Annotated in this window: 55 protein-coding genes (2 of these 55 only partly in view); 17 read left to right on the plus strand and 38 right to left on the minus strand. The window is 65.9% G+C overall.

From position 1 onward, the window contains the following. The 11 genes from F3K02_RS24190 to F3K02_RS24240 form a co-directional block, all read right to left on the minus strand. On the minus strand, positions 1-206 hold the 5' end (the start) of the coding sequence (locus tag F3K02_RS24190) for a PQQ-dependent sugar dehydrogenase (RefSeq protein ID WP_177138858.1). It extends 919 nt beyond the left edge of the window; only the first 206 of its 1,125 coding nucleotides appear in the window; it begins with the start codon at positions 204-206; the stop codon falls past the left edge of the window. A gap of 74 nt (positions 207-280) precedes the next feature. Next, positions 281-877 carry an NnrU family protein gene (locus F3K02_RS24195; RefSeq protein WP_177138859.1) on the minus strand — a complete coding sequence of 199 codons (597 nt, stop codon included), beginning with the start codon at positions 875-877 and terminating at the stop codon, positions 281-283. A gap of 248 nt (positions 878-1,125) precedes the next feature. Next, on the minus strand, positions 1,126-1,665 hold the full coding sequence (locus F3K02_RS24200; protein ID WP_177138860.1) for a ferritin-like domain-containing protein: 540 nt from the start codon (positions 1,663-1,665) through the stop codon (positions 1,126-1,128). Then, a complete protein-coding gene (locus F3K02_RS27345; protein WP_218179569.1) occupies positions 1,662-2,240 on the minus strand; it encodes a BON domain-containing protein in 579 nt (192 codons plus the stop codon). Before F3K02_RS27345 ends, F3K02_RS24200 begins: the two co-directional genes overlap by 4 nt. Positions 2,241-2,282: 42 nt before the next feature. Further along, positions 2,283-3,032, minus strand: a complete 750-nt coding sequence (locus F3K02_RS24210; protein WP_177138861.1) for an SDR family NAD(P)-dependent oxidoreductase — start codon at positions 3,030-3,032, stop codon at positions 2,283-2,285. A 137-nt stretch (positions 3,033-3,169) separates the two neighbouring features. After that, the gene (locus F3K02_RS24215) at positions 3,170-4,168 is read right to left on the minus strand and encodes a DMT family transporter (protein ID WP_177138863.1); all 999 of its coding nucleotides are present in this window, start codon (positions 4,166-4,168) and stop codon (positions 3,170-3,172) included. Then, positions 4,165-4,986 carry an NAD-dependent epimerase/dehydratase family protein gene (locus F3K02_RS24220; RefSeq protein WP_177138865.1) on the minus strand — a complete coding sequence of 274 codons (822 nt, stop codon included), beginning with the start codon at positions 4,984-4,986 and terminating at the stop codon, positions 4,165-4,167. Before F3K02_RS24220 ends, F3K02_RS24215 begins: the two co-directional genes overlap by 4 nt. Positions 4,987-5,005: 19 nt before the next feature. Beyond that, the gene (locus tag F3K02_RS24225; RefSeq protein ID WP_177138867.1) at positions 5,006-5,770 is read right to left on the minus strand and encodes an HpcH/HpaI aldolase family protein; all 765 of its coding nucleotides are present in this window, start codon (positions 5,768-5,770) and stop codon (positions 5,006-5,008) included. Between the two features lie 32 nt (positions 5,771-5,802). After that, positions 5,803-6,687: a 2-hydroxy-3-oxopropionate reductase gene (locus F3K02_RS24230; protein ID WP_177138869.1), complete on the minus strand. Its 885-nt coding sequence runs from the start codon at positions 6,685-6,687 to the stop codon at positions 5,803-5,805. A gap of 32 nt (positions 6,688-6,719) precedes the next feature. Next, on the minus strand, positions 6,720-8,048 hold the full coding sequence (gene gudD, locus F3K02_RS24235) for a glucarate dehydratase (protein ID WP_177138871.1): 1,329 nt from the start codon (positions 8,046-8,048) through the stop codon (positions 6,720-6,722). A gap of 119 nt (positions 8,049-8,167) precedes the next feature. Further along, on the minus strand, positions 8,168-8,899 hold the full coding sequence (locus F3K02_RS24240; protein ID WP_177138873.1) for a FadR/GntR family transcriptional regulator: 732 nt from the start codon (positions 8,897-8,899) through the stop codon (positions 8,168-8,170). A gap of 183 nt (positions 8,900-9,082) precedes the next feature. Between F3K02_RS24240 and F3K02_RS24245 the strand changes: the two genes are divergently transcribed. From F3K02_RS24245 to F3K02_RS24280, 8 genes are all read left to right on the plus strand, one after another. Continuing rightward, positions 9,083-10,063: a TRAP transporter substrate-binding protein gene (locus tag F3K02_RS24245; RefSeq protein ID WP_177138875.1), complete on the plus strand. Its 981-nt coding sequence runs from the start codon at positions 9,083-9,085 to the stop codon at positions 10,061-10,063. A 74-nt stretch (positions 10,064-10,137) separates the two neighbouring features. After that, the gene (locus F3K02_RS24250; protein WP_177138877.1) at positions 10,138-10,689 is read left to right on the plus strand and encodes a TRAP transporter small permease; all 552 of its coding nucleotides are present in this window, start codon (positions 10,138-10,140) and stop codon (positions 10,687-10,689) included. Continuing rightward, positions 10,689-11,972, plus strand: a complete 1,284-nt coding sequence (locus F3K02_RS24255) for a TRAP transporter large permease (RefSeq protein WP_177138879.1) — start codon at positions 10,689-10,691, stop codon at positions 11,970-11,972. Before F3K02_RS24250 ends, F3K02_RS24255 begins: the two co-directional genes overlap by 1 nt. An 11-nt stretch (positions 11,973-11,983) precedes the next feature. Then, positions 11,984-12,997 carry a lactonase family protein gene (locus F3K02_RS24260; protein WP_177138882.1) on the plus strand — a complete coding sequence of 338 codons (1,014 nt, stop codon included), beginning with the start codon at positions 11,984-11,986 and terminating at the stop codon, positions 12,995-12,997. A 28-nt stretch (positions 12,998-13,025) separates the two neighbouring features. Next, positions 13,026-14,000, plus strand: coding sequence for a Bug family tripartite tricarboxylate transporter substrate binding protein (locus F3K02_RS24265; RefSeq protein ID WP_177138883.1), 975 nt, complete (start codon positions 13,026-13,028; stop codon positions 13,998-14,000). A gap of 55 nt (positions 14,001-14,055) precedes the next feature. Next, positions 14,056-15,012, plus strand: a complete 957-nt coding sequence (locus F3K02_RS24270; RefSeq protein WP_177138885.1) for a Bug family tripartite tricarboxylate transporter substrate binding protein — start codon at positions 14,056-14,058, stop codon at positions 15,010-15,012. A 118-nt stretch (positions 15,013-15,130) separates the two neighbouring features. Continuing rightward, a complete protein-coding gene (gene garD, locus F3K02_RS24275; RefSeq protein ID WP_177138887.1) occupies positions 15,131-16,687 on the plus strand; it encodes a galactarate dehydratase in 1,557 nt (518 codons plus the stop codon). Between the two features lie 26 nt (positions 16,688-16,713). Beyond that, positions 16,714-17,775: an aldose epimerase family protein gene (locus F3K02_RS24280; protein ID WP_177138889.1), complete on the plus strand. Its 1,062-nt coding sequence runs from the start codon at positions 16,714-16,716 to the stop codon at positions 17,773-17,775. Between the two features lie 3 nt (positions 17,776-17,778). Here F3K02_RS24280 and F3K02_RS24285 read toward each other — a convergent pair whose 3' ends face one another. Further along, a complete protein-coding gene (locus F3K02_RS24285) occupies positions 17,779-18,750 on the minus strand; it encodes an NUDIX hydrolase (RefSeq protein WP_343067151.1) in 972 nt (323 codons plus the stop codon). 152 nt (positions 18,751-18,902) lie between these two features. Here F3K02_RS24285 and F3K02_RS24290 point away from each other — a divergent pair, with 152 nt between their 5' ends. After that, the gene (locus F3K02_RS24290; protein WP_177138891.1) at positions 18,903-22,586 is read left to right on the plus strand and encodes a response regulator; all 3,684 of its coding nucleotides are present in this window, start codon (positions 18,903-18,905) and stop codon (positions 22,584-22,586) included. Positions 22,587-22,598: 12 nt separating this feature from the next. Here the strand turns inward: F3K02_RS24290 and hemW are convergent, their stop codons facing one another. From hemW to F3K02_RS24315, 5 genes are all read right to left on the minus strand, one after another. Then, a complete protein-coding gene (gene hemW, locus F3K02_RS24295) occupies positions 22,599-23,780 on the minus strand; it encodes a radical SAM family heme chaperone HemW (RefSeq protein ID WP_246309778.1) in 1,182 nt (393 codons plus the stop codon). Between the two features lie 89 nt (positions 23,781-23,869). After that, complete coding sequence (gene rdgB, locus F3K02_RS24300; protein WP_177138895.1) at positions 23,870-24,487, minus strand: RdgB/HAM1 family non-canonical purine NTP pyrophosphatase; 618 nt, start codon at positions 24,485-24,487, stop codon at positions 23,870-23,872. 9 nt (positions 24,488-24,496) lie between these two features. Then, positions 24,497-25,228: a ribonuclease PH gene (gene rph / locus F3K02_RS24305; protein ID WP_177138897.1), complete on the minus strand. Its 732-nt coding sequence runs from the start codon at positions 25,226-25,228 to the stop codon at positions 24,497-24,499. Positions 25,229-25,379: 151 nt separating this feature from the next. Further along, the gene (locus F3K02_RS24310) at positions 25,380-26,279 is read right to left on the minus strand and encodes a PP2C family protein-serine/threonine phosphatase (protein ID WP_177138899.1); all 900 of its coding nucleotides are present in this window, start codon (positions 26,277-26,279) and stop codon (positions 25,380-25,382) included. Beyond that, positions 26,276-27,280 (minus strand): serine/threonine protein kinase, encoded by a 1,005-nt coding sequence (locus tag F3K02_RS24315; protein WP_177138902.1) that lies wholly within the window; start codon positions 27,278-27,280, stop codon positions 26,276-26,278. The genes F3K02_RS24310 and F3K02_RS24315 overlap by 4 nt, the downstream gene beginning before the upstream one ends. Positions 27,281-27,341: 61 nt before the next feature. On the opposite strand from F3K02_RS24315, the gene F3K02_RS24320 reads away from it, so the two are divergent. The 3 genes from F3K02_RS24320 to rpoZ are packed head-to-tail and all read left to right on the plus strand — an operon-like array spanning position 27,342 to position 29,133. Then, a complete protein-coding gene (locus F3K02_RS24320) occupies positions 27,342-28,277 on the plus strand; it encodes a YicC/YloC family endoribonuclease (RefSeq protein ID WP_177138904.1) in 936 nt (311 codons plus the stop codon). Between the two features lie 4 nt (positions 28,278-28,281). Further along, complete coding sequence (gmk, locus tag F3K02_RS24325) at positions 28,282-28,902, plus strand: guanylate kinase (protein ID WP_177138905.1); 621 nt, start codon at positions 28,282-28,284, stop codon at positions 28,900-28,902. 27 nt (positions 28,903-28,929) lie between these two features. Continuing rightward, positions 28,930-29,133, plus strand: a complete 204-nt coding sequence (gene rpoZ, locus F3K02_RS24330; protein WP_177138906.1) for a DNA-directed RNA polymerase subunit omega — start codon at positions 28,930-28,932, stop codon at positions 29,131-29,133. A 198-nt stretch (positions 29,134-29,331) separates the two neighbouring features. Here the strand turns inward: rpoZ and nadA are convergent, their stop codons facing one another. Together nadA and nadC are read right to left on the minus strand one after the other, a co-directional pair. Further along, positions 29,332-30,435: a quinolinate synthase NadA gene (gene nadA, locus F3K02_RS24335; protein WP_177138907.1), complete on the minus strand. Its 1,104-nt coding sequence runs from the start codon at positions 30,433-30,435 to the stop codon at positions 29,332-29,334. After that, complete coding sequence (gene nadC / locus F3K02_RS24340; protein WP_177138908.1) at positions 30,432-31,298, minus strand: carboxylating nicotinate-nucleotide diphosphorylase; 867 nt, start codon at positions 31,296-31,298, stop codon at positions 30,432-30,434. Before nadC ends, nadA begins: the two co-directional genes overlap by 4 nt. Before the next feature lie 66 nt (positions 31,299-31,364). Here nadC and panB point away from each other — a divergent pair, with 66 nt between their 5' ends. Further along, a complete protein-coding gene (gene panB, locus F3K02_RS24345) occupies positions 31,365-32,255 on the plus strand; it encodes a 3-methyl-2-oxobutanoate hydroxymethyltransferase (protein WP_177138909.1) in 891 nt (296 codons plus the stop codon). Positions 32,256-32,311: 56 nt separating this feature from the next. After that, the gene (panC, locus tag F3K02_RS24350) at positions 32,312-33,178 is read left to right on the plus strand and encodes a pantoate--beta-alanine ligase (protein ID WP_177138910.1); all 867 of its coding nucleotides are present in this window, start codon (positions 32,312-32,314) and stop codon (positions 33,176-33,178) included. Between the two features lie 185 nt (positions 33,179-33,363). Here the strand turns inward: panC and F3K02_RS24355 are convergent, their stop codons facing one another. The 4 genes from F3K02_RS24355 to F3K02_RS24370 form a co-directional block, all read right to left on the minus strand. After that, entirely contained in the window at positions 33,364-34,392 is a 1,029-nt protein-coding gene (locus tag F3K02_RS24355; protein WP_177138911.1) for an NAD(P)H-dependent glycerol-3-phosphate dehydrogenase, read from the minus strand. A 26-nt stretch (positions 34,393-34,418) separates the two neighbouring features. Further along, positions 34,419-34,874 (minus strand): protein-export chaperone SecB, encoded by a 456-nt coding sequence (gene secB, locus F3K02_RS24360; RefSeq protein WP_177138912.1) that lies wholly within the window; start codon positions 34,872-34,874, stop codon positions 34,419-34,421. 120 nt (positions 34,875-34,994) lie between these two features. Beyond that, positions 34,995-35,252, minus strand: a complete 258-nt coding sequence (grxC, locus tag F3K02_RS24365) for a glutaredoxin 3 (RefSeq protein WP_177138913.1) — start codon at positions 35,250-35,252, stop codon at positions 34,995-34,997. Positions 35,253-35,398: 146 nt separating this feature from the next. Further along, positions 35,399-35,806, minus strand: coding sequence for a rhodanese-like domain-containing protein (locus tag F3K02_RS24370; RefSeq protein WP_177138914.1), 408 nt, complete (start codon positions 35,804-35,806; stop codon positions 35,399-35,401). Positions 35,807-35,923: 117 nt separating this feature from the next. Here F3K02_RS24370 and gpmA point away from each other — a divergent pair, with 117 nt between their 5' ends. The 3 genes from gpmA to F3K02_RS24385 all read left to right on the plus strand — a co-directional run bounded on the left by gpmA (position 35,924) and on the right by F3K02_RS24385 (position 39,118). Next, positions 35,924-36,667 carry a 2,3-diphosphoglycerate-dependent phosphoglycerate mutase gene (gene gpmA, locus F3K02_RS24375; RefSeq protein ID WP_177138915.1) on the plus strand — a complete coding sequence of 248 codons (744 nt, stop codon included), beginning with the start codon at positions 35,924-35,926 and terminating at the stop codon, positions 36,665-36,667. Between the two features lie 164 nt (positions 36,668-36,831). Continuing rightward, complete coding sequence (locus tag F3K02_RS24380) at positions 36,832-38,313, plus strand: S41 family peptidase (protein ID WP_177138917.1); 1,482 nt, start codon at positions 36,832-36,834, stop codon at positions 38,311-38,313. Between the two features lie 46 nt (positions 38,314-38,359). Further along, positions 38,360-39,118, plus strand: a complete 759-nt coding sequence (locus tag F3K02_RS24385) for a HesA/MoeB/ThiF family protein (RefSeq protein ID WP_177138982.1) — start codon at positions 38,360-38,362, stop codon at positions 39,116-39,118. Here the strand turns inward: F3K02_RS24385 and F3K02_RS24390 are convergent, their stop codons facing one another. The 15 genes from F3K02_RS24390 to F3K02_RS24460 form a co-directional block, all read right to left on the minus strand. After that, the gene (locus tag F3K02_RS24390) at positions 39,119-39,529 is read right to left on the minus strand and encodes a thermonuclease family protein (protein WP_343067152.1); all 411 of its coding nucleotides are present in this window, start codon (positions 39,527-39,529) and stop codon (positions 39,119-39,121) included. Between the two features lie 125 nt (positions 39,530-39,654). Then, positions 39,655-40,902: an NAD(P)-binding domain-containing protein gene (locus F3K02_RS27820; RefSeq protein WP_177138983.1), complete on the minus strand. Its 1,248-nt coding sequence runs from the start codon at positions 40,900-40,902 to the stop codon at positions 39,655-39,657. A gap of 90 nt (positions 40,903-40,992) precedes the next feature. After that, positions 40,993-42,240, minus strand: a complete 1,248-nt coding sequence (locus F3K02_RS24400; protein WP_177138921.1) for a c-type cytochrome biogenesis protein CcmI/CycH — start codon at positions 42,238-42,240, stop codon at positions 40,993-40,995. After that, on the minus strand, positions 42,237-42,686 hold the full coding sequence (locus F3K02_RS24405; protein WP_177138924.1) for a cytochrome c-type biogenesis protein: 450 nt from the start codon (positions 42,684-42,686) through the stop codon (positions 42,237-42,239). Before F3K02_RS24405 ends, F3K02_RS24400 begins: the two co-directional genes overlap by 4 nt. Next, complete coding sequence (locus F3K02_RS24410) at positions 42,679-43,209, minus strand: DsbE family thiol:disulfide interchange protein (protein ID WP_177138926.1); 531 nt, start codon at positions 43,207-43,209, stop codon at positions 42,679-42,681. Before F3K02_RS24410 ends, F3K02_RS24405 begins: the two co-directional genes overlap by 8 nt. Continuing rightward, complete coding sequence (locus F3K02_RS24415) at positions 43,206-45,194, minus strand: heme lyase CcmF/NrfE family subunit (protein WP_177138928.1); 1,989 nt, start codon at positions 45,192-45,194, stop codon at positions 43,206-43,208. Before F3K02_RS24415 ends, F3K02_RS24410 begins: the two co-directional genes overlap by 4 nt. Continuing rightward, positions 45,191-45,652 carry a cytochrome c maturation protein CcmE gene (ccmE, locus tag F3K02_RS24420; RefSeq protein WP_177138930.1) on the minus strand — a complete coding sequence of 154 codons (462 nt, stop codon included), beginning with the start codon at positions 45,650-45,652 and terminating at the stop codon, positions 45,191-45,193. Before ccmE ends, F3K02_RS24415 begins: the two co-directional genes overlap by 4 nt. A 3-nt stretch (positions 45,653-45,655) precedes the next feature. Beyond that, positions 45,656-45,823, minus strand: a complete 168-nt coding sequence (gene ccmD / locus F3K02_RS24425) for a heme exporter protein CcmD (protein ID WP_177138932.1) — start codon at positions 45,821-45,823, stop codon at positions 45,656-45,658. After that, positions 45,820-46,554, minus strand: a complete 735-nt coding sequence (gene ccmC / locus F3K02_RS24430) for a heme ABC transporter permease CcmC (protein WP_177138936.1) — start codon at positions 46,552-46,554, stop codon at positions 45,820-45,822. The genes ccmD and ccmC overlap by 4 nt, the downstream gene beginning before the upstream one ends. 33 nt (positions 46,555-46,587) lie before the next feature. Further along, entirely contained in the window at positions 46,588-47,262 is a 675-nt protein-coding gene (gene ccmB, locus F3K02_RS24435; RefSeq protein WP_177138937.1) for a heme exporter protein CcmB, read from the minus strand. Then, positions 47,259-47,903 (minus strand): cytochrome c biogenesis heme-transporting ATPase CcmA, encoded by a 645-nt coding sequence (gene ccmA / locus F3K02_RS24440; RefSeq protein WP_177138938.1) that lies wholly within the window; start codon positions 47,901-47,903, stop codon positions 47,259-47,261. The genes ccmB and ccmA overlap by 4 nt, the downstream gene beginning before the upstream one ends. Position 47,904: 1 nt before the next feature. Then, positions 47,905-50,301, minus strand: coding sequence for a tetratricopeptide repeat protein (locus F3K02_RS24445; protein WP_177138939.1), 2,397 nt, complete (start codon positions 50,299-50,301; stop codon positions 47,905-47,907). A gap of 67 nt (positions 50,302-50,368) precedes the next feature. Next, positions 50,369-53,830 (minus strand): cytochrome c3 family protein, encoded by a 3,462-nt coding sequence (locus F3K02_RS24450; RefSeq protein ID WP_177138941.1) that lies wholly within the window; start codon positions 53,828-53,830, stop codon positions 50,369-50,371. Continuing rightward, on the minus strand, positions 53,827-55,704 hold the full coding sequence (locus F3K02_RS24455) for a cytochrome C (RefSeq protein ID WP_177138943.1): 1,878 nt from the start codon (positions 55,702-55,704) through the stop codon (positions 53,827-53,829). Before F3K02_RS24455 ends, F3K02_RS24450 begins: the two co-directional genes overlap by 4 nt. 79 nt (positions 55,705-55,783) lie before the next feature. Continuing rightward, positions 55,784-56,356, minus strand: partial view of a hypothetical protein gene (locus F3K02_RS24460; protein ID WP_177138946.1) — the 3' portion only. It continues 372 nt past the right edge of the window; only the last 573 of its 945 coding nucleotides appear in the window; the start codon falls outside the window, past its right edge — the gene reads right to left on this strand; its stop codon occupies positions 55,784-55,786.

Raw genomic sequence — 56,356 nt, forward strand, 5'->3', positions numbered from 1 at the left:
TCGGCCGCCACCACACGCATCCGGCCCGGCCGTTCGGTCACGAGAAAGCGGCCGCCGTCGATGAAGGCCACGCCCCATGGGTTCTGCAGACCGCTGGCCACCACCTCCACGCGCAACGCCGCCGTCTGGCTGTGGGCCGTGGTGGCCAGCACGGCGAACACCAGCAGCGCGAGGCGCTGGATCGGAATCAATATTGGCAAGCGCATGGGGTGGCCCTCCAGGTGAAACCGGTTGGTGCCTGAACCGGGCTCACTGGTTCCCGGTTCAGCGGCTCGGCCGCTCAGCCGAACGGGCGCACGCCAAACAGCCAGGCGTGGGCCCAGAACACGAACAGCGCGTACAGCGCCAGCCCACCCACCAGCGCGATGGCGTCGTTGGCGCCGCCGGCCGGCAACGCGGGCACGGGGCGCAAGGCGCCGGCCAAAGCGCGGCGCTTGAGCGAGATGCGGTCGGCCACGGCCCAGGCCAGGAAGCCGCCGAACAGCAGCACATCGGCCAGCGTGCCACCGGTGACCGACTGGGCCAGCAGGTGCGCCAGCGCCCAGAGCTTGACGGCCAGCAGCATGGGGTGTTTCGCCGCGGTCTTGATGCGCCCCGGCAGGTAGGCCGCGAGCAGCAGCACGAACACCGGCAGCAGCATCAGCGCGGCCAGGTGGCGAAAGCCGCCCGGCAAGGCGTAGAGCAGCACGGGCGTCTCGCGCGACAGGCCGTAGCCCCAGACGATCAGCCCCAGGCCGGCGAACGAGACCAGCGCATAGAGGCCCTTGAAGGTGTTCTCGCCCATGCCCGCGGCGAGCCGGTCGCGCCCCGTGGGCGAGACGATGGCGATGCTGTGCACGCCCAGAAACAGCACCAGACCCAGAACCAGCCACACCATGTTGAACTCCTGTGCCCAGACCGGGCCACAAGGCACCGCGCCCCGCTTGGGGCGAACTGTAGCGGCTTGGGCTCAAGTCCGCAGCGTGCCGGGTCTTGTTGCGGAATGCTCGTGCCTGCAAGCATGAAGCCGGAGCGCGAGCGGGAGGCGTGCAAGGGCCCCAGCCCAGGGCACCGCCGGGCCGGCTTTGCCGGACGGCCAGTGCCGCCCCCTGGGGGGGTGACGCCGCAGGCGGCGCGGGGGGTACTTCAGCCTTTCATGCCTTCGAGCAGATCGGCCAGTTCGTCGGCGTGTTCCTCTTCCACCGCCAGTATCTGCTTGAGCAGCACGCTGGTGGTCGGGTCCTGGTCGCCCAGGTACAGGATCATGTCGCGGTAGCTGTCGATGGCGATGCGCTCGGCCACCAGGTTCTCCTGGATCATCTGCGTCAGCGTGTCGCCGGCCACGTATTCGGCGTGGCTGCGCTGGCTCAGGCTGTCGGGCGAAAAGTCGGGCTCACCGCCCAGCTGCACGATGCGCGCGGCCAGCAGGTCGGCGTGGCCCTGCTCCTCGTTGGAGTGGATCAGGAACTCGGCCCCGACGCTCTGGCCGTGGATGCCGCGCGCCATGAAGTGGTGGCGCCGGTAGCGCAGCACGCAGACGATCTCGGTGGCCAGCGCTTCGTTGAGCAGCTTGACCACCTGGTCGCGGTTGGCGTTGTAGCCGGCGGTCACGGCACCGGCTTCAATGTGCTGGCGGGCCTGGCTGCGCAGGGTGGCGACGTCGGTGAGTTTGTGGGTGTGGTTCATTGTTTGACTTTCAGTTCGTTCTTGACGCTGGTGGCACCTTCGGCAACGCCAGCGAGCTTGCTCGCCTGGTCGATCTGGCCCTGGTTGTTCACAAAGCCGGTGAGCTGCACTTCGCCCTTGAAGGTGACCACGCTGATGTCGAAGCTCTTGATGTCGGGGTCGGCCAGCAGCGCGGTCTTGACGCGGCCGGTCACGCTCGCGTCATCGATCTTGGTGCCCACGGTGCTGGGGGTTCCCTTGAGCGTGACGCCGTTTTCAACCTCGGTCACACCGGCCACGCTGCGCGTGACGGCGATGGCCTGGTCGATCTGGGCCTGGTTGTCGACAAAGCCGCTGAGCTGCACGGTGCCCTTGCGGGTCTCGACCTGCAGGTCAAAGCTCTTGATCGCTTCGTCGCCCAGCAAGGCGGACTTGACACCCGAGGTGATGACGGCATCGTCCACCTGGGTGCCCAGCGTGATGCTCGGCGCGGGTTCCTGCACCATCACGGGTGGCTTGTTGCAGGCCGCCAGCGTCAGGGCGGCCAGGCCGATGAGGCTGCTGGCCAGGATGAATTTTGGTTTGCGTTGGGTCATAGAGGTACTCCAGAAAAAAAGCAGAAGGACGGGGAGGCGGGTTCAGCGGGCGAGGTAGCCACCGTCCACCGGGTAGTAGGAGCCGGTCACGAACGACGCCCGTTCCGAGGCGAGCCAGACCACGAGTTCGGCCACTTCCTCGGCCCGGCCCAGGCGCCCGATCGGGTGGGCGGCCACCAGCAGGGCGTTGACAGCCGGGTCGTCTTCGAGGCCGCTGATCATGGGGGTGTGGATGAAGCCGGGGCCGACCGCGTTGATGCGCACGCCCTGGGCGCCGTATTCGAGGGCGGCGGCCTGCGTGAGGCCCACCACGCCGTGTTTGGCCGCGGTGTAGGCCGACGCGGTGGCAAAGCCGACCGCGCCCAGAATCGACGCCACGTTGACGATGGAGCCGCCGCCATGGAGCAACATGGCCGCAATCTGCGCGCGCATGCCGTAGAACACGCCGTTGAGGTTGATGTTGATCACCTGTGCCCAGGCGTCGAGCGGGTAGTCGGCCAGGGGCGCGGCGGCGCCGCCGATGCCGGCGTTGTTGCAGGCCACGTCGAGGCGGCCGAAATGCGCCATCGCCTGGGACACCAGGGCCTGGCACTCATCGGCGCTGCCGACGTCGGCCGCCACAAACAGCGACTCGCCGCCCTGGGAGCGCACCATCGCGCCGGTTTCGACGCCGGCGTCGGCGTCGATGTCCGACAGCACCAGCAGCGCGCCTTCGCGCGCGGCCGTGAGGGCAATGGCCCGGCCGATGCCCGAGGCGGCACCGGTGACGAGCACCACTTTGTTTTTCAGCATGGGGTCCATCCGAAGGGGTGCAGCCCGGGGCTGCACGCTGCAGACCCCGCCGCTGGTGCGAGCCAACAGCGGGGATGTGGATGGACCTTAGGTGTCGGAGCGCCAGGCGTCTGTGCGCTGCCAGACCAAGCGCTGGGTCAGCCCGCTGGCGCGGGCGCCGACGCCGCAGCGGTTTCGGTGGTGACCATCCAGATGCCCCCGCACACCAGCGCCAGCGCGATCAGGTTGCGCCATTCGAGCACCGTCTCGCCCAGGAACAGGGCCGAGAGCAGCGCGCCGAACACCGGGATCAAAAAGTTGAACACCGTGACCTGCCCCACCCGGTTGTGCTTGAGCAGCGCGGCCCAGAGCGCAAAGGCGGCCGCCGAGAGCACGGCCATGTAGCCCAGCAAGGCCAGCGAACCCAAACCCCAGCCCGCGATGGCGCCGCCACCGGCCAGCCCGCCCAGCAGCAGCACCAGCCCGCCGATGGCGAGCTGCCAGGCGGTCATGACCATCGGGTCCAGCCGCTGCGACACGCGCTTGCCGTAGATGCTGGCGGCCGAGAGCACGAAAGCCGCGATGACGATGAAGCCTTCGCCCAGCAGGGTGAAGCTCGCGTCCAGCCCTTGAACGCCGCGCAGGTTCACCACCATCACTCCGAAAAAGCCGACCGCACAACTGAGTGCCTTGCGGCGGCGCAGCCGGTCGTTGGCGTAGATGAAGTGCGCCAGCAGCACGCTGAAGAACGTGCCGGTGGCGTTGAGGATGGAGCCCTTCACGCCGGTGGTGTGGGCCAGCCCGACGTAGAAGAACACGTATTGCAGCGAGGTCTGCGCCAGCCCGAGCAGCGCCACCTGGCGCCATTGCCCCGTGGACAGCGCCCACACCGGCTTGCCCATCAGGCGCGCGATCACCAGCAGCAGACCACCCGCGAGCAGGAAGCGCCAGCCCGCGAAGGCCAGCTGCGCCGCCGTGTCGCTGCGGGCAATGTCGAGCAGCGCATAGCCACCCTTGATGGCTGGGTAGGCGCTGCCCCAGAGCAGGCAACACAGCGTGGCGAGCCCCACCAGGTTGCGCGGGCGGCGGAAGAACGCGGCCCCGGGGGCGTGCGCGGAAGAAGCGCCCGTGGGCCGGGCACTGTCGCGGGCCGTCATCCGTGCGGCGCGGCCTTCACGAAGGCACCGCCCTGGTACAGCGCAGCCGGGTCGTGGCGGTCAATGCTGGGCTGGCGCGCTTCCACCGCCGGGCGGAACCCGTCGGAGCTGTCCTGCGGGCGGTAGCCGATGTGTTTCGCGGGCGTGTTGTCCCACCAGCTGGTCTGGTTGTCGGACACGCCGTAGATGATGCTGTGGCCGACGATGGGCGCGGTGAGCGCGGCCACGATCAGGCGCTCCAGGTCGTCGTAGCTCAGGTAGGTCGCGAGCATGCGGCGGTCGCGCGGCTCGCTGAACGAGGAGCCGATGCGCAGGCTCACGGTCTCGATGCCCCAGCGGTCCCAGTAGAGCTGGGCCAGGTCTTCACCGAAGGCCTTGGAGAGGCCGTAGAAGCCGTCGGGCCTGGGCGCGGCTCTGGGCGTGATGACTTCGTCCTGCCGGTAGAAGCCGGTGACGTGGTTGGAGCTGGCGAAGACGATGCGCTTCGTGCCGTGTTGGCGCGCGGCTTCGTAGAGGTTGACCATGCCGACGATGTTGCCGGCGAGGATGGGTTCCCAGGGCTGCTCGGTGGAGACCCCGCCCATGTGCACCACGGCGTCCACGCCGGTCAGCATGGCGTGCACGCGGTCCTTGTCGGCGAGGTCTGCGATGAACGTTTCTTCGCCTGCCGCCGCGGCGCCCATGTCGCTGCGGTGGCTCAGGCGCAAGACCTCGCAATACGCCTTGAGGCGCGGGCGCAGCTCGCGGCCCAGGTTGCCGGCGGCGCCGGTGAGCAGGAGGCGGTTCAACTTCAGCGGAGAAGCGGGCTGGGCAAGCATGGGAGGCTCCGAAGAAAAATCAGCTTTTGAAGCGGCCAGCCAAGGCCTGCGCACTGTCGCGCAGCAGGTTCTGGTCGGCGCCGACGGCGACGAACAGGCAGCCCTGGGCCACGTAATGGCGCGCCAGGGTTTCGTCGCCGGTCAGGATGCCCGGGGCCTTGCCGCAGGCGCGGATACGGGCGATGGCGTCGTCGATGGCGGCGAGCACCTCGGGGTGTTTGGGGTTGCCGAGGTGGCCGAGCGCGGCCGAGAGGTCGCCGGGGCCGATGAAGACACCGTCGATACCGTCCACGTTGGCGATGGCTTCCAGGTTCTGCAGGCCCAGCACGGTTTCCACCTGCACCAGCACGCAGATTTCTTCGCCGCAGCGGTGGGCATAGTCCTTCACGCGGCCGTAGCCGCTGGCGCGCGGTGCGCCCGCGAAACCGCGCACACCGTGCGGCGGGTAGCGCGTGAAGGCCACGGCGTTGGCCGCTTCCTCGGCGGTCTGCACATAGGGCACCAGCAAGGTCATCACGCCGATGTCGAGCAGGCGCTTGAACACCACCATGTCGTTCCACGGCGGGCGCACGATGGCCGAGGCCTTCGTGCCCTTCATGGCCTGCAGTTGCGAGAGCAGTTCGGGCAGCTCGTTGGGCGAGTGCTCCATGTCGAGCAGCAGCCAGTCGAAGCCGCTGTCGGCCAGGATCTCGGTGCTCAGGTGGCTGCACAGGTGCGACCACAGGCCGATCTGTTTCTGGCCCGAACGGATGGCGCGCTTGAAGTGGTTGAGGGGCAGGTCCATGGTGTGCTCGCTGTGTTGGATCGGTGGGAGGGTCAGTTGCCAGCGATCTGGAAATGGGCCGCCGTCTCCAGCGCACGCACCAGGCCCGAGTGGTCCCAGGCCGCGCCGCCCAGGGCGACGCAGCTGTTCATGAGCTGGGCGACGCTGGCGGTGTGCGGCAGGCTGAGGCCCAGTGCCTTGGCGCCTTCGAGCGCGAGGTTCAGGTCCTTCTGGTGCAGCTCGATGCGGAAACCCGGGTTGAACGTGCGCTTGATCATGCGTTCGCCGTGCACCTCCAGGATGCGGCTGGCCGCGAAGCCGCCCATCAGCGCCTGGCGCACTTTGGCCGGGTCGGCGCCGGCCTTGGCCGCGAACAGCAGGGCCTCGCCCACGGCCTCGATGTTGAGCGCCACGATGATCTGGTTGGCCACCTTGCAGGTCTGGCCGTCGCCCACGCCACCGACCAGCGTGATGTTCTTGCCCATCAGTTCAAACAGCGGCTTGACGGTGGCGAACGAGGCCTCGCTGGCACCGACCATGATGGTCAGGCTGGCGGCCTTGGCGCCGACTTCGCCGCCACTCACGGGCGCATCGATGTAGCTGCAGCCCAGGGCCTGGATGCGTTTGGCGTAGTCCTTGGTGGCGATGGGCGAAATGGAGCTCATGTCCACCACCGTTTTTCCAGCAGACAAACCTTTGTCCAGCCCGGTCTCGCCAAACAGCACCTCGGCCACGTGCGGCGTGTCGGGCACCATCAGGAAGATGATGTCGGCGGCGTACGCCACGTCGGCCGCCGTGGTGCAGGCCTTGGCGCCCGCGGCCAGCAAATCGGCCGGCACGCCGCTGCGCGACTGCGCAAACAGCTCGTGACCCGCGGCCAGCAAATGACCCGCCATGGGCGCGCCCATGATGCCCAGTCCGATGAATCCCAGTTTCATGTTGATGTCCTTAGAGAGAAGAGCAAGACGCTTCAGCGCACCAGCGCCGGCATCTTGTTGTTGAACGTCCAGTTGGGGATCAGGTACTGCATCGCGACGGCGTCGTCGCGCGCGCCCAGGCCGTGTTGCTGGTAGAGCGCGTGCGCCTGCCGCACCTTGTCCATGTCCAGCTCCACGCCCAGGCCCGGTTTCGCGGGCACGTCCACAAAACCGCCCTGGATCTGCAGCGGTTCCTTGGTCAGGCCCTGGCCGTCCTGCCAGATCCAGTGGGTGTCGATCGCGGTCACCTTGCCCGGCGCGGCGGCGGCGCAGTGGGTGAACATGGCGAGCGAGACGTCGAAGTGGTTGTTGGAGTGCGAACCCCAGGTCAGGTCGTGCATCTGGCAGAGCTGGGCCACGCGCACCGAGCCCTGCAGGGTCCAGAAATGCGGGTCGGCCAGCGGGATGTCGACCGACTGCTGCACCAGGCTGTGCGCCATCTCGCGCCAGTCGGTGGCGACCATGTTGGTGGCGGTGGGCAGGCCGGTGGCGCGCTTGAACTCGGCCATAACCTCGCGACCGGAGAACACGCCCTCGGCGCCACACGGGTCTTCGGCGTAGGCCAGGGTGTTGCGGTGGTCGCGCAGCAGGCGCACGGCGTCTTTCAGCAGCCAGCCGCCGTTGGGGTCGAGCGTCACGCGCGCCTGCGGAAAGCGCTCGTGCAGCGCGACGATGGCCTCGACCTCGTCTTCGCCACGCAGCACACCGCCCTTGAGCTTGAAGTCCTGGAAACCGTAACGCGCCTGGGCGGCTTCGGCCAGCTTCACCACCGCCTCGGGCGTGAGCGCGGCTTCGTGGCGCAAGCGCTGCCAGTCATCGGCCGCATCGGGCTCGCTGCGGTAGGCCAGGTCGGTCTGCTTGCGGTCGGCGATGTAGAACAGGTAACCCAGCATCTGCACGCGGTCGCGCTGCTGACCCTCGCCGAGCAGGGCCGCGACCGGCACACCGAGGTGCTGGCCCAACAGGTCGAGCAAGGCGGACTCCACGGCGGTCACGGCGTGGATGGTCACGCGCAGATCAAAGGTCTGGTTGCCGCGGCCGCCGCTGTCGCGCTCTGCAAAGCCGCTGCGCAGGCTGTTGAGCACGCGGTTCCAGGCGCCGATGGGCTGCCCTTCGATCAGGGGCCGTGCGTCTTCCAGCGTTTGGCGGATTTTTTCGCCGCCCGGCACCTCGCCCACGCCGGTGTGGCCCGACGAGTCGGTCAGGATCAGCAGGTTGCGGGTGAAAAACGGGCCGTGCGCGCCGCTCAGGTTGAGCAGCATGCCGTCGTGTCCCGCGACGGGGATCACTTGCAATCGGGTGACGGTGGGGGTGGCGTACATGGGCGGTGCGTGAGGACAGGACAACAACGGCAAAACCGTTTCAGTTAACAGTCATCATACATCTTAGGTGGACCCACCCCATCCGGGATAACCCTCGTCTCACCCCCTCCCTCACGGCTTCAGGCCGCCTGGCTCTCGCTCTTGCGCAGGCGTTCGCGGCTGTTGGACAGGTGGGTGCGGATGGCCGCGCGGGCGCTGTCCACGTCCTGGTCCCGGATCGCGTTGTAGATGCTCTCGTGTTCCAGGTGCACGCGCCGCAGGTACATCAGGCGGTTCGGGTCCTGGACCGCGGCGGTGGCCAGGCGCACCCGCGGAAACACACCCGGACCGAGCGAATTCATGACTTCGGCGAAGTGGCTGTTCTGGGTCGCCAGCGCGATCTCGCGGTGGAACTGGAAGTCGGCGTTGGCGGCGTCCTGCCCGGCCTCGATGGCTTCGGAGAAGGCATCCAGGGCGGCCTGCATGCTGACCAGATTCGCCTCGGTGCGGCGCGCTGCCGCGATGGCCGCGGCCTCGGTCTCGACGCCGATGCGCAGCTCCAGCAACGCAATGGTGTCGCGCAAGGTGCCCAGCTGCTCGGGCCGGATGCGGAACGGCGCGCTCTCCTCCACCTTCAGCACGAAGGTGCCGATGCCGTGGCGGGTCTCGGCCATATTGACCGCCTGCAGGGAGGAGATGGCTTCGCGCACCACGGTGCGGCTGACGCCGAACTCTTCCATGATGGACGCCTCCTTGGGCAGCTTGGTGCCCGGCGGATAGTCACCACCGCGGATGCGGCCGACCAGCACCTGCGCCAGCTCGGACGACAGGGTGCGCGATTTGTTGCTGCGACTGGAGAGATCCCGGTTCATTAGGGTAAGCCCGATGTTTGCTGCTGGAGTCATCTGCTAGATTAGTTGTACGACAACTGATGATGAGATGTTCGCAACCAATGTAGCAGATGCATCGCCTTGTTGAATAGGTCGTTCACCCTCTGATTCGCCTGAATCCCTTACCCCTTCAAACCAGCGCCCCGGCGCCCAGGAGATACCGAGATGACATTCCGCAGAACCCTGATCCAGCTCGCCGTGGCCACAGCGGGCACCTGTGTGTTCGGCCTGGCTTCGGCGCAGACCGTGCTCAAGGCCGCCGACGTGCACCCCGCCGGTTACCCCACCGTGGTGGCGGTGGAGGCCATGGGCAAAAAGCTCGAAGCCGCCAGCCAGGGCCGCTACAAGTTCCAGATGTTCCCGGGCAGCGTACTGGGTGACGAAAAGGCCATGATCGAGCAGACCCAGGTCGGCGCGATCCAGCTGCTGCGCACTTCGCTGGGGCCCGTCGGCCCGGTGGTGCCCGAGGTGAACGTGTTCAACATGCCCTTCGTGTTCCGCGACGTGGCCCACATGCGCGCCGTGATCGACGGTCCGATCGGCCAGGAACTGCTGGACAAGATCAGCGCCAGCCCGGCCAAGATAGTCGCTTTGGCCTGGATGGACGGCGGCAGCCGCAGCCTCTACACCAAGAAGCCGGTGCGCACCCCCGCCGACCTCAAGGGCCAGAAGATCCGCATGATGGGCAACCCGCTGTTCGTCGACACCATGAACGCCATGGGCGGCAACGGCATCGCCATGGGTTACGGCGAGGTGTTCACCGCGATCCAGACCGGTGTGGTCGATGGCGCGGAAAACAACCCGCCCAGCCTGTACACCGCCAACCACTTCAAGGCCGGCGCCAAGTACTACACCCAGACCAACCACCTGATCATTCCCGAGATCCTGGTGATGTCCAGGGTAGCCTGGGACAAGCTCACGCCCGCCGACCAGACGCTGATGAAGAAGCTGGGTCGCGAAGCCCAGCTGGAGCAGCGCAAGCTCTGGGACGCCGCCGTGGCCGACTACAGCGCCAAGCTCAAGGCCGAGGGCGTGGAGTTCATCGCCATCGACAACAAGCCTTTCTTTGACGCCACCGCCCCGGTGCGCGCCAAGTACGGCGCCCAGTTTGCCGACCTGATGAAGCGCATCGGCGACGTCAAGTAAGCCCGCGCCCTCCGCCCGCTGCCCCTCCAGTCACCCCGGCCCCGCGCCGGGGTGCCGCTTGCAGAAAACGATCCATGAAATCCCTCTACGTCGCGGCGATGGACCGCCTCTACCTGGCCTGCATCTGGGCCGCCGGCGTGGCCATCGTGTGCATGTCGCTGATCATTCCCTGGGGTGTTTTCACGCGCTATGTGCTGGGTACCGGCTCGCAGTGGCCCGAGCCCATCGCCATCCTGCTCATGATGGTGTTCACCTTCATCGGTGCGGCCGCGGCCTACCGCGCCAACGCCCACATCGCCGTGACCATGCTCACCGACGTACTGCCGCCACCCCTGCGCGCGCTGTGCGCCTGGTTGGTGGACTTGTGCATGGCCGCGGCCTGCGCCTTCGTGGCCTGGTACGGCACCAGCCTCAGCCTGGGCACCATGGGGCAGTCGATCAGCGAACTGCCCTGGCTGCCGGTGGGCGTGACCTACGCTGCCTTGCCGCTGGGCTCGCTGTTCACGCTGCTGTTCGTGATCGAGCGGCGCTGGATAGGCCCGCAGGACCACCGCCGGCTGATGCGCTACGAAGAACCGGAAAAGACCGACCGGGGCGCCGCCCTGGCCCACGGGGAGAGCCGCTGATGGACGCGTTCGTGCTGATCGGCAGCTTCATGCTGCTCATGGTGCTGGGCGTGCCCATCGCCTTCTCGCTCGGGCTCGCTGCGCTGGTGGGGGCCCTCTACATCGACATCCCGCTCGACGCGGTGATGATCCAGATCGCTTCGGGCGTGAACAAGTTTTCGCTGCTCGCGATTCCCTTCTTCGTGCTGGCCGGCGCCATCATGGCCGAGGGCGGCATGGCGAGGCGCCTGGTCGCTTTCGCCGGCGTGCTGATCGGTTTCGTGCGCGGCGGCCTGTCGCTGGTCAACATCCTGGCCTCCACCTTCTTTGGCGCGATCTCCGGGTCCTCCGTGGCCGACACCGCTTCGGTCGGCTCGGTGCTGATCCCCGAGATGGAGCGCAAAGGCTACCCGCGCGACTTCGCCACCGCGGTCACGGTCAGCGGCTCGGTGCAGGCCATCCTGATCCCGCCCAGCCACAACGCGGTGCTGTATTCGCTCGCGGCCGGCGGCACGGTGAGCATCGCTGCGCTGTTCATGGCCGGCGTGTTGCCCGGCCTGCTGATGGGGCTGACGCTCGCGGTGCTGTGCCTGTACAAGGCGAAGAAACACGGCTACCCCAAGGGCGAGGTGATTCCGCTGAAGCAGGCGCTGAAGATCTGTGGCGAAGCCATGTGGGGCCTGATGACCATGGTCATCATCCTGGGCGGCATCCTGTCGGGCGTTTTCACGGCCAACGAGTCGGCCTCGATCGCGGTGGTCTGGGCTTTCTTCGTCACGATGTTCATCTACCGCGACTACAAGTGGAGCGACCTGCCCAAGCTGATGCACCGCACCGTGAAGACCGTGACCATCGTCATGATCCTGATCGGCTTTGCCGCCGCCTTCGGCTACATCATGACGCTGATGATGATCCCGCTGCGGGTCACCAGCTTCCTCACCGCGCTGTCGGACAACAAGTACGTGATCCTGGCGCTGATCAACGTGCTGCTGATCGTGCTGGGCACGCTGATGGACATGTCACCGCTGATCCTGATCCTCACGCCCATCCTGTTGCCGGTGGTGAAGATGATGGGCGTGGACCCGGTGCACTTCGGCATGATCATGATGGTCAACCTGGGCATCGGCCTGATCACGCCGCCGGTGGGCACCGTGCTCTTCGTGGGCAGTGCGATCGCCAAGCTCAAGATCGGCGTGGTCTCCAAGGCGCTCATGCCGTTTTTCGTGGCGCTGTTCGTGGTGCTGCTGATGGTGACCTACCTGCCCTGGCTGTCGCTGTGGCTGCCGCGCACGCTGGGCCTGTGAGACCCGAAGCCATGACACAGCGCTTCGTTTTCATCTCGCACGCCGACAGCGGCGACGTGCACACCCTCGCACTTGACGCCGACGGCGACTTGCGGCCGGAGTCCTCCGTCACGCTCGGCGGCACGCTCATGCCCATGGCACTGAGCCCCAGCGGGCGCTGGCTCTACGTGGCCCGGCGCAGCGAACCCCTGGCCGTGGTCACGCTCGCCATCGACGCCACCACCGGCCAGCTGCAGCCCCTGGGCGAAGCCACCCTGCCCGGCAGCATGGCCTACGTCTCTACCGACCCCAGCGGGCGCTGGCTGTTCGCGGCCTCGTACCCGGCCAACTGCGTGAGCGTGAGCCCCATCGCGCCCACCGGCATCGCAGGCGATGTGTTGCAGCTCGTGCCCACGCCGCCCCATGCACATTGCATCCTGAGTGCGCCCGACAACCGCCATGTGCTGGCCACCAGCCTGGGCGGCGACCAGGTGCTGCAGTTCCGCTTCGATGCCACCACCGGCCAGCTCAGCACCAACACACCGCCGGCCTGGCCGCAGCGTCCCGGCGCCGGTCCGCGCCACATCCGCTTCCACCCCCACGGGCGTTTCGTCTACCTGCTCAACGAGCTGGACGCCACGCTCGACGTGCTGGCCTACGACGCACCAACCGGCACACTCGCGCACCTGCAGACGCTGCCCACCGTGCCACCCGGCTTCAGCGGCCCACCCTCCGCGGCCGACCTGCACCTCACGCCCGATGGCCGCTGGCTCTACACCAGCGAACGCGGCAGCAGCACCCTGGCCACCTTTGCGGTGGACGCCAGCTCCGGGCACGTCGAGCCCCGGGGTCACACGGCCACCGAAAGCGGCCCGCGCGGCTTCGCCATCACGCCCGACGGCCAGCACCTGCTCGCCGTGGGCCAGCTCTCGCACCACCTGAGCCGCTACCGCATTCACCCGGCCACCGGCTCGCTGACCCTGCAGCAGCGCCTGCCCATGGGCCAGAACCCCAACTGGATCACGTTCAGCCACCCGGCTCGATGAGCCACACACCCCCCCGGAGCACCACCCCATGAAATTTGCCAGACGCACCCTCTGCCTGTCGCTCGGCGCCGCCGCCCTGATGCCCCTCGCCAGCTGGGCCCAGGACTGGCCCGGCAAGCAGCCCATCCGGATCGTGGTGCCCTTCCCCGCTGGTGGCACGTCCGACGTGCTCGCGCGCCTGATCAGTCTGAAGATGACCGAGAAGCTCGGCCAGACCGTGCTGGTGGAAAACCGGGCCGGCAACGCCGGCAACCTGGGTGCCGATCTGGTGGCCAAGTCGCCCGCCGATGGCTACACCTTCGTGCTGATGGACGTGGGCAACCTCACCATCAGCCCGGCGCTCTACAAGCTGCCCTTCGACGTCATCAAAGACTTCGTCCCGGTGGCCATGGTCGGCTATTCGCCGCACCTGCTGGTGGTGAGCACCAAGGTGCCGGCCAGCAACATCGCTGAACTGATCAAGTACGCCAAGGCCAACCCCGGCAAGCTGAATTTCGCCGCCGCGGCCGGCATGGGCAGCGCGCCCCACATGGCGGGTGTGCAGTTTGCCCGGCGCAACGGCATCCAGTGGAACTACGTGCCCTACAAGGGCGGCTCGCAAGCCATGACCGACCTGGTCGGCGGCCACATGGACGTCACCTTCAACGGCATGGTCGCCACCTACCCGCACGTCAAGGCCGGCAAGCTCAAGCTGCTGGCCGTTTCCAGCGCCAAGCGCTTCGGCGAACTGGGTGACGTGCCCACCGTCAGCGAGAGCGTGCCCAACTTCCTGACCGGCAGCTGGCAAGGCCTGCTGGCCCCGGCCGGCACGCCGCCGGCCATCGTGAACGCGGTGCACGCCGAGGTGCAACGCATCACCGCGCTGCCCGACATCAAGGAAAAGCTGCAGTCCCTCGGACTGGAACCGTCGCACATGAGCGCGGCCGATTTCAGTGCCTGGATCAAGGCCGAAATCCCTGCGATGGCGCAGATCGTGCGCGAAGAAAAGATCACCCTCGAATAAGCCCCTCGGCGGCGCCCCCGGGCGCCGCGTTCCTGTACCCACCGGAGACACCACCATGAAAAAATCCCTCATCACCCTGCTCGTGGCCGCGTCCACCAGCCTCAGCGCCTTCGCCTGGCCCGACAAACCCATCACCCTGGTCGTGCCCTTCCCGCCTGGCGGTTCCACCGACCTGATCGCGCGCACGCTGTCGGGCAAGATGGGCGAGAAGCTCGGCGGCGCCACCGTGGTCGTGGAGAACAAGGCCGGCGCCACCGGCACCATCGGCGCCACCTACATCGCGCGCGCGCCGGCCGACGGCCACACACTGTTCGTCTCTTCGCTCGGCCCCTTCGTGATCGCGCCGCACCTGTTCAAGGTGCAGTACGACGCCCTCAAGGACCTGGAGCCGATCACGGTGGTCGTTCAGGCGCCCAACGTGCTGGTGGTGCCCGCTGCCTCGGAACGCAAATCGGTTGCCGAAGTGATCGCCCACCAGAAGGCCAACCCGGGCAAGATGAGCTTCGCATCGTCCGGCAACGGCAGCAGCGACCACCTCACCGCCGAACTCTTCTGGCAACAGACCGGTACCAGCGGCGTGCACGTGCCTTACAAGGGCGGTGGCCCGGTGATGAGCGACCTGCTGGGCAACCAGGTGGAATCGTCGTTCATGAACATCAACACCGCCATGCCGCAGATCAAGGCCGGCAAGCTGCGCGCCCTGGCCATCACCAGCGCCAAACGCTCGCCGCTGCTGCCCGACGTGCCCACGCTGGAAGAAAGCGGCGTGAAGGACGCCAACGTGCAGTCCTGGCAGGCCGTGGCTGCGCCCAAGGGCTTGCCCGTCGACGTGAAGAAGCGCATCCACGACGCCATCGTCGCGAGCATCAACGACCCCGCCGTGACGCCGAAGCTGCTGGAGCTGGGCTTCGAGGTGGTGCTCAACACGCCCGAGCAGTTCGCGGCCTTCCAGGCGTCGGAATACGCGCGCTGGCAGAAACTGATCACGAGCCGGAACATCAAAGCAGATTGACTTGGCCCACCCCCGCCGCGCTGCGCGCGACCCCCTCAAGGGGGCGGCGCTGGCGGCCCGGCAAAGCCGGTTCCGCGGCGCCCTGGGCGTTGGCTCCCCCCTCTTTCGCAACGTTGTCATGAACACATCTGCTCCGTCCGCACCGCGCGGTATCCGCATGCACCCGGCCGACAACGTGGCCATCGTGGTCAACGACGGCGGCCTCAAACCCGGCGCCGCGCTGGCCGGCGGGCCGGAGCTGGTGGAGGCTGTTCCCCAGGGTCACAAGGTGGCGCTGGTGGACCTGCCCGCGGGCAGCGCCGTGCGGCGCTACAACGTGGTCATCGGCCACACGGCGGTAGACATTCCGGCAGGCGGCTGGGTCAACGAGCAGCGGCTGGTGATGCCAGCGGCGCGTTCGCTCGAAGGTCTGCCGGCGTCCAATCCGCCCGCCCAGTTGCCACCGCTGGCCGGCCACACCTTCCAGGGCTACCGCAACACCGACGGCAGCGTGGGCACGCGCAACCTGCTGGCCATCACCACCACCGTGCAGTGCGTGGCCGGCGTGCTCGACTTCGCGGTCGAACGCATCCGAACCGAGTTGCTGCCGCTGTACCCGAACGTGGACGGCGTGGTCGGTCTGGAACACACCTACGGCTGCGGCGTGGCGATCGACGCGCCCGACGCGATCATCCCCATCCGCACGCTGCGCAACATCTCGTCCAACCCCAACTTCGGTGGCGAGGTCATGGTGCTCAGCCTGGGCTGCGAGAAGCTGCAGCCTGAGCGCCTGCTGCCGCCGGGATCGATTCCGATCAGCGATCAACGAGACAGCGCACTCGATGTGGTCACGCTGCAGGACGACGCCCACGTCGGCTTCATGTCCATGATCGATTCCATCTTGAGGCAGGCGCGCGTGCACCTGGAGCGCCTGAACCGGCGCCAGCGCACCACCTGCCCGGCGTCGGACCTGGTGGTGGGTGTGCAGTGCGGCGGCAGCGACGCGTTTTCCGGCGTCACCGCCAACCCGGCCGTGGGCTATGCCACCGACCTGCTGGTGCGCGCCGGCGCCACCGTGATGTTCTCGGAAGTGACCGAGGTGCGCGACGGCATCGACCTGCTGACCACGCGCGCCGCCAGCCCCGACGTGGCCGAGGCCATGGTGCGCGAAATGGCCTGGTACGACGCTTACCTGAACAAGGGCCGGGTGGACCGCAGCGCCAACACCACGCCCGGCAACAAGAAGGGCGGCCTGTCCAACATCGTCGAGAAGGCCATGGGCTCGATCGTCAAGAGCGGCACCGGCCCGATCCACGGCGTGATCGCGCCCGGCGAGAAGGTGAAGCAGAAGGGCCTGATCTTCGCCGCCACCCCGGCGAGCGACTTCATCTGCGGCACGCTGCAACTCGCGGCCGGCATGAACCTGCATGTCTTCACCACCGGCCGCGGCACGCCCTACGGACTGGCCGAGTGCCCTGTCATCAAGGTCGCCACGCGCGACGACCTGGCGCGCCGCTGGCACGACCTGATGGACGTCAACGCCGGGCGCATCGCCAGCGGAGAAGCCACTATCGAGGACGTGGGGACCGAGCTGTTCCAGCTGCTGCTGGCCGTCGCCAGTGGTAAAAAAACGTGGGCCGAACACTGGAAGCTGCACAACGCCCTGGTGTTGTTCAACCCGGCCCCCGTCACCTGAACCGACTGGACCGCCTCTGAACTGTCATGGACGCCGAAACGCTCCCCGGCCTGCTCGAACCGGCCCGTTTTGAGGGCGAGTTCGATGGCCGATCCACGGCGCTCTTTCTGCTGCACAACGAGCGCGGCATGGCTGTGGCCGTTTGCAACCTGGGCGCCCGGATCCTGCAGATCGTGGTGCCCGACCGCGACGGTGTGCCGGGTGATGTGGCGCTGGGCTACGACAGCCTGGACGATCTGCTCCAGGGCGCGCCGTCCATGGGCGCCTTCATCGGACGCTACGCCGGGCGCATCGCCCAGGCCCGCTTCACGCTCGACGGTCACGAGCACCAGCTGGTTGCCAACGCCGGCCCGCATTGCATCCACGGCGGTCCGCGCGGCTCGCGTCACCGCGTCTTCGAGGCCCGCCAGACCGACGCCCACACGCTGGAACTGCAGCACCGCTTCGAGACCACCGACGACGGCTTCCCCGGCGCGCTGGCCCTGCGCCTGACCTACCGGCTGACCGAGCACAACGAGCTGGTGATCGAACACGAGGCCACCGCGGTCGAAGGCCACGGGCCGGCGAGCTTCACCTGCCATGCCTTCTTCAACCTCGACGGCCCCGGCCATGTGCGCATCGACAGCCACCGGCTGGAAGTTCGCGCCAGCCATCTGCTCACCACCGACGATGACAACATCCCCACCGGCGAGCGCACGCCGCTGCGCGACCACCCGCTGAACCTGCGCACCCCGCAGACGCTGGGCGACCTGCCCGACATCGACCACAGCTACGTGATCGACGCCGACCCCCTCACCACCAGCCTGCGCCTGTGCGCCCGCGCCGACAGCGAAGCCAGCGGCCGCACGCTCGAGGTCTGGACCACCGAACCGGTGCTGCAGGTGTACACCGCGGGCAAGCTCGGCACGGGTGGGGCGGCCGACATCGGCAAACGGGGCGTGGTCCACCGGCCGCGCAGCGGGCTCTGCCTGGAACCCCAGCAGTTCCCCAACGCGCCCAACTGCCCGGGTTTCCCGTTCAACCGCGTCACGGCCGACCGCCCCTACCGCGCGCAGACGCGTTACCGGTTTGGCGTGCTGAACGGATAAACCTCAGCCCAACAATGCCGCCAGCCCGCCGTCGGCCTCGAAGCGCTGGTTGCGGTAGGTCAGGCGGGTCGGCCCGTCCCACACCGGCACCCGGCGGCTGTGCCGCGGATCGCCGGGGTAGCAGATCACGCGGCAGCCGTCTTGATCGAAGGGTTCGGGCTCGATCAGCGCGGGCGGCCGGCTGCGCGCCACGGCCTGCACCTGGGCCACACCGGCCAGGCGGCCGAGCTGGCAGAGGCTCATGATCTGCGGCGGCGCCAGGTCGATCTCGCCCGCCCAGTAGCGCTCCAGCGCAGCGCGCGGGGACAGCCAGACCGCTTCGGTGGCTTCAAAAGTGCAGTGGCTGGCGTCCTGCCCCGCCGGGGCCGCGGCCACGAAAAAGCGCGTGTCGAAGCGCTTGTTGGTCACCGACGGTTGGCGCGGCGTGACCCAGCGCGACCATGGCAGCAGGCTCGACACCGCCAGCGGCTGGCCCAGGCGCTGCACGGCAGCGGCAAAGCCCAGGCCGGTGAGCGTGTGCTCACGCACCTGGGCGGCCAACCGCGCCCAGTCGCCACTGGCTGAAAGTGATGCGTGCAGGCCCAGCAACAGGCTGCACTCTTCAAAGGTCTCGCGCAGCGCGGCCAGGTGCAGGCCCACCGCGGTGTCCGGATCCAGCCCGGGTTCGGCCAGGGCGCTCAACAGCTCGGCCGCCGTGCGGTCCAGCGCTGCGGGGTCCACCTGCCGGTCGGCCGCATCGAGCTTGCCGCCCGGAAACACGTGCACGCCACCCAGCACACCCGAGTTGCCGTGCCGGCGCACCAGCAGCACCTCCAGCCCGGTGGGGCCGTCGCGCACCACCATCACGGTGGCAGACGCCAGGGGCGGGGTGTGAATCACATCGGAGTTGATCGGGATGGCCATGCGGGCATTGTCCATGGGCCCGGCCCACACCGGCGTCTCCCGCGCAGCACCATGGCCCGTGCGGTTGTTCACGGTTTCCTCCCGGCGTGTCGCGTGTCGTCCATAACTCCCTACAGACCGGACGGGACGGGCCGACAAAGATCGGGCGACGTCAGCAGGACAGGGGCGGTTGATCCCTGCGCGCTGAAATCAAACAAACGGACCCGCCCACCCTGCCCGTCACCATGCCTTTTTTGCACCCTGCCTCCGTCGAACTGGCCCGCATCCAGACGCTCCGCTCCCTGGCCACCCTGGACACCTCGTCCGACCCCACCATCCAGTCCCTGCTGAAAGTGGCCGCGCTCACGTTGCGGTGCACCCGGGCGGCGGTCTGCCTGATGGATGGCGACCAGCACTGGATCAAGGCGTCGTACGGGCTGGACAGCGTGCCCGAAAGCTGTGGCGCCGCCTTCGCCGCGCAGGTGGCTGCGTGCGACGATGTGCTGGTGCTCACCGACACCGGGAGCGACCCGCTGTCGGGTGAGCCAGCGCCCGCCACGCCGCGCCTCTTTGTGGGCGCGCCCGTGCGCGTGGACGGCCACAGCATCGGTGTGCTCTGCCTGTTCGGGGCCGAGCCGCGCACCCTGAGCGACATCGAGCGCACGATGCTGCTGGAGCTGCGCACGACGGTCGAACACTGGCTGGTCGGGCTGCGCGAACGCCTCCAGCTCGAGGCCCGCACGCGCGAGTTCCGCGAGCTCGCCGAACAGATGCCCGGCATCGTCTACCGGGCCGTGATGGACGAGGCGAGTTCAACGCTGTATGTCAGCTCCCGTGTCCGCGAGCTGGGCTACACACCCGAGGAATGGATGGCCCGGCCCGAGGCCTGGATGCAGGCGCTGCACCCGGAGGACAGTGCGCGCGTGCTCGCCGAACTCGCCGACGGGCTGAAAAACCGGCCGAGCTTTGAACTCCAGTACCGCATCCGCAATGCGGCCGGGGACTGGCGCCACTACCACGACGCGATCCGCATCGTGCGTCCTTCTCGTGACGACGTCGATCCCGTGATCCAGGGCCTGATGACCGATGTGACCGACCGGGTGCGCGACACCAACCAGCCGCGCGAAGAAGCCGGCTGGCTGAGCAAACTCGCCATGGCGGCCGAGCAGGCCACGGCGTCCATCGTCATCACCGACATCGCGGCCAACATCGAATACGTGAACCAGGCCATGGTGGCCACCTCGGGCTATTCGCGCGACGAGCTGATGGGGCAAAACTCCCGCATCCTGCAATCGGGTCTGACGCCCGGTTCGCGCTACCGCAAGCTCTGGGCGGCGCTCGGCGCGGGCAAGCCCTGGCGCGGCTTCTTCAACAACCGCCGCAAGGACGGCTCCCACTACATCGAATTCGCCGTGATCACGCCGGTGCGCGACCCGGACGGCCGCGTCACCCACTACCTGGCGGTGAAGGAAGACATCACCGACAAGCGGCGCATGAGCGAAGACCTGACCCGCTACCGCTACCACCTCGAAGAACTCGTCACCCAGCGCACCGTCGAACTGGAGAAAGCCCGGCGGTCGGCCGAGGCGGCCAACGCCGCCAAGAGCGCCTTCCTTGCCACCATGAGCCACGAAATCCGCACGCCCATGAACGGCGTGATGGGTGTGGCCGACGTGCTGTTGCAGACCCCGCTGTCGCCCGCTCAGCAGGAGATGGTGGAGACCATCAACGAATCGGCCGCGGCGCTGCTCGCGATCATCGACGACATCCTGGATTTTTCGAAGATCGAGGCCGGACGGCTCGTGCTGGAGGAAGCGCCGTTTGCGATCCGCAGCGTGGTCGGCCGCTCCTGTGCGCCCCTGAGCACCGTCGCCGCCGGGCGCGGCGTGCGCCTCCACGCCTTCGCCGACCCGCGCCTGCCCGACCTGATGCTGGGCGACGGCAACCGCGTGCGCCAGATCCTGCTCAACCTGGTGGGCAATGCCATCAAGTTTTCGGCCGGCTTGAACCGGCCAGGCCGGGTCACCGTGCGCGCCACCCCCGTGGGCGATTCGGTGCGCCTGGAGGTGGCCGACAACGGCATCGGCATGACCGACGAAGTGCAACGCCTGGTGTTCCAGCCTTTCATACAAGGCGAGGCCTCCACCACGCGCAACTACGGCGGCACTGGTCTGGGCCTGGCCATCTCGCACCGGCTGGTCAGCGCCATGGGCGGGAGCATCAGCGTGCGCAGCCAGCCCGACGCAGGCGCCACCTTCACGGTCGACCTGCCGCTCAAGCCGGCTTCGGCGGTGAATTCGGCCATCAGCAGCGAGCTGGTCGGCATCCACGCCCTGCTGGTTCTGGACGACGCCGACATCCGCGACGACTGGGCGGCCTACCTCAGCGCCGCCGGTGCCCGGGTCAGCCTGGTGGACAGCACCGACGATGCAGCCGCCTGGCCCGAACAGGAGGGCGAAGCCCGGGTGGTGATCGCACCCGCCGGACACCAGGTGCTCCACCGTTCAACCGCAGAAGCCTCCGGCCGGTCCGAAGGCCAGGTCGTGATGCATCAGAAGCCCCGCACGGAACCGGTTTCCCAGGCCCCGGGTCAGGCCAACATGTCGGTCATCGGCCTGCGCCGCAAGGATCTGCTGGTGGCCGTGGCCATGGCGGCGGGCCGGGTGCTGGTGCCCGCCCATGGCGTCGTGAGCCCCGAGCGGGAGCGGCACCCGGCCGACTGGGGCCTGGTCGCCGCCTGCCAGGGGCGCGCCATTCTGGTGGCCGAAGACAACGAGATCAACCAGCGGGTGTTGCGCTACCAGCTGGAGCTGCTGGGCCTGGACCCCGTGTTCACGGGCGATGGCCAGGAGGCGCTGGCGCTCTGGCGGCAGCGGCCAGACCACTTCTGCCTGCTGCTGACCGACCTGCAGATGCCGGGCCTCAGCGGCATTGAACTCACCGAGGCCATCCGCAAAGAAGAAGCGGTCGGGCACCGCATGCCCATCATCGCGCTGACCGCGAACGCGATGCACAGCGAAGTCCACCGCTGCCGGGCGGTCGGCATGGACGACTACCTCACCAAGCCGGTGTCGCTGCCCAAGCTCGAAACCATGCTGCACCGGTGGCTGGAAGTGGTCCGGTTGCCGGCACCAGCGGGGTCGCTGGCGCAGCGGCCGGAGCCGCAACCGGAACCCGTCGCCGCGGGATGGGACGGATTCGACGACCACGCGCTGCAGCGTGTGCTCGGTGCCGACCCCGAAATCCTGCAGGACATGCGCAGCCGCTACCTCGCCAGCCTGGACCGGGCCCAGACCGAGATCCGGGAGGCGGCGGCGCGCGAGGACAGCGCCAGCGCCGGCTTCACCGCGCACCGCATCAAATCGTCCAGCCGCCTCGTCGGTGCGGTGGGTCTGGCGCAGCTGCTGGACCAGATCGAGACGCTCGGCACCGTGGGCGATGCGGCGGGCATCGCCCGGTTGGTCCCCAGCCTGGTCGACTCCATCGCTTCGGTGCGCCAGCACCTCAGGCGGCTGGAATCCGCGGTGCAGGCGGCGCCACTGACCCATGTGCTGTGCATCGACGACGATCCGGTCCACCTGAACGAACTGGTGACACTGCTGGCCCAGGCCGGTGCGCCGCGGGTCGAGCGCTTCACCGAAGGCAGCGAGCTGCAGCAGCGGCTGGCGGAACTCGACACCTCGCAGGTGCTGCTGTTGCTGGACCTGCACATGCCGTGCATGAACGGCGTCGAGCTGATCCAGCACCTGCGGCAGTGGCGGTTCAACGGCCACGTGGCGCTGATCGGCCACTTCGACCACCAGATGCTGGACACCGCCGAACGGCTGGTGGACGGCTATGGCCTGAAATGGGCCGGTACGCTGACCAGCCCGCTGTCAGAGCACAAGGTGCGCACGATCCTGCAGGCCTGCGGCGGGCTGCGGGACTGATCGGCTGAGCGATCAGGAGGGCAGGAACAGCGACTGCAGATCGCTGAGAAAGTCGAACCCGCGTTCGGTCGGCCGGACCCAGCCATCCGCCACCTCCAGCCAGCCGCGCTGCACGCCTTCGTCCAGCGACGCGGCCACGCTGGAGAGCGGCAGACCGGTGCGTGCTGAGAAGTCCTGCAGTTCGAAGCCGTGCCGCAGGCGCAGCGCGTTGAGCATGTACTCAAACGGCAGATCGCGCCGCGCCACTTCTTCCACACTCACCACCGCGTCCCCCGCGCGCGCCTTGTCCATGTAGAGACGCGGTTCGCGTGCACGCACCTGACGCACCACGCGGTGGGCAAAGCTGAGCTTGCTGTGGGCACCGGCACCGATGCCGAGGTAGTCGCCGAACTGCCAGTAGTTGAGGTTGTGCCAGCAGCGGTGGCCTTCGCGCGCGTAGGCCGAGACCTCGTAGCGCGCCAGCCCCTGCTCGGCCGTCAGCTCGGTGATGCGGTCGAGCATGGCGTAGGCGTCGTCGTCTTCGGGCACCCGCGGCGGGAACTTGGCGAACACCGTGTTGGGCTCGATGGTCAGGTGGTAGATCGAGATGTGCGGTGGCGCAAACGCCAGCGCGGTGCGCATGTCCGTTTCGCAGTCGGCCAGCGTCTGCCCCGGCAACGCGTACATGATGTCCAGGTTGAAGGTGTCGAAGGCCATCGCCGCCTCTTCCACCGCAGCGATCGCCTGCGCCCGGTCGTGCACCCGGCCCAGCGCCTTCAGGTGCTCGTCGTTGAAGCTCTGCACGCCGATGGACAGGCGCGTCACGCCGGCCTGACGGAACGCGCGGAAGCGGTCTTTTTCAAAGGTTCCCGGGTTGGCTTCCAGCGTGATCTCGGCGTCGGCGTCCAGCCGCAGCAGCGCACGCACGTCGCCCAGCAGGCGGTCGATGGCCTCGGGCGAAAACAGGCTGGGCGTGCCGCCGCCGATGAAAATGCTGTGCACCGAGCGGCCCCAGATCAGCGGCAGCGCGGCTTCCAGATCGGCGCGCAGCGCGTCCAGGTAGGCCTGCTCGGGCAGCGCCTGACCGGGCGCACTGGTGGCGCTCCACTCGTGCGAGTTGAAGTCGCAATAGGGGCACTTCTTCAGGCACCAGGGCAGGTGGATGTAGAGCGAGAGCGGCGGCAAGCCCTGCAATTGCAGCGTGCCGGGGCGCATCCAGTGGCGGATGTCGCTCCAGTGCGGACCTTCCGGTGGACGGCTGCCGGCTGCGCCGGGCAGCGCCACCCGGACCTCTCTGGGCGTGTTCATGTGTCCGCCTGGGGCGCGAACCAGCGTTCACGCATCAGGTTCAGCATCTGCTGCGCCGCCTTGCCACGGTGGCTGTTGGCGTTCTTCTTCTCGTCGCTCAGCTGGGCAAAAGTGCAACCGAACTGCGGCAAAAACATCACCGGGTCAAAGCCGAAACCGTTGTCACCGACGGGCTCGCGCGTGATGAGCCCCGGCGCACGGCCGCTGGCCACCAGCGGCTCGGGATCGTCGGCGCTGCGCACCGCGACCAAAGTGCTGACCAGCGCAGCGCGGCGGTCGTGCACCTGCGCCATCTGTTCCAGCAAGGCGCGCACGTTGTTGGCGTCGCCCTTCTCGTAACCGAACTGCGTCGCGTAGTAGGCGGTGTCCACACCCGGCAAACCGCCAAAGGCTTCCACGCACAGGCCGGCGTCGTCGGCGAGCGCGGGCAGGCCACTCACCTGCGCCGCGTGGCGCGCCTTGGCCAGTGCGTTCTCGATGAAGGTGCGGTGCGGCTCGGGCGCTTCGGGAATGCCCAGTTCGGACTGGCGCACCAGCTCCACCCCCAGCGGGGCGAACAGCGCCTGCAGCTCGGCGAGCTTGCCTGTGTTGTTGGACGCGAGAACGAGCTTCATCCCGGCCTCTCAGACCAGGCCGAGGCTCTGCTTCTGCAGGGCCACCAGCTCGGCCACGCCTTTTTCGGCCAGGGCCAGCAAGGCGTCCATTTCCTGGCGGCTGAACGCCACGCCTTCGGCCGTGCCCTGCACTTCCACGAAGTGGCCGGCGCCGGTCATCACCACGTTCATGTCGGTGTCGCAGGCCGAGTCTTCCACATACTCCAGGTCGAGCAGCGGCTGGCCCTGCAGGATGCCCACCGAAATGGCGGCCACATGGTCCCGGATCGGTGAAGCTGCGATCTTGCCTTCGGCCAGCAGCTGGCTCACCGCATCGTGCGCGGCGACGAAGGCACCGGTGATGCTGGCCGTGCGCGTGCCACCGTCGGCCTGAAGCACGTCGCAGTCCAGCGAAATGGTGCGCTCGCCCAGCGCCTTCAGGTCGAACACCGCGCGCAGCGAACGGCCGATCAGGCGCTGGATCTCCTGCGTGCGCCCGCTCTGCTTGCCCTTGGCGGCTTCGCGGTCGCTGCGGGTGTGGGTGGCGCGCGGCAGCATGCCGTATTCGGCCGTCACCCAGCCTTCGCCACTGCCCCGCTTGTGCGGCGGCACTTTTTCTTCCACCGATGCGGTACACAGCACCTTGGTGTCACCGAACTCGATCAGCACCGAACCCTCGGCGTGGATGGTGAAGCCCCGGGTGATGCGCACCGGGCGCAGGGCATCGGCGGCCCGTTGGCCGGGTCGAATGAAATCTGTCATGAAAACCTCAAAAAAAACGGTGATCCTATTGTCACGGAGGGGGGGTCAGCCAGAGCGCCACGGGATCCAACCCAGAACGCGGAGGAACCGGCTTCGCCGGGCCTCTCGCGTTGCCCCCTGGGGGGTGACGCCGAAGGCGGCGCGGGGGGTATCAGGAATTTCTTTCGGCGGTGCGCCGGATCGCTTCGTTGATTTCGGCGATCGATTTTTCGATCGCCTCGTCGTCCAGGTCTTCGATGGTCGGGTCGGCCACGCCCGACTGGATGGTGGAGGCGAACACGCCTTCTTCGATGTCTTCGGTCGACACCCGCGTGGTCTGGAATTCGTCGGCGGTCTCCCACTCCATGGCCAGCACGGTGACGTTGTCGCAGCGCGGCCCTCCGCGCTTGAGCGCCATTTCCACCAGCTCGGGAACCGCCTGTTCCAGCGGATTGCGGGCCAGTTCGGCGGCGATCTCGAAATCCTTCACCGTGCCCCAGAGACCGTCCGAGCAGAGCAACACACGGTCACCCTGCTGCAGCTGAACCGGCCCCGACAGGTCGAACACCGGCTTCGCGGGCGAGCCCAGACAGGTGAAGAGGATGTTGCGGTTGATGTGCTGGGTGGCCTTGCCGAGGTGGGCCTGCTGCTCCATGTAGGAGTGGTCCCGCGTGCGCGTCAGCAACTCGCCATTGCGCACGAGATACAGGCGGGAGTCGCCACAGTGCACCCAGTGCATGTTGCCACGCTCCATCACGGCCGCCACGAGCGTGGTGCGGGGCGTGTCGAGCATGCCTTTTTCGGCGGCGTAGCGGATGATCTGGTGGTGTGCCGCCATCACGGCGCTGGAGAGGAACTCCGGCACTTCGCGCACCGTGGGGTTGGCGGCTTTCTGGAAATAGGCCGAAAACGTCTGCAGCGCCAACTGGGCCGCCATCGCGCCCTCGGGATGCCCACCCATGCCATCGGCCAGCACGAACAGCCCGGACTCGCGCGTGTACGCGTAGCCCATGCGGTCTTCGTTGCGCTCGCGACCACCCTGCCGACTGATCTGGTAGACCGAAAACTTCATCGGAACTTGGTCCCGGCGGCGGTGGATTTGCGTGGCGACTTCTTGTCCGAAACAATGTTGTCAAACTGCAGGCGCATCTTCTCGGCCACGGTCAGCTTGGTGTAACTGCGTTCGGTCTCCCGGCTCAGCTCTTTTTGCAGGGCGAACACCGATTGCGGACGCGACAGCGGATCGAGCGACATGCACCACTCCACCACCTCGATCAGGTTGTCGGAGTAGACACCGCGCAGACGCGAGAGCGCCAGCGACAGCCGGTCTTTTTCCAGCCGTTGCGGGGCGTCGTTGGGCGGGTAGCCCTGCATGCTGGCGTAGATGCAGGCACCGATGGCGTAGATGTCGGTCCAGGGGCCCATGCTCGAATCGCGGCGGTACATCTCGGGCGCAGCGAAACCGGGCGTGTACATCGGGCGGATGAAGTTGCCCTCCTTGCTCAGCACCTCGCGCGCGGCGCCGAAGTCGATCAGCACCGAACGGTTGTCATCGGTCACGAAGATGTTGGCCGGCTTGATGTCGAGGTGCAGCATCTTGTGCTGGTGCACGATGCGCAGGCCGCGCAGCACCTCGTCGTACAGCGAACGGATGGTGGACTCGCGGAACACCTTCTGGCGCTTGAGTTCGCGCGCCGTGATGATGAACTCCTGCAGGGACGCGCCCTCCAGGTAGTTCATGACCATGTAGACGGTCTCGTTTTCGCGGAAGAAGTTGAGCACGCTCACCACCGACTGGTGGGAGATCTGCGCCAGCGCGCGGCCTTCTTCAAAGAAGCTCTTGAGCCCGAGCCGGTACAACGAGAGTTTTTCGGGCTGCACCTGCGGCAGCAGTTCACCCGGGCCGCGTGTGGCCAGCGAGGACGGCAGGTATTCCTTGACCGCGACCTGCTGCCCTTCGGTGTCCACAGCCAGGTAGACCACGCCGAAACCACCGGCGGCCAGCTTGCGCACGATACGGTATCCGCCGATCACGGTGTCCGGTGGCAGCGGTGCGGGTTTGACCTTTGACATAATTCGGATGGGTTCCGGAACGCCTCGTTTTGGACCACTCAACCTGATGGGACACAGTTCAATGGCAGTTTACAGCATGACCGGCTACGCCACGGCCCAAACCGGCGGGGCCGCAGCCACGAATGCCAGCGAGTCCCCGCGCGATGCCCGACCGGGCCTGGGCATCGAAATCCGCTCGGTCAACAGCCGCTTTCTCGACCTGACTTTCAAACTCGCCGACGACCTGCGCGGCACCGAACCCGCGCTGCGCGAACTGCTGGGCGCCGCACTCAAGCGCGGCAAGGTGGAGGTGCGGGCATGGGTGGAGGGCCGCACCGACGCCGGACCGCGAGCGCCCAGCGCACCGGAGCTGCAAAAGCTGGTCAGCCTGCAGGACAACATCCGTGCCTGGCTGCCCACCGCGCCACCGCTGACGGTGGCCGAGGTGCTGCAACTGACCACGCGCCAGGCGGGCAACCCCGGTGAGCTGCACGAAACCCTGCTTGAGCTGGCCCAGACGGGTCTGGACAGACTGCTCACCGCGCGCGAACGTGAAGGACAGCGCCTGGCGGCCATGCTGCTGGACCGGCTCAAACAGCTGCGCCAGCTCGCCAAAGACGCCCAGCCCCTGATTCCCCAACTGGTCGCGCAGCAGCGGCAGCGTTTCATCGACCGCTGGAACGAAGCGCTAGGCGCGAGCGCCGCCGCCGGCGGCACCAGCAACACCCTCACCAGCGAGGCCGCACAGGATCGCGCGCTGACCGAAGCCACCGCCTTCGCGATCCGCATCGATGTGGCCGAAGAACTGACCCGACTGGATTCGCACCTGGTGGAAATCGAGCGCCTGATCAAGAAGGGCAGCGATGTGGGCAAACGCCTGGACTTCCTGATCCAGGAACTGCACCGCGAAGCCAACACCATGGGCTCCAAATCGTCGAGCCTGGAACTCACCCGCATTTCCGTGGACATGAAGGTGCTCATCGAACAGATGCGCGAACAGGTCCAGAACATTGAATGACCGTATGGAATACCCAGGCAACCTGTTCGTCGTCGCAGCCCCCAGCGGGGCTGGAAAATCCAGTCTGGTCAAGGCGCTGATGGAGCTGGACTCCCGCGTCGTGCCCTCGGTCTCTCACACCACCCGGCCCCCGCGTGGCCAGGAGTTGCATGGTCGCGAGTACTACTTTGTCGCCCGGGAAACCTTTGACCAGATGGTCATCCAGGGCGCTTTCCTGGAATGGGCCATGGTGCATGGCAACCGCTACGGCACGTCCAAACAGGCGATCGAGCAACGCATGGCCCAGGGGGCCGACGTGGTGCTGGAGATCGACTTCCAGGGCGCGATCCAGGTCAAACGCATCTTTCCCAACGCGGTACTGATTTTCATCCTGCCGCCGAGCTGGGAAGAACTGCGATCGCGGCTGGAGCGGCGCGCCGAAGACAGCGCCGAAGTCATCGAGCTGCGGCTGCAGAATGCCGCGTCGGAGATGATGCACGCGCGGGAATTCGACTTCGTTATAATCAACGAGTTGTTCGAGCGGGCCCTGTTTGACCTCAAGGCCATCGTCCATGCCCAGCGGCTCAAGTTCGCCGCCCAGCGTATCGCCCGCAGCGATACCTTCAAAGCGCTCAACATCCACTGACTCACCGCACACTACCGAGGCCCGCACATGGCACGCATCACCGTCGAAGACTGTCTGGAAAAGATCCCCAACCGCTTTCAGCTCGTGCTGGCCGCCACCTACCGTGCCCGCATGCTCAGCCAGGGCCATGCCCCCAAGATCGAGAGCAAGAACAAGCCCGGCGTGACCGCGCTGCGTGAAATTGCCGAAGGCAAGATCGGCATCGAGATGCTCAAGAAAGTGCCGCTCTGAGCTTCAGGCGCACCTGAAAAAAGCCCGCTGCGAGCGGGCTTTTTTGCGTCTGCGTGACGTCAGCTCTCGTTGGCGCCAGAGCTCCACCCACAACGCGCGAAACGGCGCAACCGGGAGGCACCGCCGGGCCGGCTCTGCCGGACGGCCAGTGCCGCCCCCTTGAGGGGGTCGCGCGCAGCGCGGCGGGGGTGTTTCGCTCTACGCCGCGCCGATGTTCGGCACCAGCGCGCCGGCATTCTGACCACTGCGCTGCGCGGCGGTGAACGCCAGCATGCGGTCGATCGGCAACCGGGCGCGTGGAATCAGCGCCGGGTCCACGTGGATCTGGTTCAGGCCTTTTTCCAGCACCTGAGCCACGCCGGCCAGGCCGTTCATGGCCATCCAGGGGCAGTGCGCGCAGCTCTTGCAGGTGGCGCTGTTGCCGGCGGTGGGCGCCTCGATGAACACCTTGCCCGGGTTCTGCTGGCGCAGCATGTGCATCATGCCGTTGTCGGTGGCGACGATGAACTCGTGGGCATCCATCTCGTGCGCCGCCTTCAGGATGCCGGAAGTCGATCCCACCGCATCGGCGAGCGCCACCACGTCGGCCGGACTTTCCGGGTGCACCAGCACCTTGGCACCCGGGTGTTCCTTCTTGAGTGCTTCCAGCTCGAAGGCCTTGAACTCGTCGTGCACGATGCACGAGCCGTTCCACATCAGCATGTCGGCGCCGGTTTCGCGCTGGATGTAGCCGCCCAGGTGCTTGTCGGGCGCCCACAGGATCTTGTGGCCCTTGTCCTTGAGTGCGCGCACGATGTCGAGCGCGCAGCTGGAGGTGACGAGCCAGTCGGAGCGCGCCTTCACCGCGGCGCTGGTGTTGGCGTAGACCACCACGGTGCGGTCCGGGTGGGCGTCGCAGAAGGCGCTGAATTCGTTGATCGGGCAGCCCAGGTCGAGCGAGCAGTTGGCGTCCAGGTCGGGCATGAGCACGGTCTTTTCCGGGCTCAGGATCTTGGCCGTCTCGCCCATGAAGCGCACACCCGAGACCACCAGCGTCTGCGCTGCGTGATCGCGGCCAAAACGCGCCATCTCCAGCGAATCGCTGACGATGCCGCCCGTCTCCACGGCCAGGTCCTGCAGGTCGGGATGCACGTAATAGTGCGACACCATCACCGCGTTGCGCTCCTTCAGCAGGCTGCGAATCTTGTCCTTGAGTTCGGCGCGCTGCTTCGGACCGGGCTCGACCGGCACACGCGCCCAGGCGTGTTTCGTCGGGCAGGCCGGCTGTTCGTATTCGACATCGATGATGGCTTCGTTGCTCATGTCAGTTGCTCCATCCGCATGGAAAAATCGATCGCCTTGACGTCTTTTGTCAGGGCCCCGATGGAGATGCGGTCCACCCCGGTTTCTGCAAGGTTTCGCACCGTCTGCAGGTTCACGCCGCCCGAAATCTCCAGGATGGCGCGGCCCGCGTTGCGGCGCACGGCTTCCTGCAGGGTGGGGATGTCCATGTTGTCGAGCAGGACCATTTTGGCGCCGCAGGCCAGCGCTTCGTCCAGCTGCGCCAGGGTCTCGACCTCGATCTCGACAAAACGCGCCTGGGGTGCCGTTTCCTGCACGCGCTTCAACACGGCCTCGACACCACCCGCGGCAGCGATGTGGTTTTCCTTGATGAGCACCGCGTCGTAGAGCCCAATGCGGTGGTTGACGCCGCCGCCGGTTTTCACCGCGTACTTTTGCGCCAGACGCAGCCCCGGGAGGGTCTTTCGCGTGTCCACGATGGCTGCGCGCGTGCCCTGAACGGCATCGACGAACACCGCCGTCTTGGTGGCCACGGCCGAGAGCAGTTGCAGGAAGTTGAGCGCGGTGCGCTCGGCGGTCAGCAGGGCCTGGGCGCGGCCGGTGATCTCCAGCACCACCTGGTCGGCCACGCAGCGCTGGCCCTCCGCCACGTGCCAGATCAGGCGGGCCTTGGGGTCACAGGCCAGCACGGCCGCTTCCACCCAGGGTGCGCCGCAGATCAAGGCGGGCTCACGCGCGAGGATGCGTGCATGGGCGCTGCGCGAGGGGTCCACCAGCGCCGCGGTGAGGTCCCCGCTGGCCACGTCCTCGGCCAGCGCGCGGGCCACATCGGCGCCCGCCAGTTCGGCCAGATCGGCCGCCGTGAATTCAGAGAGGTGTTTCATGGGTTGCAAGCATAACGGGATCGCATATAGTGCCCCCCATCCAAAGCCCACGCAAAGGGGATCCCCATGAGTCCACCAAAATCCGCCGCGCCGACCAGCGGCACGCCCTACGGCACCCTGCCGTCGGCTTCGCCCATGCCGCAGCGCAAACCGGTCAGCCTGCCACGGCTGCAGGAGATGCGCGAGCGGGGGGAAAAGATCACCATGCTCACGGCCTACGACGCCACCTTTGCCGCCGTGGCCGATGCCGCGGGCGTGGAGTGCATTCTGGTGGGCGACTCGCTGGGCATGGTTTGCCAGGGCCTGTCCAGCACCACCGGTGTCACGCTGGACACCATGCGTTACCACACCGAAAGCGTGGTGCGCGGCCTGCAGCGCGTTCAGGCCACCGCCTGGGTGATCGGCGACCTGCCCTTTGGCAGCTATCACGAGTCGAAAGAACAGGCCCTGCGCAGCGCCGCGGTGCTGATGCACGCCGGCGCCCACATGGTCAAGCTTGAAGGCGGTGGCTGGACCGCCGACACCGTGCGCTTTCTGGTGGAACGCGGCATCCCGGTCTGCGCCCACCTGGGCCTGACGCCACAGACCGTGCACGCGCTCGGCGGCTACCGCGTACAGGGCCGGGGCGACGCCGCCGCGCTGCAGCTGCGCCGCCACGCCATCGATCTGCAGGACGCTGGCGCCACCATGCTGGTGCTGGAGATGGTGCCCGCAGCCCTGTCGACCGAGATCACGACCGAACTCAAGACCTGCCACACCATCGGCATCGGCGCCGGCAAGGGCACGGCCGGGCAGGTGCTGGTGATGCACGACATGCTGGGCATCAACCTCGGCAAGAACCCGAAGTTCGTGCGCAATTTCATGGAAGGCGCCAGCAGCGTGCGCGACGCCATGGCCGCGTACGTGGCGGCCGTGAAGGACGGCAGCTTCCCGGACGACAGCCTGCACGCCTGGTAGATCAGGCCCACCCCCGCAGCGCCTGCGGCGCCCCTTGAACAGACACTGCTCTCCTCATGAAACTCGTTCACACCATCGAAGACCTGCGCACTGCGCTGCGGCCTTTCAACTCACCGGCTTTTGTACCCACCATGGGCAACCTGCACGAAGGCCATCTGGATCTGGTTCGCACGGCCCAGCCGCTGGGTGATGTGACGGTGTCCAGCATCTTCGTCAACCGCCTGCAGTTTGCGCCTCACGAAGATTTCGACACCTATCCGCGCACCTTGCAGGCCGATTGCGCCCGGCTGGAGCAAGCCGGTTGCGACGTGGTGTTCGCGCCCTCCGAAAAAGAGCTGTATCCCGACCCCCAGGGCTACAAGATCCAGCCGCCGTCCGAGCTGGCCGACATCCTGGAAGGGCATTTCCGTCCCGGCTTCTTCATCGGGGTCTGCACCGTGGTGATGAAGCTGTTCCAGTGCGTGTTCTCGGAAGCCAAGGGCCCGCGTCATGCCCTCTTCGGCAAGAAGGACTACCAGCAGCAGATGGTGATCCGGCGCATGGTGCAGCAGTTCGCCCTGCCGGTCACCATCGTGGCCGGCGAGACCCAGCGCGCTGCGGACGGCCTGGCGCTGAGTTCACGCAACGGTTATCTGAGCGAAAGCGAGCGTGCCGAAGCGGTGCAGCTGTCGCTCGCACTGCGGGGTCTGGCGCGCGACGCTTTGGCCGCTGCGGCGAGTTTGCCCAGCCACCAGTCCACGCTGGAAGAGAAGGCCATGAGGGCCTTGGCAGGACGCGGCTGGCAACCCGACTACCTGACGGTTCGCCGCCGACAGGACCTGCAGTCGCCCACCGCGGCAGACGCGATCACCCCCGGCGCCCTTGTGGTGCTGGGCGCTGCGCGCCTGGGCAACACCCGATTGATCGACAACTTCGAGATTTAGACTCACCCCCGCGCCGGGCTTCGCCCGTCACCCCCTCACGGGGGCGGCACTGGCGGCCCGGCCAAGCCGGTTCCGCGGTGCCCTGGCGCAACGCCCCCTCCGGCGAGAGATGACTTCCCCCGAGGATGCGGCGGAACCGGCTTGGCCGGGCCGCTCGCATCGCCCACTGGGGGGGTGACGCGCCCTTAGGCGCGGCGCGGGGGGGAGGTAGCTTCGTCCTTCGGGTCACGCCCCATCAGCGCAGCCACTGCCTGGGCCGGCTGCAGCTGGCCGTCCAGCAGCGCCACCACACCCGCAGAAATGGGCATGTCCACGCCCAGCAACTGCGCGCGCTGCACCACGGTGCGGGCGCTGTAAACGCCCTCGGCCACGTGGCCCAGCGAATCCACCGCCTGCTGCAGGCTCAGGCCCTGCGCGAGCAGCTGACCCACCTTGCGGTTGCGTGAGAGATCGCCGGTGGCCGTGAGCACCAGGTCCCCCAGACCCGAGAGGCCCATGAAGGTTTCGGTCCGTGCCCCCAGCGCCTGCCCCAGACGGGTCATTTCGGCCAGACCGCGGGTGATCAGCGCGGCACGCGCGTTGAGTCCGAGGTTCAGCCCGTCGCAAAGACCGGTGGCGATGGCCAGCACGTTCTTCACCGCGCCGCCGACTTCCACCCCCACGATGTCTTCGTTGGCATAGACCCGGAGCGTGGGGCTGTGAAAAGCCGCCACCAGCGCATCGCGCACACCGGCGTGCTCGCTGGCGGCCACCAGTGCGGTGGGCTGGCCACGAGCGACTTCCTGGGCGAAACTGGGGCCACTGAGCACGCCAGCGCGCAAGGCAGGCGCCACCAGCGCACGGATCTCGTGGCCCAGCAGACCCGGAGCCGCGTCGCCTTGCGGTGCTTCGAACCCCTTGCACAGCCAGGCCACGGGCGCGGACACACCGCGCAAGCGTTCGAGCATGCCACGCAGGGCCGCCATGGGCGTGCCCACCACCACGAGGTCGGCATGGGCCCACAAGGCCTCGGCATCGCCCAGCTCAGCGCCCACGACATCCAGCGAAGGCGGCAGCGCGATACCGGGCAGGTAACGCCGGTTTTCGCGTGTCACCCGCATGTCGGCCACCTGCTGCGCGTCGCGCGCCCAGAGACGGACACGGTGCGGCTGGCACGCAGCACTGATGGCCAGCGCTGTGCCCCAGGCGCCGGCACCCAAAACAACGATGTTCATGCGCGGTTCGCCAGCGGAACGCCGGTTTACTGCGTGACGATGCGCGGCGCGTCTTCGGCGGCCTGGGCCTGCTGCTGTTCGTACATGGCCTGGAAGTTGATTTCGGCCAGGTGCACGGGCGGGAAGCCGGCGCGCTGGATCAGGTCGGCCACGTTGCCTCGCAGGTAGGGGTAGACGATCTGCGGGCAGGCGATGCCCATGATGGGGCCCATCTGTTCCTGCGGCAGGTTGCGGATTTCAAAGATGCCGGCCTGCTTGGCCTCCACGAGGAACACCGTCTTGTCCTTGATCTTGGTCTGCACGGTGGCGGTGACGCAGATCTCGTACACGCCGTCGGCCGCCGGGTTGGCTTCCACGCCGAGCTGGATGTCCACCGAAGGCTGCTCCTGCTCCAGCAGGATGGAGGGCGAATTGGGCTGCTCCAGCGAAGCCTCCTTGAGGTAGATGCGCTGGATCTGGAAGGTGGGATCTTGGTCGGCCATGAGGGTCTTTCAGAAGGTCGGAAAAAAACAAACCCGCCGGGGAATGAGGTTCCCGAAGCGGGTACAGCACCGATTATCTCAGCAGCGCCGGGAGGCCCGAAAACCGGGCCGGGGTCGTCATCAGGCTTGCAGCAGCGGTACCAAACCGCCGCGGGCGTCCAGCGCGTGCAGGTCATCGCACCCCCCCACGTGCAGATCACCGATGAAGATCTGCGGCACGCTGGTGCGCCCGGTCAATTCGGTCATGCGGGTGCGCACATCGGACTGGCCATCGACCACGATTTCTTCGTAGTCGGTCACCCCCCGCTTCTGCAGCAAGGCCTTGGCCCGGCTACAAAAGGGGCAGTAGTCACTGGAATAGATTTTGACGTGGGCCAATTCAAAACTCCTCACACAAATATGAACCAAGAAGTTCGCCGGAGCGCGTGACCGAGGACCAGCACACGCCGAGGATCCGGCTGTGCCGGTCCAAGGGCGTGGTCCCCCTGGGGGGGGGAAGACGCGAAGCGGCGCAGGGGGGGTGACTATTTCTCCACCGGCATGCTGGCCGCGCGCCAGGCGCTCAGCCCACCGGACAGGGAGTGGGCGTTTTCGTAGCCCAGCTTCTTGGCCACCGCCACCGCCCGGCGCGAACGCATGCCCGAAGCGCAGACCAGGATCACCGGCGTGGCCTTGTTTTTCACCAGGCCGGGCAATTTGGCTTCCAGCTCGGCAAGCGGCAGGTTTTTGGCTCCCGCCACATGACCGGCGGCGAACTCGTCCGAGCCACACACATCCACCACAGCGGCTTTTTGGCGGTTGATCAGCTGCACCGCTTCGGTGACATTGACCGACCCGGCCCCTGCGCCGCCCGACAAGGCCGGCCACATCAGCAGGGCCCCCGAGGTCAGCGCCACGGCGATCAACATCCAGTTTTCGAGAAAGAAACTCACAGGTACGACCTTTCAGTTAAGCCTGAGATTTTAGAATGTATGGCTGGCCTGCGCTGGCAGACCCTTTTGGCCCGGGGTGTCCCGGGCCGCTATTTGTCCTTTACGCACCCGCCCTCCATGCACAAACTCGTCCTGATTCGCCACGGCGAATCCACCTGGAACCTCGAAAACCGATTCACCGGCTGGACCGACGTGGAACTCACGCCCACCGGCGTCTCGCAGGCCATGTCGGCCGGCAAGCTGCTCAAGGCCGAAGGTTACGAATTCGACATCGCCTACACCTCGGTGCTCAAGCGCGCGATCCACACCCTGAACTACTGCCTGGACGAGATGGACCGCACCTGGCTACCGGTGGTGAAAGACTGGCGCCTCAATGAGCGCCACTATGGTGGCCTGCAGGGGCTGAACAAGGCCGACATGGCCAAGCAGTTTGGCGACGAGCAGGTCCTCATCTGGCGCCGCAGCTACGACACGCCGCCGCCCGCGCTCGAAGCCAGCGACCCGCGCAGCGAACGCAGCGACCGCCGCTACGCCCACCTCCAGCCGGAGCAGGTACCCCTGACCGAATGCCTCAAGGACACCGTGGCGCGCGTCATGCCGTTCTGGAACGAGGTGCTGGCCCCCACCATCCAGAGTGGAAAACGGGTGGTGATCGCCGCCCACGGCAACAGCATCCGCGCCATGGTCAAGTACCTGGACGGCATTTCCGACGCCGACATCGTCAACCTGAACATCCCCAACGGCATCCCGCTGGTCTACGAGCTGGACGCCCGCCTCCAGCCGATCAAGTCCTACTACCTGGGTGACGCCGAAGCCGCGGCGAGGGCCGCCGCCGCCGTGGCCAGCCAGGGCAAAGCCTGATCGGAAAGTCGGGCCTGCTTCAGGCAAACGGAATTGGTGTACTTGAAAAGCGCCTGGAACCGAATCTTCAGGCGGTGCTCCAAGGTGTATATTGGTCCGCCGGCGTGGTCGGGCTGTTGCCGACGCGCTGGCGTCTTTTTTGAGGTATTTCCATGGGCAAGCAAGTGAGTCACAAGTTGAAGATTGCGGGATGGCTAGCGGTCGGCGCCGTCGCCGGGGCCCTCACGACGGTGCAGCTGCAGGCCGTCGCGCGCAACACGCTGACGCCACTCCCGCTGGAAGAACTGCAGCAGCTCGCCGCGGTGTTCGGCATGGTCAAGACCGACTATGTGGAGCCTGTGGACGAAAAGCAGCTGATCTCCGACGCCATCTCGGGCATGGTCGCCAGCCTGGACCCGCATTCCCAGTACTTTGACAAGAAGTCCTTCAAGGAATTCCGCGAGGGCACCAGCGGCCGCTTTGTCGGCGTGGGTATCGAGATCACCATGGAAGACGGTCTGGTGAAGGTCGTCTCGCCGATTGAAGACTCCCCTGCTTTCCGTGCCGGTCTCAAGTCGGGCGACCTCATCACCAAGATCGACGACACCGCCGTCAAGGGTCTGAGCATCAACGACGCCGTCAAGCTCATGCGCGGCGAGCCGCGCACCAAGGTCTTGCTCACCATCTTCCGCAAGGACGAAAACCGCACCTTCCCGGTGACGATCACGCGCGAGGAGATCAAGACCCAGAGCGTGAAGACCAAGGTGGTCGAACCGGGTTACGCCTGGGTGCGCGTTTCGCAGTTCCAGGACCGCACGATTGAAGACTTCTCCCGCAAGGTCGAGGCGCTGTACAAGGAAGACCCGAAGCTCAAGGGCGTCGTGCTGGACCTGCGCAACGATCCGGGTGGTCTGCTGGACGCAGCGGTGGCCCTGTCGGCCGCCTTCCTGCCGGAAAACGTGACCGTGGTGTCCACCAACGGCCAGCTGGCCGACAGCAAATCGGTCTACACGGCTGCTCCGCAACATTACCTGCGCCGCGGAGGCACCGATCCCATCAAGCGCCTGAGCGAAAACACCAAAGGCTTTCTGAAAACCGTGCCGTTGGTGGTGCTGGTCAACGAAGGCTCCGCCTCGGCCAGTGAAATCGTCGCTGGCGCCCTGCAGGATCACAAGCGGGCCAAAATCCTCGGCAGCCAGACCTTTGGCAAGGGCTCGGTGCAGACCGTGCGCCCCCTGGGGCCCGATACAGGCCTGAAACTCACCACCGCGCGCTATTACACGCCCTCGGGCAAATCGATCCAGGCCACAGGCATCGTCCCGGACGTGATGGTCGACGAAACGCTGGAAGGCAATGTGTTCGCCGCCCTGCGCACCCGTGAGGCCGACCTGCAGAAACACCTCGGCAACGGCAATGAGGTCAAAGCCACCGAAACGCCCATGACCGATGCCCAGCGCGCCGCCGAACAGCTGCGCGAGCAGGAGCGCGAGGTGGCCCGCAAGCGGCTGGAAGAAGAGTCGAAGAAAAACCCGGGGCAGCGTCTGGTGCCCGAATTCGGCAGCGAAAAAGACTTCCAGCTCCAGCAGGCGCTCAACCAGCTCAAGGGCCAGCCGGTGATCGTCAGCAAGACCCAGACCACGCGGCCGCCCGAGAAGAAAGAAAACTGATCGCAGGCGCGCGGCCTGCGCCAGCCAGCCTCCCGGGAACGTGCCTTTGGACGACCAGCAACTTCTGCGCTACTCGCGCCACATCCTGCTCAACGAACTCGGCGTCGAAGGCCAGGAGCGGTTGCTCGCGTCGCACGCCCTGGTGATCGGCGCTGGCGGACTGGGTTCGCCGGTGACGCTCTACCTGGGCAGCGCTGGCGTCGGCCGCATCACCGTGGTGGACCACGATGTGGTGGACGAGACCAACCTGCAGCGCCAGATCGCCCACAACCTGGCCCGCGTGGGCTCGCCCAAGGCCGAATCGGTACGCGCCGCCATCGGCGCCATCAACCCCGACCCCGAAGTGATCACGTTGGTGCAGCGGGCCGACGCGGCCCTGCTTGACTCACTCGTGCCCACGGCCGACGTGGTGATCGACTGCACCGACAACTTTGCCACCCGCCATGCCATCAACCGCGCCTGCGTGAAGCACCGCAAGCCGCTGGTTTCGGGCGCAGCCATCCGCATGGACGGCCAGCTCAGCGTGTACGACCCCCGGGACGAGGCCTCGCCCTGCTACGCCTGCGTTTTTCCGGAAAGCAGTGACGTGGAAGAAACGCGCTGCGCCACCATGGGGGTGTTCGCACCGCTGGTGGGCATCGTCGGCACTTTGCAGGCCGCCGAGGCGCTCAAGCTGCTCACCGGCCTGGGTTCGCGCCTGACCGGGCGCTTGCTGATGATCGACGGGCGCGACATGGCTTTCACCGAAATTGCCCTCCCCCGCCACCCGCAGTGCGCCGTCTGCGGCTCTGCTGCGCTCACCTGATCAGGGCAACGGGCACGGTCCGTGGCGACGCCGGAAGTCGCGCGGCACTTCGGCATCCCGGTCTGCGAAAAGGCCATTTTTCTGCGCGCGGGCCTGGCTTTCCTGCCCGGCGTAGGCGCCCTCGCTGTAGCGCCAGCGGTAGGCCCAGGCGTGTCCTCGCACGACCAGCCAGGCGCCCACATCGTCCCCCTGATGGGTCAGGTGCACCAGGGCTCGCCCGTAGTGGTCGCGGTGGCGCTCGTTCACCGTCACCACCCGCTGGAACACACGTGCGGCCAGCGCATCGCGCGCCGCCCGCCCACCGGCCTGGCAGATTTCGGGGGCGTCCAGGCCGTCGAGCCGAAGCTTGCGGTACCGACCGCCTTCCAGGGGTTTGACCCACAGCGTGTCACCGTCGAATACGCGGGTCACCCGGGCCTCGTACACCACCCCGCTTTTTTCATTTTCACGGGTCGCGGCAACCGCCTCCAACTGGCCGGACAAACCAGCGCAGAGGGCCAACAGAGCAACACGCGAATGCAACCGTCCAGGGCCTCTCATGCCGTTCCGTACTTGGTTTCGAAATGGATGCCCAGCTTGCGCAGAAACGGGGTGGGCAATTCGCCTCCGGCACACACGATCACGATGTCGTTCGGGAAACGCGTCGTCTCGCCGTCCACTTCAATTTCGACCTCGTGCTCCAGCACCCGCTTGACGTTGGAACCCAACAGCACCCGGATGCTGCCGGCGCCCTGCAACTCTTCCAGTTGTTGCCGGTTCTTCTGCTTGACCCGGGAGAACGCCGCACTGCGGTAGGACAAGATGACGTTTGTGCCCGGTTGAGCAGCCAGAGCGATAGCGGCTTCCAGGGCACTGTCGCCCCCCCCAACGACCAGCACAGACTGGCCATCGTACTGCGCCGGATCGATGAGTCGGTAGACGACCTTGGGCGAGGACTCGCCCGGCACGCCGAGCTTGCGCGGCGTGCCCCGCCGCCCGATCGCCAGCAGCACACTGCGCGTGGCATATTGGCCCTGGCTGGTTTTCACCAGAAACCCGTCACCCTGGGGTTCGATGTCTTCCATGCGCTCGCGAAATGAGATCGGCAACTGGGTTTTTTCGACCACCCCTTGCCAGAACGCCAGCAACTTCTCTTTTTGCACTTCTCCAAATCGCATCTTGCCCACCAGCGCCAACTTCACGGGTGCGGTCATGGCAATCTTGTTGCGGGGGTAGTGGTACACCGACCCTCCCAGATCGTCTTCCTGTTCAATGAGCCGGAAACGCAACCGGTGGTGCATGGCGGCAAGCCCCGCGGACAAGCCCGCGGGTCCGCAGCCGACGATCACGACGTCAAGATCGCCTTTTCCATTGCTGCGTTTCTTGATGAAATCCATGGCCTGACGGCCTTGTTCCGCGGCCTTGCGGATCAGGCCCATACCGCCGAGTTCACCAGCGACAAAAATGCCGGGCACATTGGTCTCGAACTGCGGCGAGACAAAGGGGATGTCGATGCCGCGCCTTTCGGTGCCAAACACCAGCGATATCGCTTCCACCGGGCAGGCCGCCATACAGGCACCATGGCCGATGCAGGCTGCGCCGTTTTTCAACACCGCCTTGCCGTTCACGATCCCCAGCGCTTCTTCCGGACAGGCCTTGGCACAACCACCCGAACCGATGCAGCGGGAAAGATCCACCACCGGGTGCAGCGAGGGCGGTTCGTTGAGCCCCTGCTCCAGAGCATCTTTGAGTTCGGCCTTGTACATGGCATGGCGCTTGGCGCGGTGGCGCAGATAGAGCCACATGACCGGAAACAGGCCGATCAGATACAGATACCAGAATTCCACAACGCGTACCTCAGATCATGGCGAAATGCCTTGCCAGCCAGGTCGCGGTCATTTCACCTCGTCCCGGATGTCGATGGCGATACCGGTGGTCCCCACGTCCACGGCTGCCGACTGGCCGGTCAGGTCGCCTGGAGCGGGCGTGGCCTGGCCGCTCTTGCTGATGCGCGCACTCACGATCACGCTCTTGACTGCCGAAATCCGCGCGGCCGGTGACATGGACGAACTGTCGTCCAGGGTAAAGGACAAGGGCAAGTCCTTGACCTGACGACGCAGGATGGCCAGCGGCATGCGCTGCGCGCCATCGGCCGCGCGGGCAAAGACAAAGAGCGTGTCGTCCGGGGCGGCTTTGCCTGCCAGACCCGGCGCCAGCGTGATGGAGCCGCTCACGGATGCGCCCGGCAAGGCCATCGGAGCGGGTGCCGCTGCGGGCAGAGCAGGCATGCCGGCCAACTGGCGCGCCTCGCTCAGGCCCCCCAGGATCTGTTGGGCGAAACTGTTGTCGGGCGACGCGCTCTCCACCAGCTTGCTCCAGTGCTTCACCGCTGCCGCATAGTCCTTGCGGTCAAACGCGTCCGTACCTGCGAGCGCCAGCGCCTTGAAGTTGCCTGGCTCCAGTTTGAGCGCGGCCTCCACCCATTTCATGGGTTCACCGGCCAGTTTCCGGTCGCTTTTGACGGCCAGCGAGTCGGCGTAATCGGCCAGCAACTGGGCATCGTCCTTGCGCAGCGCCACGGCTTTTTCATAGGCCGCGAGGGCTTCCGGGTGACGCCCGAGAACAGAATACGAGCGCCCCAGCATGGCCCAGCCCTCAGCGTCTTCCGGCGAGTCCTTCATCCTTGCCGACAGGCGTTCCACCATGTCGGCAATCTGCGCCTGCGATGTGTCGTGCGGTGCGGCGCCTCCGTTCGCACCGGCGGGGCCCGCCGTCGCCATCGACGCCCCACCGGTTGACCCGGGGCCGACGGCCAGTTGTTCGGGTGAGCCCATCCACCAGTAGCCCGCCACGGCCAGGACCAGCACACCACCACCCAGGGCGGCCACCAGGCCACGCGACAGGCCATGTTCCTTCTTGTCAGCAGGCCCGGCAGCCTGGGCGTGTTCGGCAGGCGCTGCAGCCGGCTGATCCGATGCGCCGCTCATCACCAGATCGACGATGCGCCGCTCCAGTGCCGCCTTTCCCTCTGCGTATTGGGTGGCAGGCAACACGCCAGCCTCGTGCAACTCCCTGAGCTGTTCAAGCTGTCGGCGCAAGGTGGGGATGTCTGGTGTCATGGGCGTTGAAGAAGTCATGTTCATGGGGACCGGTTGTCGTCAAGCTGGCCCGGTTCGTCGGGCTCAAACAGGTTGGGGTCCATGCGGCTGCGGCGTCGCAAAACCAGAAAGAGAATCAGGAGTCCACCCACCAGCAGGATGGCCGGGCCAAACCAGAGGATGGCCGTGGTCTTCTTCAGAGGCGGGCGGTACAACACGAAATCACCGTAGCGTTCGGTCATGAAGGCGATGATCTGCTGGTCCGAGTCACCCCGGCGCAGCATTTCACGCACCTGGTTCTTGAGGTCGATAGCAAGACCGGCGTTGGAGTCGGCGATGGTCTGGTTCTGGCAGACCAGGCAGCGCAGCTCGGCCGTGATCCGGACCATGCGGGCTTCGAGTTCGGGATCGGCCGCAGCGGGCGCAGCCTCCTGGGCTGCCACGACACCGGCCGCCAGCGCGAACACCAGGGCAACAATCCACTTAGCCATTCAGTTGCCTCACCAGCGGTTCAACCTGGTCCCGGATCACCTCGGGGGTCAGCGGCCCAATGTGTTTGAAACGGATCACGCCCTGGCGGTCCATCACGAAGGTCTCGGGCACACCGTACACACCCCAGTCGATCCCGACCCGGCCGTCCTCGTCGAACAGCGAGGCGGTGTAGGGGTTGCCGTAGCGCGACAGCCAGCGCAGGCCCGCCGCGCGCTCGTCCTTGTAGTTCAGACCGTAGATTGGCACCATCTTCTTGCTGGCGAATTCGACCAGCAGCGGATGCTCCGCCTGACAGGCCACACACCAAGACGCCCACACGTTCAGCACCCAGACCTTGCCCATCAGGTCGTCACGCCGGATGGTGCTGGCGGGATCATCGAGCCGGGTGAGCTGGAAAGCGGGCGAGGCCTTGTTGATCAGCGGTGAAGGCACTTCCTTGGGGTCCAGCTTGAGACCCGCGGCCAGGAAGGCGGCGAGGCCCAGGAAGATGGCCAGCGGCAGCAAAAACTTGAGGTACTTCATGCGGACGCCCCCGCACCACCCAGGGTGGCTTCGGTCTGTTCACGCCGCACCTTCGAGCGGTAGCGGCGATCGGTCACCGCCAGCAGACCACCCAGGGCCATGATCAGACAGCCGCCCCAGATCCAGTCGATGAAAGGCTTGACATACACACGCACGATCCAGGCCCCGTTGGTGGTCGGCTCGCCCAGCGAGACATAGAGATCGCGGGTGAAGCCCGGATCGATGGCGGCCTCGGTCATGGGGTTCTGCTGCACGCGGTACACCCGCTTCTCGGGCCGCATGTCGGTCACTTTGCGGCCATCGCGCGTGACCTCGACCAGTCCCCGCATGGCCGAGTAGTTGGGGCCTGGCACTTCGATTGCTCCGCGGAACGTGAAGGTGTAGCCATTGACCGTGGTGCGCTCGCCGATGTTCATCTGCACGTCGCGCTCCACTTCGTAGGTGCGCACCATGGTGACGCCGAAGCAGAAAGCCGCCACGCCCAGGTGGGCCACCATCATGCCCACCACCGCCCGGGGCAGCTGCCGGCTGCGGCGCAGAACGCCAGCGAGGCCTTGTCCCTTCTGGTAGACCTTGTCCCAGAAATCGGTCGCTACCGAGGTGAGCACCCAAAACGCCATCAGCAGCCCGGCCGTACCCACCAGCGACATGTCACCCGCCAACCATTCGGTGAGCAAGGCGCCCACCACGGTCACGCCCGCCGCCCAGCGCAGCCGACGCGCCACATCGGGCAGTTCGGCCTGCTTCCAGCGCGTGATGGGGCCCACCCCCATCAGGAACAGCGTCGGCGCCATCAGCGGCATGAACACCGAGTCGAAGTACGGCGGACCCACGGAGATCTTGCCCAGGCCCAGGGCGTCGAGCAGCAGCGGGTACAGCGTGCCCAGCAGCACGGCCGCCGAGGCCACCACGAGCATGACGTTGTTGCCCAGCAAGGCGGTCTCGCGCGACACCAGATCGAAGCGGGCGCCCAGCCCCACCGTGGGCGCGCGCCAGGCGTAGAGCGCCAGCGATGCACCCACCGCCACCACCAGGAAGGACAGGATGAACAGGCCGCGCGTGGGGTCGGTGGCGAAGGCGTGCACCGACGACAGCACGCCCGAACGCACGAGGAAGGTGCCCAGCAGCGACAACGAGAAGCAGACGATGGCCAGCAGCACCGTCCAGGACTTGAAGCTGCCGCGTTTCTCGGTGACCGCCAGCGAATGGATCAGCGCCGTGCCCACCAGCCAGGGCATGAAGGACGCGTTCTCCACCGGGTCCCAGAACCACCAGCCGCCCCAGCCCAGTTCGTAGTAGGCCCACCAGCTGCCCAGGGCGATGCCGACGGTGAGAAACATCCAGGCCAGCGTGGTCCAGGGGCGCGTCCAGCGCGCCCAGGTGGCGTCCAGGTTGCCACCGATCAGCGCCGAAATCGCAAAGGCAAAAGCCACCGAAAACCCCACGTAACCCATGTACAGCAGCGGCGGGTGGAACACCATGCCGGGATCCTGCAGCAGCGGGTTGAGGTCACGACCGTCCAGGGGCACCGGGAACAGGCGCTCGAACGGGTTCGAGGTGAGCAGCATGAAGAGCAGGAAACCCACGGCGACCAGGCCCATGACCGACAGCGTGCGCGCCAGCACCGCACGCGGCAGGTGCTCGCTGAAAGTCGCCACGGCCGACAGCCAGCCACTGAGCATCAGCACCCACAGAAGCAGCGACCCCTCGTGACTGCCCCAGCTCGCGGCGATACGGTACGGCAGCGGCAGGGCCGAGTTGGAGTTGGAGGCCACATTGAGCACCGAGAAGTCGTGCCGCACGAAGGAGACAATGAGACAGATGAAGGCTGCCACCACCAGTGCGAACAACAGGTAGGCAGACGGCCTGGCGAGCGCCATCCAGCCCGGGTTGTTGCGCTGGGCGCCGATCAAAGGCATGACGCCCAGGATCAACGCCACCCCCAAGGCCAGCCACAACAGAAAATGACCGATTTCGGGAATCATGGCTTTGGCTCCATCAGCACCGTCTGCGACATGGCATTGGTGTTTTTGCCCGCCTGCCTGAGGGCTTCGGCCGCTTCGGGCGGCATGTAGTTCTCGTCGTGTTTGGCCAGCACTTCGCGGGCTTCAAAGTGGCCGTCTTTCAACTGCCCTTGTGCCACCACACCTTTGCCTTCCTTGAAGAGGTCGGGCAGGATGCCCTGGTACTGCACCGGGACCGACTTGACGGTGTCGGTGACCACGAAGTGCACGTTCACCCCGTCGCGCCGCACACTGCCCGTCTCCACCATGCCGCCCAGACGGAACGTGCGTCCGGTGGGTGCTTCCTTGGCCGCCACCTGGGTAGGGGAATAAAAGAAAACCAGGTTGCTGTTGAATGCGTTGAGCACCAGTGCGGTGGCCGTGCCCAGCACCGCCAGGGCGCCCACCGCGATCATGATCCGTTTGTGTCGTGTCTTCATGGCTTACTCCTGCGCGTCTTGATCGTCGGGGTGGCGCCGGGCTCGCCGGTGGCGCCGGGACACCAGCCAGGGCTCCAGAACCATGAGAGCCAGCGCCACGGCATAAGATCCCCAGACATACGACCCGTAGCCACCCATGGCAAAAAAATCATTCGCACTGCCCCAGTTCATGGCGCGTCCTCACGAAGGGCTTTGACCCAATCGGTGTGGGCCTCGCGTTCGAGCACGATCGCCCGGGTTCGCATGAACACCACCGCAAAGGCATAGGCCCAGCAGGCGAAGGTCATGACCAGCATCGCCGTCAGCATGGTTTCCGCCATCTTCGGAGCGGCCGCGATGCTGACCGAAGCGCCCTGATGCAAAGTGTTCCACCACCTGACGGAAAAATAAATGATGGGCACATTGATCGCGCCCACCAGTGCCACCAGCGCTCCGGCGCTGTCGGCCCGCCGTGCATCGTCGATGGACTCCGTCAATGCGATGTAGCCCAGGTAGAGGAACAGCAGGATCAGTTCGGACGTGAGCCGGGCGTCCCACACCCACCAGGCGCCCCAGGTGGGTTTGCCCCAGAAAGCCCCGGTCCAGAGCGCCAGAAAGGTGAACATGGCACCGGTGGGCGCGATCGCGCGAGCCACCATGGAAGCCAGGCGCGCCTTGAACGCCCAGCCCACCACCGCCCAGCCCGCCATCACCATATACAGCACCATGGACATCCAGGCCGCCGGCACATGGATGAAGATGATGCGGTAGGCCTCACCCTGGGTCGCGTCGGTGGGTGCCAAGAAAAACCCCAGGTACAGCCCCAGAACCGTCAGACACACCGTGGCCAGCCAGAACCACGGGATCAGCAAGCCGGACAAGGCATAAAAGCGGGAAGGAGCGGCAAAGGTAAAGAAGCGCATGGCCGGTTCAACTCGCGACGTCGTGGTGTTGCATCATGATGCGATGGAAATGCGCAGGGCCGCAGCGGTGGCCCAGGGGGCACCCAGTCCCGACACCAGCAGCAAGGCCCCCAGCAACGAGAGGTGGCCCTGGGCCGAAAGACCGGCGTCGACCGCCGTCACGGCACCCGCACCGAAGATGAGCACCGGAATGCACAGCGGCAGCACCAGCAACAGGATGAGCACGCCCCCGCTGCGCAGACCCAGGGTCAGTGCAGCGCCCACACTGCCCAGCAGGCTGAGCACCGGTGTGCCCAGCAACAAGGTGAGCGTCATGACGGCGATGGTGCTGGATGCCATGCCAAAAAACAGACCGATCAATGGTGACGCCAGAATCAGGGGCAAACCGGTGAGCACCCAGTGCGCCAGCGCTTTGCCCGCAGCGATGAGCACCAACGATTCGCGGGAAAGGACCATCTGCTCCAGCGATCCGTCGGCGTGGTCAGCGACGTACAAGGTATTCAACGACAACATGGCGGCCAGAAGGGCGCATACCCACACAATGCCCGAGGCAATCTCTCTCAGCATCTGGGGTTCGGGTCCCACGCCGAAGGGATACAGGCTGGCCGCGACGACAAAAAACACCACCGGCAACAAGGCCTCGATCCGGCGCCGCCTGGCCAGCTTCAGGTCGCGCGCGGCCACCGTGAACAGGATGCCGGCCGTCATGCCGCGGCTTCCGGACCCAGCGTCAGCTCAGTGGCCTGCAAGGCCGACACGTCCAGTGGCAGGTGCGACGTGAGCAACACACTGCCACCACGCGCCAGATGGCCTTTCAGCAAGCCGTTCACGGTGTCGATACCGGCGATGTCCAGCGCATCAAAAGGCTCGTCGAGCACCCACAGCGCAGCGTCCGACTCCAGGACCAGGCGCGCCAGCGCTGCGCGACGCCGTTGCCCCTGCGAAAGCGTGCGCACGGCAGCGTTCCGACGGTGGTACATGCCCAGCAAGCGCAAGGCCTCCAACACCCGGGGGCGACTGCCGTCCTGTCCGTGCAGCCGCGCGATGAACTGCAGCGACTCGCACACGGTGAGGTCATCCTTCATGGCGTTGAGGTGACCCACATACACCAGACGCTGCCGTCCTGGTTCGTGCGCCGCGTGGCTGACAGCAGCCCAGGTGAGGTGGCCTTCATCGGGTTCCGTCAAGCCCGAAACCGCTCTCAAGAGGGTCGTCTTGCCACTGCCGTTGTGCCCGCGCAGCCACACCAACTGGCCTGACCGGACAGCAAAGTTCAGATCGCGGAACAGCCAGTCCGCGCCACGGCGGCACGCCAGACCAGACACCTGCAGCAACGGAAGATCGGGCACGTCAGAAGTCGTAGCGTGCGCCGAGGTAGTAAAACAGCCGATCAGAGGATTCGTCAATCGCCGGCCCTGTTTTGTGGGTTCGCTCGTAGGAAAGCTCGGATTCAAGTGTCGCTTGTTTCATCCGGTAGGTGATACGCACACCCGGTGTCCATCGGTTCAGTCGAATACCGGCGTCGTCCTTTTGCTGGTAGTAACGCAGCGAAGGCTCCAGTCGCCAGCCGTCGCCCATCGACGTCGCGTTGTTGTAGGACAGCAGGTATCCACTGTAGCTCGGCCCGCTGAGCAAGGTGCCCAGGAAAACGTGGGTATCGCTTTGCGAGTAGAGATTGGTGCCGATCAGCTGTCCGCCCACGCCCCACAGATTGCCCGTGCTGGGCTGCGCCGGGAAATTGATGGCGGGCACAGCCGGTACCGCGCCCACGTTGGTGTAACGGATGTCACCACCAATCTGCCAGTTGGGCGCCAGCGGCGTGGTCACGCCCAGCAGAAACTGGGTCTGCTCGGCGGTGACGCCCTTGACCTGCTCCCGCAACTGCTCCACCGTGTTGTTGGCGAGCAGACCATCCACCCTTTCGACCAGAGGCAGGTTCGGATCCTGAAAGAACAGGATGTTGCCGAGGGAAAGAATGGGGGTGGTGCGCTTGTCGTAGAGGAAGTTGTAGACGGTGGTGTCGGGCCGTTGCCAGGTGCCTTGCACCGAAACGATGTTCAACCCTTTGATGACGGTGTCGTAGTCGAACTGCGATGTGATTGATACACCACCGCTGAAGTAACGAAGCTCGGTGCCCACCGCCCGGCGATCGACCTCGCTATCGATGGTCTGCTGGTTGAAATAGAAGCTGCCGCTGAGTTTGTCGGTCAGGGCCTCAGCATCGATCCACCCACCATACAAGCGTCGTTTGGTCTGCAGCAAATTGTCTGCGGGCACACCGGCCACCGCATTGATGCGCCATTTTGGCTGGAAGGTATAGCCCACCTGTGCCCCATCAAAACGGTACAGCACGCCACCGCCCAGGGGCGATTGACGACCCAGACGGAAATTGGTGCCATTGGTCAGGGACTTGCGGTCGTAATAAAGAGCCGAAAGGCGGTTTTTGCTCTTCTCCGGTCTTTCGAAGTTGGAGGTGTAGGCGTTGCGGAACACAAAGCGCGAATCCGATTCCGCGGTGCGGTTGCGCCAGTTCAGATCCACGCTGGTCTGGAGCTGTCCCTGATCGGCATCGGAGATCGAGCTGTCGCTCACCAGTTCAGGCAGTCCACTGATCGGAGAATCTTCAAACTCCTGGTTGCGCTCCCGGGATTGCCCACCGAAGTAGTAGGTTGATACCGAGCCACTCCAGTTGGAGGGTGGTGCTTCAGATTTGGCCTCCAGTGCCTGCCCCGGTGGCGGAAGACCGGCCTGCAGCTGGCGCACCCGGTCACTGTCCGGTCCTTCAGGGTACAGGTTGAGAAAGGCTTCAAATTCCGCCCGCGCCCGATCCGGGTCGCCCAGCTTCAGGCGCGCTGTGCCGATCATCTCCTGCGCTTTTCGGGACGATGTGTTGGGCGGCAAATTGAGCAACAGACTCAGCGCCTCCAGCGTGGCAGCGAAGTTGCCATCTTCATTGCCTTTGACAGCCGCGGCCATCAGTTCCGCGGCCTTGGCTTCCACCTCGGCAGGCGTGTTGCCGGGGCCGACCTCGGTTCCTGCGGGTGCCTGCAACGCCACGACGTTTGCTTGCGGGAAACGCGGCTTGAGCAAGGCCAATGCACTGTTGGCTTCGCGAAGCGTACCGAAGTAGCCGATGTTGATGTCGTGAAGGGTGCGTCCGTCCACCGTGCGGCGCGAGGTGAACGTCTGGTACTGCTGCAAACGGGCGGGCACCGACGACTGGAGAAAGTGCCCCGGGTCCACGGACGACTGCAAGGTGATGATGTAACTTTGACCGGGTGCGAGGGCCGCAGAGGGGCTCTGTGTCGAGGACAGACGGACCGAGTCACCCAGTCCGGTCAGCACAATTTCAATGCTGCGGTTGCCCTTGCCGGCACGGACGCGGAAAGCCGTCTTGTTTCCCAGCCGAACGATGAGTTTGCGGTTGAGATTGGTCCGGCTGACTGTTTCGTCGGTCACCGTGATTTCCGGGATCGCGCCCACATTGGGTACCCGGCGCTGACTGCCCTGGAAGTTGAGCGCGGCCCGGGTCGGCAATACGGTGTAGTACACCTGTGCCAGGTCACCTGCGCGCGCGGTGGTCACGCGCTGAAACTGGATCCCGGTCACGAACCGCACATTGACCACCGCGTTGGCGCCATCCCGCCGCAATTCAATGTCTTCAATCAACTGGGCCATGGCAACTGGGCAAAAGCTGGCGATGACAACGGGGACGATCAGACTGCGGAGCGCAACATGCATGGTCATATGACGATCGATTTTTAGGTTTATTGTTGATGCTGCGCCCAGGACATGGATCGCAGAGTTGGTCGCTTCAATCCCAGTTTCTGAAGAGCGTTCCCTCGTTACCCAAGGGCCGGTGGCAGCCGGAGGCAGAACAATCTGTAGCAGCCGTGTTGCGGCTTTCGTGGGTCAGGGCTTTCTTCTCCATGTTGCCCAGGTAATTGGTGCCGCTGGCATGACAGGACTTGCACCAGCCCGCGCCCGCACCAACGCTGTTGTTGTGGTTCATGGTCAAAGTGGTCCAGCTGGTGGTGCTGCGGTGGCAGGCACTGCAGTCAAGGGCGGCCCCATTCAACAGTTGTCCTTCCGGAATGTGGTTCGCTGGCTTGGCCTGGGCACCTTGCGATGTATAGGTCCCGCTGTGGCAGCTCTTGCAGGAGCTGGCGGTCACCAAGGCGTGATCCATGCGTGCACCGGTTGAGAAACTGGTGGTTCCGTGGCAACTGATGCAATTCGCCGTGGTCGGAATGTGTGTGGCGGGCTTGCCCCCAGCGGTCGAGCCGTTGTGACAGGTAGTGCAGTTGGTGGCCGCCGTGAACGTGCTGTGGTCGACCCTTGCCCCGGTCCAGCGCGCTGTGCTGTGGCAGGTCACGCAATTGGCCGTGGTGGCCAGGTGGTTGCCTGGCTTACCTGTGGCCAGGCTTCCGTTGTGGCAGCTCACGCAGTTGGTTGCGACGTTGAAGGTGCTGTGGTCCACACGCGCACCGGTCCAGCGCGTGGTGCTGTGGCAACTGATGCAGTTGGCCGTGGTCGGCACGTGCGAAGTCGGCTTGCCACTGGCCTGCGATCCATTGTGGCAAGTCACGCAGTTGGTCGCGACGTTGAAAGTGCTGTGGTCCACGCGCGCGCCGGTCCAGGTGGTGGTGCGGTGGCAGGTCACGCAGTTGGCCGTGGTGACGATGTGGTTGCCGGGTTTGCCCTCAGCCAGGGTCCCGTTGTGGCAGCTCACGCAGTTGGTTGCGACGTTGAAAGTGCTGTGGTCCACGCGGGCTCCTGTCCAGCGCGTGGTGCTGTGGCAACTGATGCAGTTGGCCGTGGTCGGCACGTGCGAGGTCGGCTTGCCACTGGCCTGCGATCCATTGTGGCAAGTCACGCAGTTGGTCGCGACGTTGAAGGTGCTGTGGTCCACGCGAGCACCGGTCCAGGTGGTGGTGCGGTGGCAGGTCACGCAGTTGGCCGTGGTGACGATGTGGTTGCCGGGTTTGCCCTCAGCCAGGGTGCCGTTGTGGCAGCTCACGCAGTTGGTGGCTGCCGTGAACGTGCTGTGGTCCACGCGAGCACCTGTCCAGCGCGTGGTGCTGTGGCAGCTGATGCAGTTGGCCGTGGTCGGCACGTGCAAGGTCGGTTTGCCTCCTGCCTGCGAACCGTTGTGGCAGGTCACGCAGTTGGTCGCGACGTTGAAGGTGCTGTGGTCCACGCGCGCGCCGGTCCAGGTGGTGGTGCGGTGGCAGGTCACGCAGTTGGCCGTGGTGACGATGTGGTTGCCGGGCTTGCCGCCAGCCAGGGTGCCGTTGTGGCAGCTCACGCAGTTGGTGGCTGCCGTGAAGGTGCTGTGGTCCACACGGGCGCCCGTCCATCGCGTGGTGCTGTGACAGCCCACGCAGTTGGCCGTGGTCGGCACGTGCGAGGTCGGCTTGCCGCTGGCCTGCGTCCCGTTGTGGCAGCTCGTGCAGTTGGTCGCCGCATTGAACCCACTGTGGTCCACCCGCGCTCCGGTCCATCGCGCGGTGCTGTGACAGGTCACGCAGTTGGCTGTGGTGGCGATGTGGTTGGTTGGTTTGCCACCGGCCAAGGTGCCGTTGTGGCAACTCGCGCAGTTCGTAGCGGCATTGAACGTGCTGTGATCCACACGGGCGCCCGTCCATCGCGTGGTGCTGTGACAGCTCACGCAGTTGGCCGTGGTCGGCACGTGTGAGGTTGGCTTGCCGCCGGCCTGTGTGCCGTTGTGGCAGGTTGTGCAGTTCGTCGCTGCGTTGAACGCACTGTGGTCCACCCGCGCTCCGGTCCATCGCGTGGTGCTGTGACAGGTCGCGCAGTTGGCCGTGGTGGCGATGTGATTGGCCGGTTTGCCTCCCGCCTGATTTCCGTTGTGGCAGCTTGCACAGTTCGTTGCCGCATTGAAACCGCTGTGATCCACCTTGGCACCAGTCCATCGCGTGGTGCTGTGACAGGACACGCAATTGCCTGTGGTAGCAAGGTGGTTGGCTGGCTTGCCGCTGGCTTGGTTACCGTTGTGGCAACTCGCACAATTTGTCGCGGTATTGAAGCCACTGTGATCCACCTTGGCGCCGGCCCAGCGCGTGGTGCTGTGACAGCTCACACAGTTGGCCGTGGTCGCCACATGGTTGGCCGGCTTGCCACTGGCCTGCGTTCCGTTGTGGCAGCTCGCGCAGTTGGTGGCGGCGTTGAAACGGCTGTGATCCACTCTCGCCCCCGCCCAGCGCGTGGTGCTGTGGCAGGTCACGCAGTTGGCCGTGGTGGCCACGTGGTTGGTCGGTTTGCCGCTGGCCTGGCTGCCGTTGTGGCAGCTGGCACAGTTGGTGGCTGTGTTGAAACCGCTGTGATCGATCTTGGCACCCGTCCAGCGGGTTGTGCTGTGACAGGTCGCGCAGTTGGCACTGGTCGCGACGTGAACGGACGGCTTGCCGCTGGCCTGTCTTCCGTTGTGGCAGCTGGCACAGTTGGTGGCCGTGTTGAATCCGCTGTGATCGATCTTGGCGCCCGTCCAGCGGGTTGTGCTGTGACAGGTCGCGCAGTTGGCACTGGTCGCGACGTGAACGGACGGCTTGCCGCTGGCCTGTCTTCCGTTGTGGCAGCTGGCACAGTTGGTGGCCGTGTTGAAACCGCTGTGATCGATCTTGGCGCCCGTCCAACCGCTGGTGCTGTGGCAGCTGTCGCACGACTGGCTGGCTGGCACCGGGATGTGGCTGGCTTTCTTTCCGGTCGCCTGTTTGCCGTTGTGACAACTGGCGCAGGTACCGGGCGCCACACCGGCATGGTCAAACTTGGTGGCTGGCAGCCAGGCGGTTGTTCGATGGCACGTGTCACAAGAAGCCTGGGTGGTCAGGTGATCACGGGTCTTGCCGGACGCCGATGCGCCGTTGTGACAGGTGGCGCAAGTGCCTGCGACCACGGTGGCGTGACTGAACTTGGCCCCCGCAAACGATTGTGCGGTGTGGCAGGTGTCACAGGTTTCGGTGGTCGGAATGTGCCTGGCCGGCATGACCAGGTTGTTCTGCGCCAGCCGTGCGCCACTGGTGTGACAGCTGGCGCAGTCCTTGGGCGTTCCCTTGAAAATCCCCCGCACATGACAGGATTCGCAGCGTGCCGCCGTGTGCTGACCGCTCAGTGCAAAACCGGTTTTGGTGTGGTCAAAGCCGGCTTTTCCGTTCTGCGCCCAGGCGCCCGCACCCCACAGCACCAACACAAGCACCGTCAGGCACTGAAGCAACAGGCCCGTGAAGCCCCGCAGAGACAGCCATGGTTGCTTCATGTGCGTCCTATCCATGTGCCGGCCATCACTGACCCCGTGGTTCGTTCAAACCGGCTGCTGTAACCCCATGCGGAAAAGCGGCTTGCCAGCAACGCCTGCAACTGCTTTCGCTCACCCAGCCCCAGGCGGGTGGTGACTTTTTTCCAGTCCTGAACGGCATGGCAGGTCTCGCAACGCATGCCAAACTGCCCGTCATGGACATCGTCCTTGCGGTGGCAACTGATGCAGTTCTTGCCCACCGTCGCTGCGACCTTGCCTTTGGGTGCTGGTGCGGTGTGGCAACTCTCGCAAGCCACTTTGAGGTGCGCACCTTCGATCTTGTATTCGGTGCGCTTGTCGTGGTTGAAGTCCCAGATGGGCCACCCGCGGGTGTTGTGACAGCTGTCGCACTTCTCACCAAATTTGAGTTTGTGCTCGTCCTCTTTCTTGTGACACCCATAGCAGTCTTCAGGCGCATCCTGGAAGCGGTTGGTTTCGTGGCACTTTTCGCACTTGACGGGCACGTGCTTGCCGGTCAGTGGGAACTTGGTGAGCGCATGGTCAAACCGGGTGGTTTCCCAGGTCCGGTCGTTGTGGCAGGTTTCGCACTTCTTGCCCAGCTGGCCCTCGTGTTTGTCTTGCTTTTGATGGCAGCTGTAACAGTCCACCGGCGTCTTGCGGTAGCTCTTGAGATCTTTGTGGCAGGCGTTGCACTTGACCTTGGGGTCGGCATGGGCGTTGCGCAGCTGGAACTTGGTGCGATCGTGATCAAAACGACCGGTCGTTGACTTCCAGTCACGCTCGGTATGGCAATCACCGCAGGCCTCGCCCAGCGTGTTCTCGTGTTTGTCTTCCTTCTTGTGGCACCCATAGCAATCTTTCGGCGCTTCCTTGAACATGGCGCTCTTGTGGCAGTCCTTGCATTCGGTACCCACGTGTTTGCCCAGCAGCGGGAAGCTGGTCTGGTCGTGGTTGAACTTGGGAGGTTCCTTCCAGTCGCGCTCGCTGTGGCAACTGCCACAGTCCTTGCCAAGCGACTCCTTGTGTTTGTCGTCTTTCTTGTGGCACGAATAGCAGTCGCTGCTCAGCTGCACCCGATAGAGATGACCCGTGTGGCAATCGGAGCACCGCGTGGTGCGGTGTTTGCCACGCAACGCGTACTGGGTGTCCGTGTCGTGATTGAAGGTCGAGGGCTTCCACGCCTTGGCGTCGTGGCAGCTCTCACATTTGTCGCCGTACTGGCCTTTGTGACCCTTGCTGCTGTCGTCTGCTTTCTTGTGGCACCCGACACAGGTCTTGACCGTGTCCTTGTACTTGTCGTTCTTGTGGCAGTCGGCACACTGGGCGTCGGCGTGCTTGCCGGTCAGGGCAAACTTGGTCTTCTTGTCGTGATCGAAGTGGGTTTCTTTCCAGTCGGACTCGTTGTGGCAATCGGCGCACTTGGGTCCGAGGGACCCTTTGTGTTCATCATCTTTCTTGTGGCAGGCGTTGCAGTCCTGCGGGGCCTCCCGGTATTTCTTCTGAGGCAGGTGGCACTTCTCGCACGCAACGGCCTGGTGCTTGCCCTTGAGCCGGTAGTCTGAGATGTTGTGATCGAACTTTTTCTTGTCCAGATCCACGATCCGGGCCTCGCGCCCTTTGTGGTCGGCGTGACAGCTGCTGCAGGCCTGCGGCCTGGAGCGGCCATGAAAACCGGTACGGGCTTTCACATCAGACCCCACGTCCTTGTGGCAAGCCATGCACAAGCCGTCCATCGCCTGTCGATTGAACTTCACGTGGCACTCGGAGCAGTTTTCCTCGTACTTGGCGTGTCCCTGAATGAGCTTGCCCGGCGCCAGAAGGGTTTCGATATTCTGGGCGTTGGCAGACGCCAGCCAGCCCATGCCGAGAACCATCCAGCAACACACCAGCAGCCTGCGCAAGACCAGGAAAACTTGGGGCGTGGATGGCCATGATTTCAACCGATGCCCCGGTTCAATAGGCGTGCACGGCAAACACGTGGAACAAGGCGCTGATCACCAGCAGGTACACGAATGGCAGATGCGCCACATGCCACAGCGAAAACAGACGCTCATAGGCGGTGAACTGGGCCACACGCACCACCGAGTTCAAATACCGGCGCACGAGTTTTCGGGCCAGATGTTGCCGCTTGGCCTGGTTCTTCTGGCTCCAGGCCCCTTGCGCGGCCAGATCCTGCAGCGGACCCCGCAACTCGCGCACACAAGCCAGGTACGTCCACCACTGCTTGACAGGAAGCCAGAACGCGCGACGCAGGCTCATCCAGAGACCGGGCCTCAAGCTGACTTCGTGCCTTCCAAAAGCCATGAGCCGCCGCTCCACCGATGGCGCAAAACGCAGGCGAGAGTGCGCTTCACGCTGATGCAGACCAGCTCGCTGCTGCAGCGCCAGGAAGTCGACTTGCTCACCTTGAAGGCCCCGGTTGATCCGGCTGTAGATGAACCGCCCCACCACGCCACTGAGCGCAACGATGATCATGCTGTAGAACGCTGCCGCTGCGTTCATGGACCGCACCTCGAACGTGGAGTG

The organism is Hydrogenophaga aromaticivorans, from assembly GCF_013387465.1.
GTDB lineage: Bacteria > Pseudomonadota > Gammaproteobacteria > Burkholderiales > Burkholderiaceae_C > Hydrogenophaga > Hydrogenophaga aromaticivorans.

Bases quoted from the DNA above. Each gene is read 5' to 3' on its own strand.
- gmk (WP_177138905.1), top strand. From the start codon at position 28,282: ATGGAATACCCAGGCAACCTGTTCGTCGTCGCAGCCCCCAGCGGGGCT.
- F3K02_RS24400 (WP_177138921.1), bottom strand. From the start codon at position 42,240: ATGAACATGACTTCTTCAACGCCCATGACACCAGACATCCCCACCTTG.
- rph (WP_177138897.1), bottom strand. From the start codon at position 25,228: ATGACAGATTTCATTCGACCCGGCCAACGGGCCGCCGATGCCCTGCGC.
- F3K02_RS24225 (WP_177138867.1), bottom strand. From the start codon at position 5,770: ATGGACCTGCCCCTCAACCACTTCAAGCGCGCCATCCGTTCGGGCCAG.
- F3K02_RS24220 (WP_177138865.1), bottom strand. From the start codon at position 4,986: ATGCTTGCCCAGCCCGCTTCTCCGCTGAAGTTGAACCGCCTCCTGCTC.
- ccmB (WP_177138937.1), bottom strand. From the start codon at position 47,262: ATGACGGCCGGCATCCTGTTCACGGTGGCCGCGCGCGACCTGAAGCTG.
- F3K02_RS24320 (WP_177138904.1), top strand. From the start codon at position 27,342: ATGGCAGTTTACAGCATGACCGGCTACGCCACGGCCCAAACCGGCGGG.
- panC (WP_177138910.1), top strand. From the start codon at position 32,312: ATGAAACTCGTTCACACCATCGAAGACCTGCGCACTGCGCTGCGGCCT.
- F3K02_RS24215 (WP_177138863.1), bottom strand. From the start codon at position 4,168: ATGACGGCCCGCGACAGTGCCCGGCCCACGGGCGCTTCTTCCGCGCAC.
- garD (WP_177138887.1), top strand. From the start codon at position 15,131: ATGAACACATCTGCTCCGTCCGCACCGCGCGGTATCCGCATGCACCCG.
- F3K02_RS27345 (WP_218179569.1), bottom strand. From the start codon at position 2,240: ATGACCCAACGCAAACCAAAATTCATCCTGGCCAGCAGCCTCATCGGC.
- F3K02_RS24260 (WP_177138882.1), top strand. From the start codon at position 11,984: ATGACACAGCGCTTCGTTTTCATCTCGCACGCCGACAGCGGCGACGTG.
- F3K02_RS24270 (WP_177138885.1), top strand. From the start codon at position 14,056: ATGAAAAAATCCCTCATCACCCTGCTCGTGGCCGCGTCCACCAGCCTC.
- ccmC (WP_177138936.1), bottom strand. From the start codon at position 46,554: ATGCGCTTCTTTACCTTTGCCGCTCCTTCCCGCTTTTATGCCTTGTCC.
- nadC (WP_177138908.1), bottom strand. From the start codon at position 31,298: ATGAAACACCTCTCTGAATTCACGGCGGCCGATCTGGCCGAACTGGCG.
- F3K02_RS24210 (WP_177138861.1), bottom strand. From the start codon at position 3,032: ATGCTGAAAAACAAAGTGGTGCTCGTCACCGGTGCCGCCTCGGGCATC.
- F3K02_RS27820 (WP_177138983.1), bottom strand. From the start codon at position 40,902: ATGTGGCTCTATCTGCGCCACCGCGCCAAGCGCCATGCCATGTACAAG.
- ccmD (WP_177138932.1), bottom strand. From the start codon at position 45,823: ATGAACTGGGGCAGTGCGAATGATTTTTTTGCCATGGGTGGCTACGGG.
- F3K02_RS24410 (WP_177138926.1), bottom strand. From the start codon at position 43,209: ATGAAGTACCTCAAGTTTTTGCTGCCGCTGGCCATCTTCCTGGGCCTC.
- F3K02_RS24455 (WP_177138943.1), bottom strand. From the start codon at position 55,704: ATGGTTCTCGGCATGGGCTGGCTGGCGTCTGCCAACGCCCAGAATATC.
- gpmA (WP_177138915.1), top strand. From the start codon at position 35,924: ATGCACAAACTCGTCCTGATTCGCCACGGCGAATCCACCTGGAACCTC.
- F3K02_RS24200 (WP_177138860.1), bottom strand. From the start codon at position 1,665: ATGAACCACACCCACAAACTCACCGACGTCGCCACCCTGCGCAGCCAG.
- F3K02_RS24405 (WP_177138924.1), bottom strand. From the start codon at position 42,686: ATGGCTAAGTGGATTGTTGCCCTGGTGTTCGCGCTGGCGGCCGGTGTC.
- F3K02_RS24415 (WP_177138928.1), bottom strand. From the start codon at position 45,194: ATGATTCCCGAAATCGGTCATTTTCTGTTGTGGCTGGCCTTGGGGGTG.
- F3K02_RS24255 (WP_177138879.1), top strand. From the start codon at position 10,689: ATGGACGCGTTCGTGCTGATCGGCAGCTTCATGCTGCTCATGGTGCTG.
- F3K02_RS24355 (WP_177138911.1), bottom strand. From the start codon at position 34,392: ATGAACATCGTTGTTTTGGGTGCCGGCGCCTGGGGCACAGCGCTGGCC.
- hemW (WP_246309778.1), bottom strand. From the start codon at position 23,780: ATGCGCCCCGGCACGCTGCAATTGCAGGGCTTGCCGCCGCTCTCGCTC.
- ccmE (WP_177138930.1), bottom strand. From the start codon at position 45,652: ATGAAGACACGACACAAACGGATCATGATCGCGGTGGGCGCCCTGGCG.
- secB (WP_177138912.1), bottom strand. From the start codon at position 34,874: ATGGCCGACCAAGATCCCACCTTCCAGATCCAGCGCATCTACCTCAAG.
- F3K02_RS24445 (WP_177138939.1), bottom strand. From the start codon at position 50,301: ATGACCATGCATGTTGCGCTCCGCAGTCTGATCGTCCCCGTTGTCATC.
- rpoZ (WP_177138906.1), top strand. From the start codon at position 28,930: ATGGCACGCATCACCGTCGAAGACTGTCTGGAAAAGATCCCCAACCGC.
- F3K02_RS24245 (WP_177138875.1), top strand. From the start codon at position 9,083: ATGACATTCCGCAGAACCCTGATCCAGCTCGCCGTGGCCACAGCGGGC.
- nadA (WP_177138907.1), bottom strand. From the start codon at position 30,435: ATGAGCAACGAAGCCATCATCGATGTCGAATACGAACAGCCGGCCTGC.
- F3K02_RS24280 (WP_177138889.1), top strand. From the start codon at position 16,714: ATGGACGCCGAAACGCTCCCCGGCCTGCTCGAACCGGCCCGTTTTGAG.
- panB (WP_177138909.1), top strand. From the start codon at position 31,365: ATGAGTCCACCAAAATCCGCCGCGCCGACCAGCGGCACGCCCTACGGC.
- F3K02_RS24195 (WP_177138859.1), bottom strand. From the start codon at position 877: ATGGTGTGGCTGGTTCTGGGTCTGGTGCTGTTTCTGGGCGTGCACAGC.
- F3K02_RS24250 (WP_177138877.1), top strand. From the start codon at position 10,138: ATGAAATCCCTCTACGTCGCGGCGATGGACCGCCTCTACCTGGCCTGC.
- F3K02_RS24450 (WP_177138941.1), bottom strand. From the start codon at position 53,830: ATGAAGCAACCATGGCTGTCTCTGCGGGGCTTCACGGGCCTGTTGCTT.
- gudD (WP_177138871.1), bottom strand. From the start codon at position 8,048: ATGTACGCCACCCCCACCGTCACCCGATTGCAAGTGATCCCCGTCGCG.
- rdgB (WP_177138895.1), bottom strand. From the start codon at position 24,487: ATGAAGCTCGTTCTCGCGTCCAACAACACAGGCAAGCTCGCCGAGCTG.
- F3K02_RS24310 (WP_177138899.1), bottom strand. From the start codon at position 26,279: ATGAAGTTTTCGGTCTACCAGATCAGTCGGCAGGGTGGTCGCGAGCGC.
- F3K02_RS24230 (WP_177138869.1), bottom strand. From the start codon at position 6,687: ATGAAACTGGGATTCATCGGACTGGGCATCATGGGCGCGCCCATGGCG.
- F3K02_RS24265 (WP_177138883.1), top strand. From the start codon at position 13,026: ATGAAATTTGCCAGACGCACCCTCTGCCTGTCGCTCGGCGCCGCCGCC.
- F3K02_RS24315 (WP_177138902.1), bottom strand. From the start codon at position 27,280: ATGTCAAAGGTCAAACCCGCACCGCTGCCACCGGACACCGTGATCGGC.
- F3K02_RS24240 (WP_177138873.1), bottom strand. From the start codon at position 8,899: ATGAACCGGGATCTCTCCAGTCGCAGCAACAAATCGCGCACCCTGTCG.
- F3K02_RS24290 (WP_177138891.1), top strand. From the start codon at position 18,903: ATGCCTTTTTTGCACCCTGCCTCCGTCGAACTGGCCCGCATCCAGACG.